Annotated in this window: 51 protein-coding genes and 2 pseudogenes (2 of these 53 cut by a window edge); 24 read left to right on the top strand and 29 right to left on the bottom strand. The window is 71.4% G+C overall.

All coding sequences use genetic code 11. The features are described 5' to 3' along the window. Positions 1-334 carry the 3' end of a ThiF family adenylyltransferase gene (locus tag J7E96_RS12425; protein WP_215130495.1) on the top strand. The gene continues 821 nt to the left of window position 1, outside the view, so only the last 334 of its 1,155 coding nucleotides appear in the window; the start codon falls outside the window, past its left edge; its stop codon occupies positions 332-334. A gap of 42 nt (positions 335-376) precedes the next feature. Beyond that, the gene (locus J7E96_RS12420; RefSeq protein ID WP_215130493.1) at positions 377-1,774 is read left to right on the top strand and encodes an AarF/ABC1/UbiB kinase family protein; all 1,398 of its coding nucleotides are present in this window, start codon (positions 377-379) and stop codon (positions 1,772-1,774) included. Positions 1,775-1,783: 9 nt separating this feature from the next. Here the strand turns inward: J7E96_RS12420 and J7E96_RS12415 are convergent, their stop codons facing one another. The 5 genes from J7E96_RS12415 to J7E96_RS12395 form a co-directional block, all read right to left on the bottom strand. Further along, complete coding sequence (locus tag J7E96_RS12415; RefSeq protein WP_215130655.1) at positions 1,784-2,011, bottom strand: hypothetical protein; 228 nt, start codon at positions 2,009-2,011, stop codon at positions 1,784-1,786. Positions 2,012-2,105: 94 nt separating this feature from the next. Beyond that, positions 2,106-2,429 carry a hypothetical protein gene (locus tag J7E96_RS12410; protein ID WP_215130491.1) on the bottom strand — a complete coding sequence of 108 codons (324 nt, stop codon included), beginning with the start codon at positions 2,427-2,429 and terminating at the stop codon, positions 2,106-2,108. After that, on the bottom strand, positions 2,426-2,812 hold the full coding sequence (locus J7E96_RS12405) for a WhiB family transcriptional regulator (protein ID WP_214978115.1): 387 nt from the start codon (positions 2,810-2,812) through the stop codon (positions 2,426-2,428). Before J7E96_RS12405 ends, J7E96_RS12410 begins: the two co-directional genes overlap by 4 nt. A gap of 156 nt (positions 2,813-2,968) precedes the next feature. Further along, the gene (locus J7E96_RS12400; RefSeq protein ID WP_215130635.1) at positions 2,969-3,259 is read right to left on the bottom strand and encodes a hypothetical protein; all 291 of its coding nucleotides are present in this window, start codon (positions 3,257-3,259) and stop codon (positions 2,969-2,971) included. Positions 3,260-3,442: 183 nt separating this feature from the next. After that, positions 3,443-5,653: an ATP-dependent DNA helicase UvrD2 gene (locus J7E96_RS12395; RefSeq protein WP_215130489.1), complete on the bottom strand. Its 2,211-nt coding sequence runs from the start codon at positions 5,651-5,653 to the stop codon at positions 3,443-3,445. 176 nt (positions 5,654-5,829) lie between these two features. Here J7E96_RS12395 and J7E96_RS12390 point away from each other — a divergent pair, with 176 nt between their 5' ends. Next, entirely contained in the window at positions 5,830-6,084 is a 255-nt protein-coding gene (locus tag J7E96_RS12390; protein ID WP_215130487.1) for a mycoredoxin, read from the top strand. Positions 6,085-6,158: 74 nt separating this feature from the next. On the opposite strand, the gene nudC is transcribed toward J7E96_RS12390, so the two are convergent. The 5 genes from nudC to J7E96_RS12365 form a co-directional block, all read right to left on the bottom strand. Next, the gene (nudC, locus tag J7E96_RS12385; protein WP_374196657.1) at positions 6,159-7,133 is read right to left on the bottom strand and encodes an NAD(+) diphosphatase; all 975 of its coding nucleotides are present in this window, start codon (positions 7,131-7,133) and stop codon (positions 6,159-6,161) included. A 52-nt stretch (positions 7,134-7,185) separates the two neighbouring features. Continuing rightward, positions 7,186-8,586 (bottom strand): dipeptidase, encoded by a 1,401-nt coding sequence (locus tag J7E96_RS12380; protein ID WP_215130485.1) that lies wholly within the window; start codon positions 8,584-8,586, stop codon positions 7,186-7,188. Positions 8,587-8,596: 10 nt separating this feature from the next. Next, a complete protein-coding gene (locus J7E96_RS12375; protein WP_215130483.1) occupies positions 8,597-12,196 on the bottom strand; it encodes an ATP-dependent DNA helicase in 3,600 nt (1,199 codons plus the stop codon). Between the two features lie 51 nt (positions 12,197-12,247). Further along, the gene (locus J7E96_RS12370; RefSeq protein WP_308295917.1) at positions 12,248-15,508 is read right to left on the bottom strand and encodes an ATP-dependent DNA helicase; all 3,261 of its coding nucleotides are present in this window, start codon (positions 15,506-15,508) and stop codon (positions 12,248-12,250) included. 348 nt (positions 15,509-15,856) lie between these two features. Beyond that, a complete protein-coding gene (locus J7E96_RS12365) occupies positions 15,857-16,243 on the bottom strand; it encodes an MGMT family protein (protein ID WP_285439443.1) in 387 nt (128 codons plus the stop codon). Between the two features lie 185 nt (positions 16,244-16,428). Here J7E96_RS12365 and J7E96_RS12360 point away from each other — a divergent pair, with 185 nt between their 5' ends. The 7 genes from J7E96_RS12360 (at position 16,429) to J7E96_RS12330 (ending at position 26,004) form a co-directional block, all read left to right on the top strand. Next, entirely contained in the window at positions 16,429-19,110 is a 2,682-nt protein-coding gene (locus J7E96_RS12360) for a flippase-like domain-containing protein (RefSeq protein WP_215130478.1), read from the top strand. 288 nt (positions 19,111-19,398) lie between these two features. Beyond that, the gene (locus tag J7E96_RS12355; protein ID WP_215130476.1) at positions 19,399-19,794 is read left to right on the top strand and encodes a molybdopterin-binding protein; all 396 of its coding nucleotides are present in this window, start codon (positions 19,399-19,401) and stop codon (positions 19,792-19,794) included. 46 nt (positions 19,795-19,840) lie between these two features. Beyond that, positions 19,841-20,614, top strand: coding sequence for a molybdate ABC transporter substrate-binding protein (modA, locus tag J7E96_RS12350; protein ID WP_308295916.1), 774 nt, complete (start codon positions 19,841-19,843; stop codon positions 20,612-20,614). Then, positions 20,611-22,575 carry an ABC transporter permease gene (locus tag J7E96_RS12345; RefSeq protein WP_215130466.1) on the top strand — a complete coding sequence of 655 codons (1,965 nt, stop codon included), beginning with the start codon at positions 20,611-20,613 and terminating at the stop codon, positions 22,573-22,575. The genes modA and J7E96_RS12345 overlap by 4 nt, the downstream gene beginning before the upstream one ends. 130 nt (positions 22,576-22,705) lie before the next feature. Next, entirely contained in the window at positions 22,706-24,268 is a 1,563-nt protein-coding gene (locus J7E96_RS12340) for an alpha/beta hydrolase (RefSeq protein ID WP_215130464.1), read from the top strand. Between the two features lie 171 nt (positions 24,269-24,439). Further along, positions 24,440-25,207 carry a ParA family protein gene (locus J7E96_RS12335; protein WP_215130462.1) on the top strand — a complete coding sequence of 256 codons (768 nt, stop codon included), beginning with the start codon at positions 24,440-24,442 and terminating at the stop codon, positions 25,205-25,207. Continuing rightward, a complete protein-coding gene (locus tag J7E96_RS12330; RefSeq protein ID WP_215130460.1) occupies positions 25,207-26,004 on the top strand; it encodes a ParB/RepB/Spo0J family partition protein in 798 nt (265 codons plus the stop codon). Before J7E96_RS12335 ends, J7E96_RS12330 begins: the two co-directional genes overlap by 1 nt. 80 nt (positions 26,005-26,084) lie before the next feature. Here the strand turns inward: J7E96_RS12330 and moeZ are convergent, their stop codons facing one another. The 8 genes and pseudogenes from moeZ to J7E96_RS12295 form a co-directional block, all read right to left on the bottom strand. After that, on the bottom strand, positions 26,085-27,263 hold the full coding sequence (gene moeZ, locus J7E96_RS12325; protein ID WP_215130459.1) for an adenylyltransferase/sulfurtransferase MoeZ: 1,179 nt from the start codon (positions 27,261-27,263) through the stop codon (positions 26,085-26,087). A gap of 63 nt (positions 27,264-27,326) precedes the next feature. Beyond that, on the bottom strand, positions 27,327-28,112 hold the full coding sequence (locus tag J7E96_RS12320) for a spherulation-specific family 4 protein (protein ID WP_215130457.1): 786 nt from the start codon (positions 28,110-28,112) through the stop codon (positions 27,327-27,329). Next, positions 28,100-28,285: pseudogene (locus J7E96_RS38735) on the bottom strand (reductase); the annotation flags it as partial. The gene J7E96_RS12320 and the pseudogene J7E96_RS38735, both read right to left, overlap by 13 nt. Positions 28,286-28,353: 68 nt before the next feature. Continuing rightward, a pseudogene (locus J7E96_RS12315) lies at positions 28,354-29,110 on the bottom strand (NAD-dependent epimerase/dehydratase family protein); the annotation flags it as partial. A 148-nt stretch (positions 29,111-29,258) separates the two neighbouring features. Then, positions 29,259-30,533 carry a hypothetical protein gene (locus J7E96_RS12310; RefSeq protein WP_215130451.1) on the bottom strand — a complete coding sequence of 425 codons (1,275 nt, stop codon included), beginning with the start codon at positions 30,531-30,533 and terminating at the stop codon, positions 29,259-29,261. Between the two features lie 124 nt (positions 30,534-30,657). After that, positions 30,658-32,388, bottom strand: a complete 1,731-nt coding sequence (pelF, locus tag J7E96_RS12305; protein ID WP_215130449.1) for a GT4 family glycosyltransferase PelF — start codon at positions 32,386-32,388, stop codon at positions 30,658-30,660. Between the two features lie 219 nt (positions 32,389-32,607). Beyond that, a complete protein-coding gene (locus tag J7E96_RS12300; protein ID WP_215130447.1) occupies positions 32,608-33,861 on the bottom strand; it encodes a DUF3152 domain-containing protein in 1,254 nt (417 codons plus the stop codon). 8 nt (positions 33,862-33,869) lie between these two features. After that, the gene (locus tag J7E96_RS12295; protein ID WP_215130445.1) at positions 33,870-34,835 is read right to left on the bottom strand and encodes an alpha/beta fold hydrolase; all 966 of its coding nucleotides are present in this window, start codon (positions 34,833-34,835) and stop codon (positions 33,870-33,872) included. Between the two features lie 116 nt (positions 34,836-34,951). Here J7E96_RS12295 and J7E96_RS12290 point away from each other — a divergent pair, with 116 nt between their 5' ends. The 4 genes from J7E96_RS12290 to J7E96_RS12275 all read left to right on the top strand — a co-directional run bounded on the left by J7E96_RS12290 (position 34,952) and on the right by J7E96_RS12275 (position 36,868). Beyond that, a complete protein-coding gene (locus J7E96_RS12290) occupies positions 34,952-35,188 on the top strand; it encodes a hypothetical protein (RefSeq protein ID WP_215130443.1) in 237 nt (78 codons plus the stop codon). A 185-nt stretch (positions 35,189-35,373) separates the two neighbouring features. Beyond that, positions 35,374-36,012, top strand: a complete 639-nt coding sequence (locus J7E96_RS12285; protein WP_214978069.1) for a TetR/AcrR family transcriptional regulator — start codon at positions 35,374-35,376, stop codon at positions 36,010-36,012. 166 nt (positions 36,013-36,178) lie between these two features. Then, complete coding sequence (locus J7E96_RS12280; RefSeq protein WP_028811791.1) at positions 36,179-36,406, top strand: DUF3107 domain-containing protein; 228 nt, start codon at positions 36,179-36,181, stop codon at positions 36,404-36,406. Positions 36,407-36,601: 195 nt separating this feature from the next. Continuing rightward, on the top strand, positions 36,602-36,868 hold the full coding sequence (locus J7E96_RS12275; RefSeq protein WP_215130440.1) for a hypothetical protein: 267 nt from the start codon (positions 36,602-36,604) through the stop codon (positions 36,866-36,868). A gap of 39 nt (positions 36,869-36,907) precedes the next feature. Here the strand turns inward: J7E96_RS12275 and J7E96_RS12270 are convergent, their stop codons facing one another. Beyond that, positions 36,908-37,648 (bottom strand): ferritin-like fold-containing protein, encoded by a 741-nt coding sequence (locus J7E96_RS12270; RefSeq protein WP_215130438.1) that lies wholly within the window; start codon positions 37,646-37,648, stop codon positions 36,908-36,910. A 449-nt stretch (positions 37,649-38,097) separates the two neighbouring features. Here J7E96_RS12270 and J7E96_RS12265 point away from each other — a divergent pair, with 449 nt between their 5' ends. The 4 genes from J7E96_RS12265 to J7E96_RS12250 all read left to right on the top strand — a co-directional run bounded on the left by J7E96_RS12265 (position 38,098) and on the right by J7E96_RS12250 (position 43,675). Beyond that, positions 38,098-40,107, top strand: a complete 2,010-nt coding sequence (locus J7E96_RS12265; RefSeq protein ID WP_251069764.1) for a DEAD/DEAH box helicase — start codon at positions 38,098-38,100, stop codon at positions 40,105-40,107. Positions 40,108-40,174: 67 nt separating this feature from the next. Then, entirely contained in the window at positions 40,175-41,014 is an 840-nt protein-coding gene (locus J7E96_RS12260; protein ID WP_215130434.1) for an alpha/beta fold hydrolase, read from the top strand. A gap of 64 nt (positions 41,015-41,078) precedes the next feature. Continuing rightward, entirely contained in the window at positions 41,079-41,702 is a 624-nt protein-coding gene (locus tag J7E96_RS12255) for an IS607 family transposase (protein WP_215130432.1), read from the top strand. Next, the gene (locus J7E96_RS12250) at positions 41,699-43,675 is read left to right on the top strand and encodes a zinc ribbon domain-containing protein (protein WP_308295915.1); all 1,977 of its coding nucleotides are present in this window, start codon (positions 41,699-41,701) and stop codon (positions 43,673-43,675) included. Before J7E96_RS12255 ends, J7E96_RS12250 begins: the two co-directional genes overlap by 4 nt. Before the next feature lie 10 nt (positions 43,676-43,685). Here J7E96_RS12250 and J7E96_RS12245 read toward each other — a convergent pair whose 3' ends face one another. Continuing rightward, on the bottom strand, positions 43,686-44,603 hold the full coding sequence (locus tag J7E96_RS12245) for an NYN domain-containing protein (protein ID WP_215130430.1): 918 nt from the start codon (positions 44,601-44,603) through the stop codon (positions 43,686-43,688). Positions 44,604-44,805: 202 nt separating this feature from the next. Between J7E96_RS12245 and J7E96_RS12240 the strand changes: the two genes are divergently transcribed. Then, positions 44,806-44,958, top strand: a complete 153-nt coding sequence (locus J7E96_RS12240; RefSeq protein ID WP_215130429.1) for a hypothetical protein — start codon at positions 44,806-44,808, stop codon at positions 44,956-44,958. Positions 44,959-45,039: 81 nt separating this feature from the next. Here J7E96_RS12240 and J7E96_RS12235 read toward each other — a convergent pair whose 3' ends face one another. From J7E96_RS12235 to J7E96_RS12220, 4 genes are all read right to left on the bottom strand, one after another. Continuing rightward, positions 45,040-45,645 carry a MarC family protein gene (locus J7E96_RS12235; RefSeq protein ID WP_215130428.1) on the bottom strand — a complete coding sequence of 202 codons (606 nt, stop codon included), beginning with the start codon at positions 45,643-45,645 and terminating at the stop codon, positions 45,040-45,042. Positions 45,646-45,693: 48 nt separating this feature from the next. Then, entirely contained in the window at positions 45,694-46,560 is an 867-nt protein-coding gene (locus J7E96_RS12230) for a PHP domain-containing protein (protein WP_215130427.1), read from the bottom strand. Positions 46,561-46,674: 114 nt separating this feature from the next. Next, on the bottom strand, positions 46,675-47,313 hold the full coding sequence (locus J7E96_RS12225) for a DUF6758 family protein (protein WP_215130426.1): 639 nt from the start codon (positions 47,311-47,313) through the stop codon (positions 46,675-46,677). A 77-nt stretch (positions 47,314-47,390) separates the two neighbouring features. After that, positions 47,391-47,975 (bottom strand): suppressor of fused domain protein, encoded by a 585-nt coding sequence (locus J7E96_RS12220; protein WP_215130425.1) that lies wholly within the window; start codon positions 47,973-47,975, stop codon positions 47,391-47,393. A gap of 476 nt (positions 47,976-48,451) precedes the next feature. Between J7E96_RS12220 and J7E96_RS12215 the strand changes: the two genes are divergently transcribed. Both J7E96_RS12215 and J7E96_RS12210 read left to right on the top strand, forming a co-directional pair. Further along, positions 48,452-49,567 (top strand): magnesium and cobalt transport protein CorA, encoded by a 1,116-nt coding sequence (locus J7E96_RS12215; RefSeq protein WP_215130423.1) that lies wholly within the window; start codon positions 48,452-48,454, stop codon positions 49,565-49,567. Between the two features lie 62 nt (positions 49,568-49,629). Further along, positions 49,630-50,157: a hypothetical protein gene (locus J7E96_RS12210; RefSeq protein WP_215130421.1), complete on the top strand. Its 528-nt coding sequence runs from the start codon at positions 49,630-49,632 to the stop codon at positions 50,155-50,157. Here the strand turns inward: J7E96_RS12210 and J7E96_RS12205 are convergent. Beyond that, on the bottom strand, positions 50,154-50,924 hold the full coding sequence (locus J7E96_RS12205; RefSeq protein WP_215130418.1) for a hypothetical protein: 771 nt from the start codon (positions 50,922-50,924) through the stop codon (positions 50,154-50,156). The two genes, J7E96_RS12210 and J7E96_RS12205, sit on opposite strands and share 4 nt — an antisense overlap. 174 nt (positions 50,925-51,098) lie before the next feature. Here J7E96_RS12205 and J7E96_RS12200 point away from each other — a divergent pair, with 174 nt between their 5' ends. Genes J7E96_RS12200 through J7E96_RS12190 form a run of 3 tightly spaced genes read left to right on the top strand, consistent with a single transcriptional unit; the run spans position 51,099 to position 54,157 of the window. Next, positions 51,099-52,400 carry a magnesium transporter MgtE N-terminal domain-containing protein gene (locus J7E96_RS12200; protein ID WP_215130415.1) on the top strand — a complete coding sequence of 434 codons (1,302 nt, stop codon included), beginning with the start codon at positions 51,099-51,101 and terminating at the stop codon, positions 52,398-52,400. Beyond that, a complete protein-coding gene (locus tag J7E96_RS12195; protein WP_215130413.1) occupies positions 52,390-52,980 on the top strand; it encodes a DUF1003 domain-containing protein in 591 nt (196 codons plus the stop codon). Before J7E96_RS12200 ends, J7E96_RS12195 begins: the two co-directional genes overlap by 11 nt. Positions 52,981-53,023: 43 nt before the next feature. After that, positions 53,024-54,157, top strand: coding sequence for an Mrp/NBP35 family ATP-binding protein (locus J7E96_RS12190; RefSeq protein WP_215130411.1), 1,134 nt, complete (start codon positions 53,024-53,026; stop codon positions 54,155-54,157). A gap of 69 nt (positions 54,158-54,226) precedes the next feature. Here the strand turns inward: J7E96_RS12190 and J7E96_RS12185 are convergent, their stop codons facing one another. The 4 genes from J7E96_RS12185 to J7E96_RS12170 all read right to left on the bottom strand — a co-directional run. Then, positions 54,227-54,916, bottom strand: coding sequence for a hypothetical protein (locus J7E96_RS12185; protein ID WP_215130409.1), 690 nt, complete (start codon positions 54,914-54,916; stop codon positions 54,227-54,229). Between the two features lie 119 nt (positions 54,917-55,035). Beyond that, a complete protein-coding gene (locus tag J7E96_RS12180) occupies positions 55,036-55,515 on the bottom strand; it encodes a sec-independent translocase (protein WP_215130407.1) in 480 nt (159 codons plus the stop codon). Between the two features lie 153 nt (positions 55,516-55,668). Next, a complete protein-coding gene (locus tag J7E96_RS12175) occupies positions 55,669-57,204 on the bottom strand; it encodes a S1C family serine protease (RefSeq protein WP_215130406.1) in 1,536 nt (511 codons plus the stop codon). 94 nt (positions 57,205-57,298) lie between these two features. Then, positions 57,299-57,439 carry the final stretch of an anti-sigma factor gene (locus J7E96_RS12170; protein WP_215130405.1) on the bottom strand. 834 nt of this gene lie beyond the right edge of the window, so the window shows 141 of its 975 coding nt (coding positions 835-975); its start codon lies off the right edge, out of view; its stop codon occupies positions 57,299-57,301.

The following is a 57,439-nucleotide window of genomic DNA, read 5'->3' as shown; positions in this document are numbered from 1 at the left end:
TGCGGGCTGTATGGCGCTGGGGCGGGTGGACCGGGACCCTGGGTGGCTGCGGATGCTGGCGCAGTGGCGCTCCGGCCGGGGCGGGCCCGTACCGGCCTGTGACATCGGCCTGGCGACCGCGGTGGCGGGGCTGGCGGCGGCGCACGCCCTGTCCTTCCTGGACGGTGAGCTGCCGGCCACCACGGGCGTCCGGTGGGAGGTCTCGATGCCCCTGCTGGACTGGCGTCAGGAACGGATGCCGCCGCACCCCGACTGTTCGTGCGGCGCGGGTGGGCAGGCTCAGGGGGAGTGCGCCTCGGGCGCCGGGGAGCCACAGGACACAATGGCCCGGTGACCGTCGCAGGCGGCCACAGGTGTCTGGGATTTGGAGGGGCGCATGTCTGATCTTCCCCGGAAGGCGGTCACCCGTACCGCCAAGCTGGCGGCACTGCCACTGGGCTTCGCCGGCCGAGCCACCTGGGGCCTCGGCAAGCGAATCGGCGGCAAGTCGGCCGAGATAGTGGCCCGCGAGCTTCAACAGCGCACGGCCGACCAGCTGTTCAAGGTCCTCGGTGAGCTGAAAGGGGGCGCGATGAAGCTCGGGCAGGCACTGTCCGTCTTCGAGTCCGCGCTTCCCGAAGAGGTCGCCGGGCCGTACCGGGCGGCGCTGACGAAGCTCCAGGAAGCCGCGCCGCCGATGCCGACGCGCACGGTGCACTCGGTGCTGGAGGAGCGGCTCGGAGAGGAATGGCGCGATCTGTTCCTGGAGTTCGAGGACAAGCCGTCGGCGGCCGCCTCGATCGGCCAGGTGCACCGGGCGGTGTGGCACGACGGGCGCGAGGTGGCCGTCAAGGTCCAGTACCCGGGGGCCGGCGAGGCGCTGCTCTCCGACCTGAACCAGCTGAGCCGGTTCGCCCGGATGCTCGGCCCGCTGATCCCGGGGATGGACATCAAGCCGCTCATCACCGAGCTGCGCGACCGGGTCTCGGAGGAATTGGACTACGAACTGGAGGCACAGGCCCAGCGGGAGCACGCGCGGGAGTTCGCGGACGATCCTGACGTGGTGGTGCCCGATGTGGTGCACCAGAGCGATCAGGTGCTGGTGACCGAGTGGATCGACGGCATACCGATGGCCGATGTGATCGCGGACGGGACGCCGGAGCAGCGGGACAGGGCGGGGCAGCTGCTGGCCCGTTTCCTCTTCTCAGGGCCGGCGCGCACGGGCCTGCTGCACGCGGATCCGCACCCGGGCAACTTCCGGCTGATGCCCGTGGAATCCGCCGACGCGGAAGGCGCCGAGGGTGCCGAGGGCGGCTCGGTCGGGCAATGGCGGCTCGGGGTCCTGGACTTCGGCACGGTGGACCGGCTGTCCGGCGGTCTGCCCGCGACGATCGGTACCTCGCTGCGGATGACGATCGAAGGCGAGGCCGACGGGGTGTACGAGCTGCTCCGCGAGGAGGGCTTCGTGAAGGACTCCATCGATCTCGACCCGAACGAGGTGCTGGACTATCTGCTGCCGATCATCGAGCCGGCGCAGGCCGACGAGTTCACGTTCAGCCGGGGCTGGATGCGCCAGCAGGCGGCGCGGATAGCCGATATCCGGTCGCCAGCACACCAGTTGGGCAAGCAGCTCAATCTGCCGCCGGCCTATCTGCTGATTCACCGGGTGACTTTGAGCACCATCGGGGTGCTCTGCCAGCTGGGTGCGACCGTACGACTGCGGCACGAGCTGGAGGAGTGGCTGCCCGGTTTTCTCGCCGATGACGAGGCGACCGAGGCGGCGGCCGGGGCGTAGCCGGTTCGTTCACCACCAGGTGGAATCGAGCCGGCCCTCGATCGCTCTGAGGTTGGCGCGCGCGCAGTCGTCGCAGAAGTAGCGGCGGCTGCCGTTCTCCACGGAGCAGGTCCAGGTCGGTGGTGTGCTGTCGGCGGGCTTGCCGCAACGGAAGCACACGATGGTGTCGCCACCCGGTTCTGGGGGGTGAGGCGCCTGCTCGGGGTTCCGGGGGTCCTCCCCGGGAGAACTCAGCACTCCGTGACGATATCCCCGCAGGGGGCGTGACGGTCGTACAACGCACCGCGGGGGCCGGTCTGTTAGGACCGGCCCCCGCGGAGGGCTTCATCTGCTACTGCATGACGGCCATGGCCAGGGCGCGACGGGCACGCAGCGAGACGCGCTCGGCGCGGCGCTGCATGCGCCGGGCGGCGACCAGGCGCACGGCCTGGCGTTCCGACTCGGCTTCCCGCCGGCGTTCTTGCATATGGGCACGGGCCAGGGCTTCTGGGATGAGTTGCATCTCGCGGTTCCTGTTCTGACGCGAGTCGTTCGCGCCGGTGATGGTGACGTCATGGGTAGCGGAGCCGAAGGGCTCGCTGGGGGAAGAGGTCATTGGGGCCTGCTTCTTGGGATCGTGCGTATGGGGTCGGTCGATGGTTCCGGTGATGTTCATGCCGCGACCGGGTTCTTGCGCGGGCGGCCACGCGGCCGCTTGCGGGCGACAACGACACCCTGGACGAAGAGTTCGCCGCCCCAGACACCCCAGGGCTCGCGGCGCTCCTGAGCACCGGCGAGACAGGCCTCGACCAGCGGGCAGGTGCGGCAGAGCGACTTGGCGTACTCGACATCGGCCGGGGACTCGGCGAAGAAGACCTCCGGGTCGTACGAACGGCAGGGGACGGGCACGCCGAGGTTCTCGATGGCGTCGTCGAGCGCGGTGAGCGCGGTCAGAGGGGCCAGGGCGGTCTGGGCAGTCAAGGTGGGGTCCTCCGTGAGACCGGGCGGGGTGATCGTTTGGGAAGGCGGTACGGACGGGGCGTGCGTTTCGAGTTGCACGGTGGTTGTTTCCTCGTCGAGTCGTTCCGGCCGGTCGGCCGGGTGGCGGTTGCTGTCCCGAGGCCCCTTCGCTCTGTCTCTCCCGTTCGGGAAAAACAGAAGGGCCGCGGATCCCTGGTGGGGTTCCGCGGCCCTGAGGCGCCTGCCTGATCCTGATCAGGCTGGATCACTCCAGGGTTCGAGCCCACGGAAGGCCCACATCGTGTGGTGCTGCGTCGTCTGCTTCTTGGATCCGGCGCCGGCTGCCGCAAAGGCATAGGCACTCGCCTGTGCCGCTGCTACTGCTGCTTCCGGTGCCTTGGTCGGTCGCTCATTACGCGCCAGGACAAGGCCTGCGAGAGACGCCGGACGGACGGCGGAAATGCCGGGCAGACCGGTGCCACGAAGCGAGGAGCCGAGCGGGCAGGGGGCGACGACCGAGCGATCGGTCATTTTGGTGGAGTTCATGAAGCTGGTCACTGGGCTCGCCTCCTCTCGGCGTCTCGGGGACCTGGTGGCACGGGGCCGGTCCCTACGTATTCGGATAAGTACAGCACGGAATCAGGGCTTCAGAGAAGTCGCTGTTCCCGTGGTTAAGAACCTATGGGGATTGCTGGGGCATGTGCAAACTATTTTTTCGACGAGTTTGTATCAGTCCTCCTCGTCGGCCCCTTCAAGGTCCTGACCTGCGCAGAGAGCCAGCACATCGGCTCCGAAACGCTCCAGCTTGCGGGCGCCGACCCCTGAGATGACGGCCAGTTCTCCCGCCTCGCCCGGCGCGGCCTCGGCGATCGCCATCAGCGTCTTGTCGGTGAAGACGCAGTAGGCGGGCTGGCCCAGCTCCTGCGCCTGGCCGGCCCGCCAGTCGCGCAGCCGTTCGTACAGCGCCTCGTCCATGTCGGACGGGCAGTCCTCGCAGCGCATCAGTTTCACCTCGCCGGCGTCGGTGAGGGTCTTGCCGCACACCCGGCACACGGCCGAGGTGCGACGCCGGTTTCTGGCCGGACCGCCGGTGCCGCCGCCGCTGCGGCCGCCGCGCTCGACGCTCGCGCCGCCGCCGCTCGCTCCACGGCCGCCGGAGGCGGAGGAGCCGGGGCGCAGCCCGTTCAGGAAGCGGCTCGGGCGGCGGGAGGCCCGGCCGCCGGGCGAGCGGGACAGCGCCCAGGACAGGCCCAACTGCACCCGGGCGCGTGTGACGCCGACGTACAGCAGGCGTCGCTCCTCCTCGACCTGCTCGTCGGTCTTGGCGTAGGTGATCGGCATCATGCCCTCGGTGAGGCCGACCAGGAACACGGCGTCCCACTCCAGGCCCTTCGCCGAGTGCAGCGAGGCGAGGGTGACGCCCTGGACGGTGGGCGCGTGCTGGGAGGCCGCGCGCTCGTCGAGCTCGCTGACGAGGTCGGAGAGTGTCGCGGTGGGCTTGGTCTTCGCGAAGTCCTCGGCGAGCCCGACCAGGGCCGCCAGGGACTCCCACTGGTCGCGTACGGCGCCGGAGCCGGCCGGGGGCTGAGTGGTCCAGCCGTTGCCGCTGAGGATGGCGCGGGTCTGGGAAGGCAGGTCCACGACATCGTCGAGCAGCGAGTCGTTGTTCCCGAAGCGGGCGGCGCCGCGCAGGGCGTTGATGGCCTTGCGCACCTCCTGGCGTTCGAAGAACCGCTCAGCTCCACGCAGCTGGTAGGGCACACCGGCGTCGGCCAGTGCCTGTTCGTAGACCTCCGACTGGGCGTTGATGCGGTACAGCACGGCGATCTCGCCGGCCGGGACGCCCGCCGCGATGAGGTCGCGGATGCGGCGGGCGGTGCCCTCGGCCTCGGCTGGTTCGTCGGCGTACTCCGTGTAGACGGGCTCCGGGCCCGCCTCGCGCTGGGAGATCAGCTCCAGTCGGTGCTCGGCGGCCCGGCCGCGCGCCTGGTTCAGCAGACCGTTGGCCAGGTGGACGACCTGCGGTGTCGAGCGGTAGTCGCGGACCAGCTTCACGACGGTGGCGTCCGGGTGCTTGGTGCGGAAGTTCAGCAGGTGGTCGGGGGTGGCGCCGGTGAAGGAGTAGATCGTCTGGCTGGCGTCGCCGACGACGCACAGGTTCGGCCGGTCGCCCAGCCACAGTTCGAGCAGCCGCTGCTGGAGGGGGCTGACGTCCTGATACTCGTCCACCACGAAGTGCTGGTACTGGCTGCGCACGTGGTCGGCGATGTCGTGCCGGTCCTGGAGGATGCCGACGGTGAGAAGCAGCACATCCTCGAAGTCGATCATGGCCCGGTCGCGCTTCAGCTGCTCGTACATCGCGTAGATCTGGGAGATCTCCGCCGCGTCCCTCGGGGCGTCGCGGCTCGACTTGGCGACCACGGCCGGGTAGTCGCCGGGGACGGTCTGCGTGACCTTTGCCCACTCGATCTCTCCCGTCACGTCCCGCAGCTCGTTGCGGTCGAGACGGACGCGGCAGCGTGCGGCCGCCTCGGCCACCAGCTGGATCTTGCGCTCGACGAGCCGCGGCAGATCGCCACCGACTGCTTTCGGCCAGAAGTACTGGAGCTGGCGCAGCGCGGCGGAGTGGAATGTCCGCGCCTGGACCCCTCCCGCACCGAGCTGGCGCAGCCGCCCGCGCATCTCGCCCGCGGCGCGGTTGGTGAACGTGACACCCAGCACACTGGCGGGCTGGAGGATCCCGGCGCGCACGCCGTACGCGATGCGGTGCGTGATCGCGCGGGTCTTGCCGGTGCCCGCGCCGGCCAGGACACACACCGGACCGTGCAGGGCCGTCGCGACCTCGCGCTGCTCTGGGTCGAGCCCTTCGAGCACCGCGTCGGCCGAGTCCGGGACGTCGGGGACCTGCGGGAAAGGAGAGGAGTGCGTTGCTGCTGTCACCCCGCCATGCTGCCAGGTCGGGAGAGGCCGATGCGGCCGCTGTCCACAGGGGCCGGGCACTGGTCGTACTAATGCGGGAATGGTGGTCGGGTCGCGGACGTTCGACACACTGACATTTCCGCTTCGCCGGGGACCGGACCCCGGCGAGCCAAGCGAACCAGAGGAGCGCATACGACATGCTGGGAACAGTGACGATGTACAGCACCACGTGGTGCGGCTACTGCCGTCGGCTCAAGAGCCAGATGGACCGTGAGGGCATCGCGTACACCGAGATCAACATCGAGCTGGACCCGGAGTCGGCGGCCTTCGTCGAGAAGGCGAATGGCGGAAACCAGACGGTCCCGACCGTCCTGGTGGTTCCCGCCTCTGGTGAGCAGTCCGTCATGACGAACCCGAGCCTCGCGCAGGTCAAGCAGGCCCTGGCCGTCTGAGTCGCGGCGTACGCACGGAACGCATACGGAAGGGCCCCACACCACAGCGTGGGGCCCTTCCGTATGCGCGGGCGTTACGGGTTCAGCGGCTTCGGCAGGGGCTTGCCGTACCAGAGCTCCACCAGGCGGGCCGCGATCGAGATGCCCGACGGGGGCAGGATCTCGCCGGTCTCGATGGCGCTGCGCAGGTCGTCCCGGGAGAACCAGCGCGCCTCCTCGATCTCCTCGCCGTCCACGTCGATCTCGGACGATGTGGCGCGCGCCATGAAGCCCAGCATCAGGCTGGACGGGAACGGCCACGGCTGGCTGGCGACGTACTCGACGCGGCCGACTGTGACGCCCGCCTCCTCGAAGACCTCGCGGGCCACCGACTCCTCGATCGTCTCGCCGGGCTCCACAAAGCCCGCGAGCGTCGAGAACCGGCCTTCCGGCCAGTGCACCTGGCGGCCGAGGAGCGCCCGGTCCTCCTCATCCGTGACGAGCATGATCACAGCGGGGTCGGTGCGCGGGTAGTGCTCCGCGCCGCAGGCCTGGCAGCGGCGGATGTGCCCGGCGGCCGCGATGACGGTGCGCTCGCCGCAGCGCGAACAGAAGCGGTGCAGCCGCTGCCAGTTCTCCAGCGCCACCGCGTGGACCAACAGGCCCGCGTCGCGCGGGTTGAGCAGCAGCCCGGCCTCGCGCAGTCCGGCGGGGCGCGCCGACTGGTCCATGCGCCCCGGCAGGGAGTCCTTCTGGAGAGCGAAGTAGCTGACGCCCTCCTCGTCCGTACCGAGGAAATAGCGGTGCGTCTCGGTGACCGGAGCCTCGAAGGCCGGGGTCATCACGAGTTCGGTGCGCCCGTCGGCGCTGTCCGCGGGCTCGTCGATCAGGGCCTGTCCGCCGGAGACTACGAAGACGCGCGTCGTCGGGTGGCTCCACGCCGCGGCCAGCCATGCCTCGTCGAGGCGGTGGTGCGCGGCGCGGTCGATGCCACTCGGGGCGGTGAGCGCGATCGGCAGCTCGGTGGCCGGCGCGTTGAGGCCCGTGTGGTCGGTCGTCGAGGTGCTCACAGGTGCTTCCAACTCCCCCTGGCGGATTTTCGGACGAGGTTCAGGTTCGGGTTCAGGAGGCGCGCCAGTGCGCCGCGAGATCGCCCCACAGGTACGCGGTCGTTTCGACGCCCTTGAGGAGCAGGTCGATCTCGACCTTCTCGTTGGGTGCGTGCCAGCCGTCGGACGGTACGGAGATACCCAGGAAGAGCACCGGTGCACCGAGTACGTCCTGGAGGTCGGCCGCGGGACCCGAGCCCCCTTCGCGGGTGAAGCGGATCTTCTGGCCGAAGGCGCGGCCCATCGCCCGTACGACGGACTGGAGGGCGGGGTGGTCGAGGGGGGTCAGGCACGGGCGGGTGGCCGCGCCGAAGGTGATCTTGTGGCGGATGCCGGCCGGGACGCGGGATGCGATCCAGTCGCGTACGGACTGCTCGATCTTCTCCGGTTCCTGGCCCGCGACCAGGCGGAACGACAGCTTCAGGTGGGCGGAGGACGGGACGATCGTCTTGCCGCCGGGGCCCTGGTAGCCGCCGCCGATGCCGTTGACCTCGGCGGTCGGGCGGGCCCAGACGCGTTCCAGGGTGGTGTGGCCGGCCTCGCCGAGGGTGGCGCGGGATTTCGCCGTACGGAGCCATTCGGCCTCGTCGAAGGGGAGCTCGGCGAACAGCTCGCGCTCGCGGTCCGTGAGTTCGGCGATGCCGTCGTAGAAGCCGGGGACCGTGACGTGCTCGTTCTCGTCGTGGAGGGCCGCGACGAGGCGGGCTGCGACGGTGGCCGGGTTGGGGACGGCGCCGCCGAAGGATCCGGAGTGGATGTCCTCGTCGGGCCCGTACAGCTCGATCTCGCAGTCGGCCACGCCGCGCATGCCGGTGCAGACGGTCGGGGTGTCCTCCGACCACATGCCGGTGTCGGAGACGATCACGGCGTCGGCGGTGAGGCGCTGTGCGCGCTCCTCGACCAGCGCGCGGAAATGCGGGGAGCCGGACTCCTCCTCGCCCTCGATGAGGAGCTTGAGGTTGACGGCGGGGGTGGTGCGGCCGGTGGCGGCGAGGTGGGCGCGTACGCCGAGGGTGTGGAAGAAGACCTGGCCCTTGTCGTCGGCCGCCCCGCGGGCGTAGAGCCTGCCGTCGATGACCTCCGGCTCGAAGGGGCCGGTGTGCCAGCCGTCCTCGCGGGCGGCGGGCTGCACGTCGTGGTGTCCGTACACGAGCACGGTCGGGGCGGACTGGTCGCCGCTCGGCCACTCGGCGAAGACCGCCGGGGCGCCGGCGGTGGGCCAGATTTCGGTGACCGGGAAGCCGGTCTCCTTGAGCTTCGCGGACAGCCATTCGGCGCTGCGGCGTACGTCGGCGGCGTGGTCCGGCTGCGCCGACACGGACGGGATGCGCAGCCAGTCGGCGAGGTCGCCGAGGAAGGCCGCGCGGTGCGTGTCTATGTACGTACGGACGACGCTGTCCGGGGTGTCGCTCATGGCCCCGAGCCTATCCGGCCGCCGGACCGGGCTCGTCCAGCAGGATCCGTTCGAGCTCCCTGCGGCCGGGGAGGCGGGTGGGGCGCGCGATTTCGCCGGTGCGGACGTAGAGGAACGCGGCGCCGACGGAGTCGAGGGGCAGGTCGTGCTGCTCGGCCCAGGCGAGGCGGTAGACGGCGAGCTGGAGGGGGTCTGCGGTGCGGGCGCGGGCCGTCTTCCAGTCGACGATCTCGTACGCGCCGGTGTCGTTGTCGCGGTATACGGCGTCTATGCGGCCCCGGATCACGCGGCCCGCGAGGGTGAGGTGGAAGGGCGCCTCGACGCGGTACGGGGTGCGGCGGGCGTACGGGCTGCGCTCGAACGCCTCCTTGAGCTCCGCCAGGTCGCGCTCGTCCGCGATCTCGGCGTCGGTCTCGTCGCCGCCGGGCAGCTCGTCGGGCCCGAGCATGGGCAGCGGCAGCTCCTCGAAGCGCGACTCCACCCAGGCGTGGAAACGGGTGCCGCGGCGGGCGGCGGGCTGGGGCGGGCGAGGCATGGGGCGGGCGAGCTCGTGGGCGAAGCCGTCGGGGTCGGCGGCGAGCCGCAGGAGCTGGGTGGCGGTGAGGGAGGGCGGTACGAGAACGTCGCGGGTGGTGGCGCGGGCACGGCGTAGCTCCCCGGCGAGAGCGTCGAGGTCCCGGTCCCAGGAGGCCACGGCGCGGGCCTCTTCGGGGGTGAGGGGCGTTTCCCCCTGGCCGCCGGTCCCGTCCTGCGACTGGGCGGCGGGGCGCCCGGGCCCTCCGGCTCCGGTGCGGGTGGCCGCCGGGCCGGCCGGGTCAGTGGCGTGCGCCGGATGCGGACGTGCGGGTGCCGTCTCGTGGCCCGGGGCCCCGGGAGCTGACTGGGCATGCTGCGGTACGTCGCCGGGGCGCTCCACACGCGCGTGGGAGCGGGGTGCGGGTACGCCGCCGGGGCGCACAGTGGACCAGCTGTCCCAGCCCGCCGGGTCGACGTCGAGTTCCGTGTCGTGGTCCCTCTCGTACTCCGCCTCCGCCCCGAAGGGCTCCTCCACGGGCTCGTCGGAGTCGGCGGCGGGCTCCGCCTCCGGCTCCGGCTCGGCCGGGGCGTTCGCCATGGCCTCCAGGTGGGCCATGACCGTCTCGGCCGCCCGGCGGCGCCGGGCCATGGACATCGGATCCAGCGGCAGCGGCCAGGCCCGGTCCGTCGCCGACTCGCGCAGGGACGGGTTCTCCTCGCCCTCCGCCGGCTCGTCCGCCCACGCCTCGATCTCGCCGAATCCGGCCGCGCAGTGGTCGTACAGGGCGTGCAGGAAGGCGGACGGGCCGCGCGGCTTCTTCTGGGTCGGGCCCCACCAGTGGCCCGAGCCGAGCAGCAGCGAGCGCGGGCGCGTGAACGTGACGTACCCGAGGCGCAGTTCCTCCGTGTGCTGGTGGGCCTTCATCTCGTCCTTGAAGGCCTTCATTCCCTTGGCGTCCCAGCCGTCCACGTCCGGGAGCGTCTTCGCGTCGCCGCGCAGCGCGTGCGGCAGCACTTTGGCCTGGGAGGTCCACGAGTCGCGGGACTGCTCGCTCGGGAAGTGGCCCGTGACCAGGCCCGGCGCCGCCACGACGTCCCACTCCAGGCCCTTGGACTTGTGGGCGGTGAGGACCTTGACGGTGTTCTCGCCGCCGGGCAGGGCGTTGTCCAGGCCCTTCTCGTACTGGGCGGCCGTGCGCAGGAACGCGAGGAAGGCGAGCAGGTTCGCCTCGCCGTCGAGCGCCGCGAATCCCGCCGCCGTGTCGAGGAAGTTGCTCAGCGTCTCGCGCCGGCGAGCGGCCAGGGCGTGCGGGGACGCGGACAGTTCCACTTCGAGGCCCGTCGTCGCCAGCACCCTGTGCAGTACGTCCATGAGCGGGTCCGCGAGTGAGCGCCGCAGGTCGCGCAGCTCGGCCGCGAGGCGGGCGAAGCGGACCCGGGCGTCCGCCGAGAAGGGCAGGCCGTCGTCCGTACCGCCGCCGCCCGGCTCCAGGAACGTGTCGAGCGCGTCCGCCAGGGAGATGACCTCCGCCGGGTCCACGCCCTCGACGGCCTCGGCCAGCCTGCCGTCGGGGTCGGCGTCCGGGTCGGTTCCCGGCGCGCGGTGGACGAGCAGGCGGGCGCGGCGTCCGAGCAGCGCCAGGTCGCGCGGGCCGATGCGCCAGCGGGGGCCGGTGAGGATGCGTACGAGCGAGGCATTGGCACCGGGGTCCTGGAGGACTTCGCAGACCGCGACGAGGTCCGCGACCTCGGGGAGGTGGAGCAGCCCGGAGAGGCCGACCACCTCCACCGGTACGTCGCGGGCCACCAGCGCGCCCTGGATCTCGGCGAAGTCGCCCGCCGTACGGCACAGGACGGCGATCTCGCCGGGTTCCTTTCCCGTACGGACGAGGTGGGCTATCGAGTCGGCCAGCCACGCGATCTCCTCCGCGTGGGTGGGCAGGAGGGCGCAGCGGACGACGCCGTCGCGCTCGGCGCCCGGGGCGGGACGCAGTGCCTCCACGCCCTCGTGCATGGCGCGCAGCGGGACGGCGAGGCCGTTGGCGAGGTCGAGGAGGCGGCCGCCGCTGCGGCGGTTCTCGCTGAGCGAGAAGCGGGCCGCGGGGCTTCCGTCGGCGTACGGGAAGTGGGCCGGGAAGTCGTCGAGGTTGGCGACGGACGCGCCGCGCCAGCCGTAGATCGCCTGGCAGGGGTCGCCGACCGCCGTCACCGCGTGCCCGGTGCCGCCGCCGAACAGGCCGGAGAGGAGCAGGCGCTGCGCGACCGACGTGTCCTGGTACTCGTCGAGCAGGACCACCCGGAATTCGTCGCGCAGGATCCGGCCGGCCTCCTCGCTGGTGAGCGCGAGCTCGGCGGAGAGCGCGATCTGGTCGCCGAAGTCGAGGAGGTCGCGGCTGCGCTTGGCCTCGCGGTAGCGGGTGGTGAGTTCGAGCAGTTCGAGTCGGGCGGCGGCGGCTTCGGGGACCTTGCGCAGGTCGGCGTTGGAGAGCTTGACGGACGCGAGGGTGCTGAGGAGCTCGGTGTCGTACGTCGCGAGGCGGGCCGGCTTCACGAGGTGCTCGGCCAGCTCACCGTCCAGCGCCAGCAGGTCGCTGACCAGGGACGGGAAGGATTTGGTGAGTGCCGGATACGGGCCGGGCGCCTCCCGCAGCACACGCGCGGCGAGCTGGTAGCGGGTGGCGTCGGCGAGGAGGCGGGCGGTCGGTTCGAGGCCGATGCGCAGGCCGTGCTCGGCGAGGAGCTGTCCGGCGAAGGCGTGGTACGTCGAGATCCTGGGCTCGCCGGGAGGGTTGTCGGGGTCGATGACGTCGGGGTCGGTCACCCCGGCGCGGATCAGTGCCTTGCGGACGCGCTCGGCGAGCTCGCCGGCCGCCTTGTTGGTGAAGGTGAGGCCGAGTACCTGCTCGGGGGCGACCTGGCCCGTGCCGACCAGCCACACCACCCGCGCGGCCATGACCGTCGTCTTGCCCGAACCGGCTCCGGCCACGATGACCTGCGGGGCAGGCGGTGCGGTGATGCACGCCATCTGCTCCGGGGTGAACGGGATGCCGAGGAGCTCTTTGAGCTGCTCGGGGTCGGTGATTCGAGCTGACACCCCAGAGAGGCTATCCGGCCCCACTGACAACCACGGACCGTGAAGCTTCCGCTACTCGACGATGTGGCGGCCCTCCGGCTGCGCGCTGCACGCGGCGCGGAACGCGCAGTGCGTGCAGTGCTGGCCGGTCGCCGGGCTGAAGCGTTCGTCGAGTACGCGGCCCGCGGCGGTGGCGAGCAGGTCGCCGACCCACTCCCCGGCGAGCGGCTCCTGTGCCTGGATTTTGGGGAGTGCTTCCCCGCCGTCCTTCTTGGCGGCGGCCTGGCGCAGCTGGACGAGTTCGGCGCCGCCGGGCTCGGGGCGCGTTCCGCCGAACGCCTCGTCCACAGCGCCTTCCCGTACGGCGAGCTGGTAGACGGCGAGCTGCGGGTGGTGGGCGACCTCATCGCGCGTGGGGGTCGCTTTTCCGGTCTTGAAGTCGACGACGTACGCCCGTCCTTCGGCGTCCTTTTCGACGCGGTCCATGGAACCGCGGATGCGCACCTCGTACTCCCCGCCCGCCTCCAGGGTCACGTCGAAGTCGTGCTCGGTCGCGACCGGGGTGCGGCCGCCGCGGTCCATGACGTGCCACTGGAGGAAGCGTTCCAGGGCGACGCGCGCGTGCTCCTTCTCCTGTGTGGACTTCCAGGGCGCGTCGAAGGCGAGTGCGTTCCAGACGGAGTCGAGGCGTTCCATGAGTACGGCGAGGTCGGCGGGCGTACGGCCGGACGCGACCTCGTCGGCGAGGACGTGCACGACGTTGCCGAAGCCCTGGGCGGCGGTCGCGGGTGCGTCCGCCTTTACCTCGCGTCCCAGGAACCACTGGAGGGAGCACGTGTTCGCGAGCTGGTCCAGTGCGCTTCCCGAGAGCGCCACGGGCTCGTTGCGGTCGCGCAGGGGGATGCTGCTGTGCGTCGGGTCGTACAGGCCCCACCAGCGGTACGGGTGCGCCGAAGGGACCAGCGGCTGCCCGTCCTCGTCCGCGAGTGCGGCGAGGCGGGCCAGTCTGCGGGCGGCCTCGTCGCGCAGCGCGGGGGTCGCCGCCGGGTCGACGGTGGTGGCGCGCAGTTCGGCGACGAGGGCGGCTACGGCGAGCGGGCGGCGGGGGCGGCCTGTGACGTCCTTGGGTTCGACGCCGAGTTCGGTGAGGAAGCGGGAGGGCTGGTCGCCGTCGTCGGCGGGGGCCTTGACGGCGGTGACGACGAGGCGCTCGCGGGCGCGGGTCGCGGCGACGTAGAAGAGCCGTCGTTCCTCGGCGAGGAGGGCGCCGGGGGTCAGGGGCTCGGCGAGGCCGTCGCGACCGATCCTGTCGGCTTCGAGGAGCGAACCCCGGCGGCGCAGGTCCGGCCACAGACCCTCCTGTACGCCCGCCACGACGACCAGGCGCCACTCCAGCCCTTTTGACCGGTGCGCGGTCATCAGGCGTACGGCGTCGGGGCGTACGGCGCGCTTGCTGAGGGTGTCGGCGGCGATGTCCTGGGCGTCGAGCTCTTCGAGGAAGTTGAGGGCGCCGCGGCCGCCGGAGCGTTCCTCGGCGCGGGCGGCGGTGTCGAACAGTGCGCACACGGCGTCGAGGTCCCGGTCGGCGTTGCGGCCTGCCGCGCCGCCGCGCAGGGCGGCGCGTTCGAGGCGCCCCGGCCACGGGGTGCCGTTCCACAGCTCCCAGAGGGCCTCTTCGGCGGTGCCGCCGGCTTGGAGGACGGTGCGGGCCTTGAGCAGGAGCGCGCCGAGGCGCTGGGCGCCGCGGGCGTACGCCGGGTCGTGCGCAGCCAGCCGCTCCGGTTCGGCGAGGGCGCGGGCCAGCAGCTCGTCGGAGGGCGGCGGGAGCCGGTTCCCGGCGGCGCGCTCCTCGTCGCGCAGGGCGCGGCCCAGACGGCGGAGGTCGGCGGTGTCCATGCCGGCGAGCGGCGAGGCGAGCAGTTCGGCGGCGACCTCTGTACTGAGCCAGGTTTGCGTGGCGGCGGGCGGGTCGGCGGGCTCGTCCTGGGGGACGTCGTCGGCCGGTTGGCCAAGTGCTGCTTCTGCCACTGCTCGTAGGGCCGTCAGCAGGGGGGTTACCGCGGGCTCGTGGCGCAGGGCGAGGTCGTCGCCGTCGATGTCCAGGGGGACGCCCGCGGAGGTCAGGGCGCGGCGTACGGCGGGGATCGTGCGGCCGCCGGCTCGTACCAGTACCGCCATCTCGTTCCACGGCACGCCCTCCTCCAGGTGGGCGCGGCGCAGGATGTCCGCGATGTTGTCGAGCTCCGTGCCCGCCGTCGGGTACGTGAACACCTCCACGCGGCCCCCTTCGCGTACCGGAGCCAGGTCGCGGTGCGCCCGTACCTTTCCGGCCGGCAGGCGCGTCAGCGGCATCCGGAGGGTGAGCCGGCGGGTGGCCTCCAGGAGGCCCGCTCCCGAGCGGCGGGAGGTCGTCAGGACCTCCACCGGGGAAGGACTGCCGTCCGTTCCGCGGAACGTGTCCGGGAAGTCGAGGATGCCGCCGACGTCCGCACCGCGGAACGCGTAGATCGACTGGTCCGGGTCACCGAACGCCACCAGGGTGCGCCCCGAACCGGCCAGCGCGTGCAGGAGGCGGACCTGCGCCGGGTCGGTGTCCTGGTACTCGTCCACGAAGACCGCGTCGTACTGGGCGCTGAGCCGGCCCGTGAGCTCCGCCTGCTCGGCGAGCAGCACCGCGCGGTGGACCAGTTCGGCGTAGTCCAGGACGCCCTGCATGTCGAGTACGTCGAGATACTCGGCCAGGAAGGCCGCCGCGGCCTTCCAGTCGGGCCGCCCGGTACGGGCCGCGAAGGCCCCCAGGGCGTCGGGGCCGAGCCCCAGTTCCCGGCTGCGCGCCAGCACGGCCCGCACCTCGTCGGCGAAGCCGCGCGTCGTGAGACAGGCGCGCAGTTCGTCCGGCCACCGGACGGGAGCGGGACGGCCGTCGCGCTCCAGGTCCACGTGGCCCGCCAGCAGGTCGCGTACCGCCACATCCTGTTCGGGGCCGGACAGCAGTCGCAGCGGTTCGCTGAAGAGGTCGCTGTCCTGGTGGACGCGGACCAGGGCGTAACAGAAGGAGTGAAAGGTGGTGGCCTGCGGCCCGTACGCACCGCCGAGCCGCAGCGCCATACGGTCGCGCAGTTCCACCGCCGCCTTGCGGCTGAAAGTGAGCACCAGGATGCGCCGAGGGTCGGCTCCTGCGGCGACACGCGCGGCGACCGCCTCCACGAGTGTCGTCGTCTTGCCGGTGCCCGGTCCCGCCAGGACCAGCAGCGGACCGCCGGCATGCTCAACCACCGCGCGCTGTCGCGCGTCAAGAAGAGGAGGGTCCACCGGGCCCGGCGGGGTACGCACCAGTCGGTACGCGCCCGGGGTCCGCTGCCGCGCCTTACGGTGCGGCGGATTCCAGGCGGAGCCCGCGGAACGTGCCGAACCTGGGGCTTCTGCGGAAGGGGAGGAGCTCACGTGGATCGCCGGTCCTGGTGGGTGTACGGATTGACTCGCCGGCCACGCGCGGGGCGTGGGGGATGCGGGATGAGCGGTACGCGCGTGCCGCGTGCGGAGGAGGACGACGCTACGCCAGTGGGCGACCGGGACGCAGCGAGTCCGCTTCCTGCCCCGCCCGGAGCCGCGCCCGGTGCCTCACCCGGCGCCCCGTACGGTCCGGCCATTCCCCACTACGACCGCGCATGCAGGAAGCTGTCAGGTGTGAGTCGTGTGAACTTGTGCACTTCCGCCGGATCCGGCCGTACCGCCGTCCCACCTCGCCTGCTTCATGTCCAGGCGCGGCAGGTGGGTCCCGGACTGCCGGGAGGCTGTCCGCAGCGGGGTGCCCTCCGCGCGGTAGTGGTCCAGCGCCCGCAGTTCGTGGCCCGGCAGCAGTACGCCGTCGGAACGCACCACGCGCCACCAGGGCGCGCCGCCGCCGTAGAGCGCCATGACCCGCCCCACCTGGCGGGGGCCGCCCTCCTCAAGCCACTCGGCGACGTCCCCGTACGTCATCACACGGCCGGGTGGAATCATCTCGGCCACCTCCAGCACGCGCTCGGCGTACTCGGGCAGTGCGGAGACATCCGGCTCGTGGCTCATCCGGACCATCCTGCACCACGCCTCCGACAGTGCGTGCTGCTCCGTGGGGCGTATCCAAGACATCCAAAACACTTCATGCCCCCGCAATGCACCCTGATGCCCCCCTCTGTCATCCGGTCATGCCACCATCATCCGGGCGGTGACAGGTGATACGAGATCAAGAGGAAACAGCGAACGAGCAGGGCGTGCGGCCTCCGCCGGCGGCGGGCACCCCTGGCGCCGAGTCACGCCCTGACGCACCCGAGAGGCCCACGAAGAACATGACCAGCGGGCCCGAAGGAAGCGCCATCGACCGTGTCTCCGGCGACGAACCGCTGCTCTCCGCGCGCGTACACCGCCCCTCCGACCTGGTACGACTGCTCGTTGGCGTGCTGGGCATCGTCTGCGTACTGGGCATCGCGGCCTTCGCGCACGGCACCGCGTCGGGGCTCGAACAGGACATCAGCAAGGGCACCGGCCAGACCCCCGACGTCTTCATCAAACTGGCCGGCCTGATCTCCAGCATCGCCGTACTGATCCTCCCGGTCGCCTTCGCGATCGAGCGGCTGATCAAGCGCGACGGACTGCGGATCGCGGACGGTGTGCTCGCGGCCGTGCTCGCGCACGGTGTCGCACTCGCCACCGACCTGTGGGTCTCCGAGGCCGCCCCGGACGCGATCAGGGAAGCGCTCACACAGGCGACGGCGAACGGCGAACTGACCGATCCCGTGCACGGTTACCTGGCGCCCGTCATCGCGTACATGACGGCGGTCGGCATGGCCCGCAGGCCTCGCTGGCGCGTGGCGCTGTGGGCGGTGCTGCTGCTCAACTCCTTCGCCGTACTGGTCGGCCGCCAGACCACGCCGTTCTCGATCATCGTGACCGTGCTGATCGGCTGGACGGTCGCGTACGGGACGCTCTACGCCGTCGGTTCCCCGAACGTACGGCCCACCGGCCAGACCCTCCTCGCGGGGCTGCGGCACGTCGGGTTCCGTCCGGTGACGGCGATGCGCGCCGAGGACGTGCCCGACTCGGCCGAGCAGGGCGACCGCGGGCGCCGCTACCTCGTCACCCTGGAGGACGGGCCGCCCCTCGACGTCACCGTCGTCGACCGCGAACAGCAGGCGCAGGGGTTCTTCTACCGCGTGTGGCGTCAGGTGACCCTGCGCGGCATCACCCAGCGCCGCTCGATCCAGTCCCTGCGCCAGGCCCTGGAGCAGGAGGCGCTGCTCGCGTACGCCGCCATCGCCGCCGGGGCCAACGCGCCCAAGCTGATCGCCACGTCCGAGCTCGGCCCCGACGCCGTGATGCTTGTGTACGAGCACCTGGGCGGCCGTTCGCTGGACTCGCTGCCCGACGAGGAGATCACCGACGAGCTGATGCGCGGTGCCTGGCGCCAGGTGAAGGCCCTCCAGTCTCGCCGTATCGCGCACCGGCGGCTGGTCGGTGACGCGATCTTGGTGGATCGTTCCGGCAGGGTGATCCTGACCGATCTGCGCGGCGGCGAGATCGCGGCGGGCGACGTCGTCCTGCGCATGGACGTCGCGCAGCTCCTGACGACGCTCGCGCTGCGCGCCGGTGCCGAGCGGGCCGTGGCCGCCGCCGTGGAGGTGCTGGGCCCCGACGCGGTCGCAGACAGCCTGCCGCTGCTCCAGCCGATCGCGCTCAGCCGCTCCACCCGCTCCACGCTGCGCAAGCTGGCGCGCGAACGCTCGCAGCGTGAGCGCGAGGCGGTGCTCGACGCGTCACACGCCGCCAAGCCGGCCGGGGCGGCCGAGCCGGGCACCGCCGAGGCCGCGCCGGCCAATGGCCGCAAGGACGCACGGGCGGAGAAGAAGGCCGAAAAGGGGGCCATAGAGGAGGCGCTGGAGAAGGCACGCGAAGAAGACCTGCTGACGCAGATCCGCCACCAGGTGCTGCTGATCCGTCCGCAGGCACTGGTCGAGCCGGCCCGCCTGGAGCGCATCAGACCGCGCACGCTCGTCAGCGTCATCGCCGGTGCGTTCGCCGCGTACTTCCTGATCTCGACGCTGATGGCCAACGACATGAGCGAAGCGATCGCGAAGGCGGACTGGCGCTGGGCCGCGGTGGCCGTGCTGTTCTCCGCGCTGAGCTATCCGGCCGCGGCGATGAGTCTGCTGGGCTTCGTACCCGAGAAGGTGCCCTTCTGGCGCACCGTCAAGGCGCAGGTGGCCGGTTCCTTCGTGAAGCTGGTCGCCCCGGCGGCGATCGGCGGCGTGGCGCTCAACACCCGGTTCCTCCAGCGCGCCGGCGTACGCCCCGGGCTGGCGGTGGCGAGTGTCGGCGCCTCCCAGCTCTTCGGTCTCGCCGCGCACATCACGCTGCTGATGGTTTTCGGTTACGTGACGGGCACCGAACGGACCCCCACGCTCTCCCCGTCCCGGACGGTCATCGCCGGACTGCTGACGGCGGCGGTGCTGGCGCTGGTGGTGACGGCCGTGCCGATCCTGCGCAGGTTCGTGGTGACGCGGGTGCGGTCTTTGTTCGCGGGTGTGGTGCCCCGCATGCTCGACGTACTGCAGCGGCCGCAGAAGCTGATCACCGGTATCGGCGGGATGCTGCTGCTGACCGCTTCGTTCGTGATGTGCCTGGACGCGTCGATCCGCGCCTTCGACAGCGACACCCATCTGAGCTACGCCACCATCGCGGTGGTCTTCCTGACCGCCAACGCGCTGGGTTCCGCGGTACCGACGCCCGGCGGTGTCGGCGCGGTCGAGGGCGCGCTCATCGCGGCGCTGTCGGTCGCGGGGCTGCCCGCGGGGATCGCGGCGCCGGCGGTGCTGCTGTACCGACTGCTGACGTTCTGGCTGCCGGTGCTGCCGGGCTGGCTGTCCTTCAACCAGCTGACACGCAAGGAGCAGCTCTAGGCCCGGACTTCGCGGGTCGCTGAAAAGGTTCGCCGCAGCGGCTCTTCGGCGTCCGAACCCGACCGGATCGGACCGGCATTGCGATCGCCGTTGCGGACCGGACTGAGCGGCGATCGGTCGTGACCAGTTGATCTTCACGATCGGGTGACCTGCGAAGTACGGGTCTAGGAGCGCGGCTTCACAGGCTGTGGCCGCTCTCGTCTCTTCGTACGAGCCGCACCGCAGCTGCCAGGAGCATCGGCCGATCTTCCTTGCAGGTGCGCCCAAAACGGTCGTACATTGCCGCACATGCGGTCCTACACCACTCAGCAGGCGGCGCGGCTTCTCGGCGTCAGCTCCGACACCGTCCGCCGCTGGGCAGACGCCGAGCGGATCACCACGCGCAGGGACGACAGCGGCCGGCGGCTGATCGACGGCCCCGTTCTCGCGGCGTACGCGGTCGAGCTGGCCCAGCAGGCCAATGAGCACGGCGACATCCCGTACACGAGCGCGCGCAACGCCTTCGCCGGGATCATCACGGCGGTGAAGCTCGGCGATGTCGCCGCCCAGGTCGAAATACAGGCGGGTCCCCACCGGCTGGTCTCCCTGCTGACCCGGGAGGCCGTCGAAGAGCTCGGCCTGGAGGTCGGGATGGAGGCGGTCGCCCGCGTGAAGTCGACCAATGTCCATATCGACCGTGTGTGAACCGGCTCTGTCCCAGCCGGCCGTTTCCGACACCCCGGGGGTTTCCGTGCGACGCCGTACCGTCCTTCCCGTCATCACCGCCTCGCTGCTGCTCGTCCCGCTGCTCGCCGCGTGCGGCGGTGAAGGCGGCGAGAAGGCCGGCGCCAAGGCGGGCTCCTCCGAGATCACCGTCCTCGCCGCGGCCTCGCTCACCGATGTGTTCACGGCGGCCGGGGCGGCGTACGAGAAGGAGCACGCCGGCACGAAGGTCACCTTCTCCTTCAACGGCTCTCAGGAACTCGCCTCGCAGGTACGCCAGGGCGTGCCCGCCGACGCTCTGGTCACCGCCGACACGAAGACCATGGAGGGGCTGAAGGAGAACACCGGCGAACCGGTCGTCATCGCCAAGAACCGCCTCACCATCGCCACCGCCCGGGGCAACCCGGAGAAGATCGGCGGCCTGAAGGACCTCTCCAGGAGCGGCCTGAAGGTGGTTCTCGCGGCGCCCGAGGTGCCGGTCGGCCGCTACAGCCAGAAAATTCTGGACGGGGCGGATGTGAAGGTGAAACCCGTCTCCCAGGAGCCGAATGTGCGCGCCGTACTGAGCAAGGTGGAGCTGGGCGAGGCCGATGCCGGTCTGGTGTACGTGACCGACGCCGCGGCGGCCGGGGGCAAGGTCACCACGGTCGCCGTACCCGACGCGCAGAACGCCGTCGCGTCCTATCCGGCCGCCGTGCTCGACGACTCCGGGCACGGCGAGGAGGCCTCGGACTTCGTGAAGTGGCTCGCCTCCCCGAAGGCGCAGAAGCTGCTGCGTGACGCGGGGTTCCAGGCGCCGTGAGCGCTGTGAAGGGGCGCGCGCCGCTCGCCCTCACCCTGCCGGCCGGGCTGGCCGTCGTCTTCCTGCTGCTGCCGCTGGCGGGGGTGCTCGCCGGTGCTCCGTGGTCGACGCTCCCCGGGCGGCTGACCGCGCCCGCGGTGACCGAGGCGCTGGGTCTGTCCTTGGTGGTCTCGGGCTGGGCGCTGCTCCTGTCGCTCGTCCTGGGCGTACCGCTGGCGTGGCTGCTCGCACGGGTGTCGTTCCGCGGCAAGGCACTGGTGCGGGTCCTGGTGATGCTGCCGATGGTGCTGCCGCCGACGGTCGCGGGTGTGGCGCTCCTTCAGGGGTACGGGCGGCGCGGGCTGATCGGTGAACAGCTGTCGGACTGGTTCGGGGTGACGCTGCCGTTCTCGACGGCGGGGGCGGTCGTCGCGTCCGCGTTCGTCTCGATGCCGTTCCTGGTGATCAGCCTGGAGGGGGCGCTGGCCGGACTGCATCCCCGTTACGAGGAGACGGCCGTTTCGCTCGGCGCGTCACCGCTGCGGACGTTCTTCACGGTGACCGTTCCGATGGTCACGCCGGGGCTGCTCGCGGGTGCGGCGCTGTGCTGGGCGAGAGCGCTGGGCGAGTTCGGCGCGACGATCACTTTCGCCGGCAATCTGCCGGGCACCACGCAGACCCTGCCGCTCCAGGTCTATCTGCTGCTGCAGAACGACCCGGACGGCGCGGTGGCGGTGTCGCTGCTGCTGCTCGCGGTGGCGACCGCTGTACTGATCGCGCTGCGGGGCCACTGGCTCGCCCCGCAGCGTGGAACCCGTGACGCACCGACACCGCCCCCTGAGGAGCCCCTGGGCGCGGCTCCGGCCCCCGGCTCACTGTCGCCCGGATCGCCTTCGCCGGGCTCACCGCCCGCCGGCTCGGAGGTCGTGGCCGACGGTGGGGAGGCGCCCCGGTGGCCGCTCTCCGCCGAAATCGACGGGCACGCGCGCGTGGGCCTCGAAGTCGAGGGCGGTAGTACGGTCGCCGTCGTAGGACCCAACGGTGCGGGCAAGACCACCCTCCTGCGCGCGCTCCTCGGACTCACCGACCGGGCCACCGCGCGCTCCCTTCGGCTCGGCGAAAGGGACGTGTCCTCGCTCCCGCCGCACCGGCGTGGCATCGCCTGGGTGCCGCAGGACGGCGCGCTGTTCCCGCACATGACCGCCCTCGCCAACACGGCGTACGGGAGAACCTCCCAGGGCGCTTCCAAGGCACACGCCCGCGCGGAGGCTCAGGAGTGGCTCGACCGCCTCGGTGTCGGGCACCTCGCGCACCGCAGGCCCAGCCAGCTCTCCGGGGGCCAGGCACAGCGCGTCGCCCTCGCCCGCGCCCTCGCCGCACGCCCCCGGCTGCTCCTCCTCGACGAACCGCTCGCCGCACTCGACCAGACGACAAGGGCCCGCGTCCGGCACACCCTGCGCGACCACCTGGCGGGCTTCCCGGGCGTCTGCCTGATCGTCACGCACGACCCGGTCGAGGCCGTTTCGCTGGCGGACCACGTGCTCGTACTGGAAGAGGGCGAGTCGGTGCAGTACGCGCCTCCGGCGGAAGTCGCCCGGCACCCGCGTTCACCCTGGGTGGCCCGGATGCTCGGCCGCAACGCCTGGCCCGGCACGGCCACGGCGGACGGCCTGGAACTGCCCGGCGGCGCACGCCTGGTCGCCGCCGAACCGCTCCCGCACGGCGCGCCGGGCCTCGCCGTCGTGGGCCCGGAGGCGGTTTCCGTACACCGGAACAGGCCCTCGGGAAGCCCGCGCAACAACTGGCCGGGAACGGTCCGCGAACTGACCGCACACGGGAGCCGCCTGCGCGTCCTGATCGACGCCGCCCCGGAAGTCGTCGCGGAGGTCACTCCGGCGGCCGCCGCGGAGCTGGGGCTCGCGGAGGGCGTGCGGGTATGGGTGAGCGTGAAGGCGACGGAGGTCACCCTGGTGGCGCTTTGAGACGTTCCCCGGAACGCCCGTAAGAGGCACGCGGGTGCGCCTCAGGTACGTACCCGGGAACGCCCCGTACGCCGTCCCGAATGGCGCTTCCCGAAGCGCACGCTCCCGCGCCCCGTCGCACGATGGGTGCATGCCGACTTCCGCCGCCCTGCGTGCCACGGCCGTCCTCGCCGCCACCGCCGTTCTCGTGTCCCTCGCCGGCTGCTCCGACAACGGCGGCAAAGGCAAGGGCGGGAACGGCGAGAAGGACCTGGCCGCCCAGAAGCTCGACTGGGAGGACTGCCCCGCCCCGTCCGCGGCGGAGGGCGGCGGCGCCTCCCCCTCCCCCCTCTCCGGCGGCACCACCTGGCAGTGCGCCTTCATGGACGTCCCACGCGACTACGCGAAGCCCGACGGCGACACGATCGAGCTCGCGCTCATCCGCGCGAAGGCCCGCGACACGAAGAACCGCATCGGCTCCCTCCTCTTCAATTTCGGCGGACCGGGCGGCTCGGGCGTGACCGGCCTGCCCTCCCTGGCCGCGAACTACGAGCGGCTGCGCTCCCACTACGACCTGGTCAGCTTCGACCCGCGCGGCGTCGGCCGAAGCGTGGGCATCCAGTGCAAGGACGACAAGGAGCTCGACGAGTACTACGCCCAGGACAGCACCCCGGACGACGCCGCCGAGGAGAAGACCTTCACCGACAGCCTCGCGTCGTTCGCGTCCGCCTGCGAGGACAACTCGGGCGAGGACCTCCCGTACGTCGGCACCACCAACGCCGCCCGCGACATGGACCTCATGAGGCGGGTCCTCGGCGACGAAAGGCTGCACTACTTCGGCATCTCGTACGGCACCGAACTCGGCGGCGTCTACGCCCACTTGTTCCCGAAGAGAGTCGGCAGGGCGGTCTTCGACGCGGTCGTCGACCCCACCAAGTCCGCCGAGCAGGGCTCACTCAGCCAGGCGAGGGGCTTCCAGCTCGCCCTCGAAAACTTCGCCAAGGACTGCCTCGACCGCGGCGACGCGTGCACGCTGCCCGGCAACACTGTGAAGGAGATCGAGGACTTCATCGTCGGTCTCCTCAAGCGGCTGGACAAGAAGCCCGTCAAGGGAATCGGCAACCGCGAGCTGACACAGAGCCACGCCGCCAACGGCATCCTCCAGACGCTCTACTCCCAGGAGTACTGGAAGTACCTGGAGCAGGGCCTCGACGACACGGACGGCGGCAACGGGGAGCTGCTGCTCAGCCTCTCCGACGCCCTGAACGGCCGGCAACCCGACGGCTCGTACAGCAACATCGGCGCCGCCAACACCGCCATCAACTGCGTGGACTCCAAGGCGCGTTTCGACATGGCGCAGACCAAGGCGAAGCTCCGCGAATTCCGCGAGGTCTCACCCGTCTTCGGCGACTTCCTCGGCTGGGGCCTGATGGGCTGCTCCGAGTGGCCGGTGGAGGGCGAGCGGGACACCCCCGATGTGAGCGCGCCCGGCTCGGCCCCCATCCTCGTCATCGGCAACACCGGCGACCCGGCGACGCCCTACGCGGGCGCGAAGAAAATGGCGGACGAGCTCGGCAAAGGCGTCGGCATCGTGCTGACGTACAAGGGCGAGGGCCACGGCGCGTACAACAGCGGCGACAAGTGCGTGCAGGCAGCGGTGGACGCGTACCTGCTGAGGGGCAAGGTGCCGGCCGACGGAACCGTCTGCCCGTAAGCCTGCCAGCGGGCTCGTCGGCCACGCGTGAGCGGCGAGGAGATCAGGAGGACCCCCTCCGGCGTGTACGCGGCGCCTGCCCGCGCACCACTGTCACAGTGACCGTAAATCCCGAATGTCGGATTTGCACGAATCGGTGCATCAGTGAACCAGGAATCAGGGAGAGTGGTCGTGGCGCACGTGCATGTGATCCTCAATCAGAAGGGCGGCGTGGGTAAGTCCACGCTCGCCGTCAATCTCGCCGCCGTCACAGCCGACGTACTCGGCGCCGGGCCCGAGGGTGAGCGGCCGCCCGTCGTCGCGGTCTCGATCGACCCGCAGGGCTCCGCGGTGTGGTGGTCGGAACGGGTCGGCGACGGCCTGCCGTTCGACTTCGTGCAGGCCCACGACGACCTGCCCGGCCTGGCCGCACTCTCCCGCATCCCCTCAGCCCAGCACGTCTTCGTCGATACGCCCGGCTGGCTCGACCTCGCCGAGACCGACGGCGAGGACCCGCTCGGCAAGGGCCCCGCCGCCGACGCGCTGCGCGCCGTACTCGACAGCGCCCACGACGTGATCGTGCCGATCGAGCCCGAACCCCTCGGCTTCCAGCCCACCCAGCGCACCATCGAGCGCGTCGTGAAGCCGCGCGGACTGCCGTTCCGCGTGGTCATCAACAACTGGGACCCGCGCGACGGAAAGGCGGACCTCGACCAGACCCGGGCGTTCGTCGAGGCCCAGGGCTGGCCGCTCGCGCGGACCGTCGTACGCCACTACAAGCTGCACACCCGCGCCTCGGCCGACGGCCTCGTCGTCACGCAGTACGGCGCCAACCGCGTCGCACTCCAGGCCCGCGAGGACTTCTTCCGGCTCGCCCTGGAGGTGGGCCTCGCGGTGATCCCGGCCCCGGCCAGGCCGCCCAGGCGCACCCGCGTCGCCAAGAAGGCGGTGGCGCGCTGATGGGCCGCCGCACCGATCTCGCGACCCTGCTCACCCCCGGCGGCGACCCCGCGCCGCCGGCCGGGCGGGACACGTACCCGCTGACCGTCCCCGTCACGGACCTCGCCGAGAACCCCGACAACCCGCGCCACGAACTGCGCGACCTGGACGGCCTGGCCGAGACGCTGCGCGAACGCGGAGTGCTCCAGGCCCTCGGAGTCGTATCGCGCGGCGCCTTCCTCGCCGCGCATCCGGAGCACGAGGCGGCGGTCGGTGAGGCCCCGTACGTCGTCCTGCACGGCCACCGCCGACTGGCGGCGGCCAAGCTCGCCGGGCTGCGTGAGGTGCCGGTCCTGGTACGGGAGGACGCGACCCGCACCGACGAGGACGCGCTCATCGAGAACGTCCAGCGCGACGATCTCACCGAGCTGGAGCAGGCCCAGGCCATCCAGGGGCTGATCACCTCGTACGGCTACTCGCAGCGGCAGGTGGCCGCCCGTATCGGCAAGACCCAGGGGTTCGTCTCGCAGCGGCTGTCGCTGATGAAGCTCCGCGAGGACCTTCAGGAGGCACTGGCCGACGGCCGGGTCTCGGTCGAGGACGCCCGGCGGATCGCGCGGCTGCCGCGCGACGAGCAGCGGCTGCCCGGCACTGTGCAGGATGCGCCGGCGCCCGTCCCCAAGGCACGGCGGCGCGATTACGGCGTAATCACCCTCGACAGCCGGAGTACGCCGGAGGAGCTCGTCGAGGCACTGCGCCGCAACCTCGCCCCCGCCGCGCTCGAAAGGGTGGCCGAGCTGCTGGCCGGGGGGCGCTGAAGGGACGGCGAAAAAGGGGCCGCCCCGCACACATGATGTGCGGGGCGGCCCCTTCGTACGTAAGACAGTGACAACAAGGCCTAGTAGATCGGCTTCTCCGGCTCGATCTGGTTGACCCAGCCGATGACTCCGCCACCGACGTGCACCGCGTCCGAGAAGCCCGCGGACTTCAGCACCGCGAGGACCTCCGCACTGCGGACGCCCGTCTTGCAGTGCAGGACGATGCGCTTGTCCTGCGGCATGTCCTGGAGAGCGGCGCCCATCAGGAACTCGTTCTTCGGGATCAGGCGCGCACCCGGGATCGAGACGATCTCGTACTCGTTCGGCTCGCGGACGTCGATGATGTCGATCTTCTCGTCGCCGTCGATCCACTCCTTGAGCTGCTTGGGAGTGATCGTGGAGCCGAGCGCCGCCTCCTGCGCCTCCTCGGACACGACGCCGCAGAAGGCCTCGTAGTCGATGAGCTCGGTGACGGTCGGGTTCTCGCCGCACACCGCGCAGTCGGGGTCCTTGCGGACCTTGACCTGGCGGTACTGCATCTCCAGGGCGTCGTAGATCATCAGCCGCCCGACCAGCGGGTCGCCCACGCCGGCCAGCAGCTTGATCGCCTCGGTGACCTGGATGGAGCCGATGGACGCGCAGAGCACACCCAGCACGCCGCCCTCGGCGCAGGACGGGACCATGCCCGGCGGCGGGGGCTCCGGGTAGAGGCAGCGGTAGCAGGGGCCGTGCTCGGACCAGAAGACGGACGCCTGGCCGTCGAAGCGGTAGATCGAGCCCCAGACGTACGGCTTGTTGAGGAGCACGCACGCGTCGTTGACCAGGTAGCGGGTCGCGAAGTTGTCGGTGCCGTCAACGATCAGGTCGTACTGGGAGAAGATCTCCATCACGTTCTCGGCTTCGAGCCGCTCTTCGTGAAGGACGACATTCACGTACGGGTTGATGCCGAGGACCGAGTCCTTCGCGGACGCGGCCTTCGAGCGGCCGATGTCGGCCTGGCTGTGGATGATCTGGCGCTGCAGGTTCGACTCGTCGACCTCGTCGAACTCCACGATGCCGAGCGTGCCGACACCGGCAGCGGCGAGGTACATGAGCGCGGGCGAACCGAGGCCGCCGGCGCCCACGGCGAGCACCTTGGCGTTCTTCAGCCGCTTCTGCCCGTCCATCCCGACATCCGGGATGATCAGGTGGCGGGAGTACCTGCGAACCTCGTCAACAGTGAGCTCGGCAGCGGGCTCGACCAGGGGTGGCAGCGACACGGGGACTCCGTAGGTCGGTCAATCAGTACGGTTGTTCTCCGCGTAACACTGCCACGCCCCTTCTCATTCCGAGACACCCGGTCCGATCCGCGAGACGATTTCGTCCCAGTAGCCGGGCAGCGTCTCGAATGGGTCGATTTGTCCGCCACCGCCATCGCCGCTGTCGCTGTGGTCGCCGCCGGCCGTCCGGTCCGTCATGAAGACCGTCCCCGCGCCCTGCCAGCGGGCGATACGCAGGGCCTCCTCCAGATGCGTACGCGGCAGCCCGTGCACCAGGTGGCAGAAGCGCTCCGGCGGATAGTCCGCCGTCCACTCCGCCACCTGTGACCAGCGGTAGTCCGTCCACGGTCCCGAGAACGTCACCAGCTGGTCGGCCGTCTCCGCATAGCCCGGATACGGGTGTGTGCCGTGCCCGAGCACCAGGTGACCGCCGCCCTCCGCCAGCTCGCGGACCGAGGCGGTCACGCGCCGCACCGCCGGGAGGTCCGTCCGCTCGGTGGGACAGCGGTCCAGATAGAAGCCGTCGACCCGGTACCAGTCGCGGAACCGGTGCGCGTCGGAGACCAGCTCGCCGAAGGAGCGCGTCCCGTACGCCAGGTCGAGCCGCCCCAGCACGCGGACACCGGCGTTGCGCAGGCGGCCCGCGGCCTCCAGGCAGTGCGGGTCGGGCCGGGCGCCCGGCCCGTCGGCCACATTGAGCGCCACCCAGTGCAACGGCGTCCCCGGCCGGGTGAGTTCGCCCCACTCCACCGGGGCGACGAGCGGGTGGGCGTACCCGGGAACGCCGAGACCCATCCGGTCGACGGCGGTCGCTGCCTGCGCCCGCCGTGGCGTGGTCAGATGCGGCATGCCGCCTCCATCCAGATGTCCGCGAGCGACTCCTCCAGGTTGATCCTGGGCCGCCAGCCGAGCCGGTCGCGCGCGGTGCGCACGTCGGCCTGCTGCCAGCTGCCGCAGCCGTCCGGGTAGGGGTACGGGCCGCCCAGGTGCTCCGGGGACATCTCCCCGCGCGGGGCGCCCACCGAGGCGAGCACGCTGCCCACTCCGCCGTTGCGCGCCGCCGCTGCCGCGCTGCCCGGGACGTAACCGGACGGCGCGTCGAGCTCGTGCAGGGCGCCGCCGTAGCCCGCGACCCTGGCCAGAACCGCGGCGGCGTCCCGCAGCCGGACCGCGCGGCCGGTGCCGATGTTGATGGCGCCCTGCGCGGCGGAGAGCGAGGCGGCGTGCACGGCGCGTGCCACGTCGCGTACGTCGACGAAGTCGCGCTGTACGCCGAGGCCGCTGAGCTTCAGCTCGCCGTCCCCGGACTGCATCGCGCGCCGCATGGCCTCGGCGAGCCGCCCGAGCGGCGAGCCGGCGGGCGTACCGGGACCGACCGGCGAGAAGACCCGGAGCACGACGGCGTCGAGCCCGGAGCCGAGCACCAGTTCCGTGGCGGCGAGCTTGCTCACGCCGTACGGGCCGCCGGGGCGGGGTACGGCGTCCTCGGCGGTGGACGATCCCGGCTGCGAGGGCCCGTACTCGGCGGCACATCCCAGCTGTACGAGCCGCGCTCCGCAGCCGCTGCGGCGCAGGGCCTCGCAGACGGTCGCGACGGCGACGGTGTTGTGCCGGGTCAGGTCGCGGGCGCCGCCTCGGGTGGCACCGGCGCAGTTGATGACGACGCCGGGGTGGACGGCGTTGAGGAAGCGGGTCAGCGCGCCGGGACTGCCGGTGGCGAGGTCGAACCGTACGTCGGCGTCGTCGCCGCGCCCGAGAGCGGTGAGCTGCACGGCCGGGTCGGCGAGCAGCCGGTCGGCGACGAAGCGGCCGAGATATCCGTTGGCACCCAGCAGCAGCACCCTCATCGCGCGTCCCCTCGGTGCCGACCGGCTGAAGTTGGGGGTTGGGGGGTCATGTTCACGTTCTCCTTCTGGACGGGACGGTGATGCGCTGAGCGCTGCGGTGGACGCCCGCGGCGTCGGCTCCGCGGGAGGCTGAGGCGGATCGGTGCGGTCAGTGCGGCTCGGGGGGCGCCTGCGCCTTGTGGGACGCCTGCGCCCTGCCGGGGCCGACGGCCCCGGTCCGGCCGGCGTGGGCCGAGGCGCGGGAGAGCGTCGCGGTGGCGTGGACGAGCAGGGCGAGCGCGGCCACGGTGCAGGCGACGGCGGGGACGGCGCCCGCGCCGCCGGCACCGATGAGGTACTCGACGGGCGAGGCGACCGGACCGCAGCCGGGCAGGCGGGACGCGAGTACGGCGCAGAGCGCGGCGGCCTGCAGGGCGGCCGCGGTGGCGAGCCCGGCGGACGCGGGCCGGTGGAAACCGTGGACGGTGAGCAGCCGGGCGAGGAAGAGGAGCGCGCCGAGGGCGACGCCGGCCGCCAGGTCGGCAGCCCGGCCGCTGCCGCCGGTCACGCTTCCCGCCGCGATCCGGAGGCAGAGGAGTACGCCCACGAACAGCCCGGTGACGCCGAGCAGGAGTGGGCGGGCCGCCGCCCCGAACTCCTCTGTGCCACGGCTGGCGGCGAGTTTGCGCCGCGCGTGTACGCCGAGGAGGTACGCGCACCAGGAGGCGGGTGCCAGGGCCGCGGCGAGGGCCACGAGCGTCGTGGTCTCCATCGCCCAGGCCCCGTCCGGGCCCCCGGTGACGACCTGCCGGAGCAGCCCGTCCCCGAAGGCGGCGTACCCGAGCAGCCAGCACACCCACAGGCGCGCGGCGGGCGCGGTACGCCCCTCGGCGCGCAGGGGCCCGTGGCGCAGGCACAGGGCGAGCGCGAGCGCGACGACCAGCGCCCCGGTCACGCCGACCGCCAACCGCGCGCGCCCGGTGGTGAGTTCGAGCCCCGCGGCCGTAACGACGCACGCGACGCCGGGCAGCAGCGCGTACGCGACCCAGCGGGCGCGCGGGGAGTCCTCGCGCGCCGGGGCCCGCCCGGTGGCGCTGTCGCCGACGCGCGGCACGCGTGCGTACAGCTCCTCGGCGAGGGCGAAGACGTCCCGGTGGCGGAACCGCGCGGCAGTCCTGTCGGTCACCCCGTGCGCTTCGAGCCCGGCGGCGATCTCCAGCGGATCGACGGCCCGCTCGCACAGCTCCCGGTGCCGGTGCATGAGTGCCCGCACGGGGTCGGCGGGCCCCCGGCGCGGCGGCGCGACAGCCTCGGCTCGTCCGGGCGCGGCGGTCGCGAGCTCGGCCGGCTGCGGCTCGTCGTCCCACCCGCCGGGGCTCGCGGGAGTACGGGGCGCGTCCCAAGCGCCCCCACCGGGAACGGCCGGCGTACGGAATGCGCTCATCAACCTGTCTCCTGCACTGACGGTCGTACCTGCGGTCCAGATCCCGGCCACCGCCGGCGCCGCCGTCTCACCCACTGCGGCCCTGGTCACGGGCGGTCTTGTCGCGTCCTGTCGGGTGCGTCGCTCAGGCATGGCGCTCCCCCGGCCCGGACCCGGCGCCCGCGCCCACCCTTTGCGACGGATCCGCCGCATCCGCACCGACACCCGCACCCGCACCCGCCCAGCTCGGCCCCGGCGCCCCGCCGCCCAGACCGCCACCCGCCCACCGCCCCGGCACATGCGTCTCCGCCGGGTTGGCGAAAAGCAGGGGTTCGCCGTCCAGGCCCACGGCCTCGCGGCGCACCGGGCAGTGGGAGATGAGCTCCAGGTAAATGCCGCGAAATGCCGCGAGGTTCTGCTCGACAGTGAAGAGTTCCAGCGCGCGAGCGCGCGCCGCCGCGCCCAGCCGCTCCCGCCGCCGCGGATCGCGCATCAGCGCCACGCAGGCGTCGGCGAGTGCGCGGGGATTGCGCGGTGGGACCACCAGGCCCGTACCGCCGATGACTTCGACGACCGCGCCGACGTCCGTCGAGACCGTGGCGCGCCCGCAGAACATCGCCTCGACCAGGCTGACCGGGAAGCCCTCGACAACGCTGGAGAGGACGACCACACTCCCCGCGGCGTACGCCTCCGTCAGGTCCGGCACCTCGGGACCGCCGATCTCCTCGAAGGAGACGGGGTTTTCGCCGACGGCGTGCGCGCCGGCGGCCTCGTCCGGGAAGAGGTGGGCGGCGAGCGCCTTGCAGTGCGCCAGGTAGGCGGCCGCCTCGGCGCCCTGCCCGTGCTGCTGGTCGTGGACGATCCGCAGCCGGGCCTGCGGCTCGTCCCTCCGGACCTCCGCGAAGGCGTGCAGCAGCGAGATCAGGTCCTTGGCGGGTTCCACGCGGCCGACCCAGACCAGCGTGCGGGGGTCGCCGCCGTCGTTCCCCTCCCCCAGGGCCGCGAAACGCTCGGCCTCCATGCCGGGGTAGACCGTACGCAGCTTCGCGCGATCGGCGCCGCACCGCTCCTGCCACCGCCGGGCGTGCGTATTGCCCGGCGTGATGATCGTGGCCCGGTCGTACACCTCGGCGGCGAGCTTGCCGTGGAAGGCGGCCAGCAGCGCCCGCACCGGCGAGCTCCGGGCCGTGTCGCCCGCGGCAAGGTACTGCGCCCGCAGCTGTACGCCGTACTCGGTGACCAGCAGCGGTACGCCGAAGAAGCGTTTGGCCAGCAGCCCGGGCAGGGCGGCGGAACCGCCGGAGGCCGCGTGGCACAGGTCGACGGCGCCAAGGCCCTCGGCGCGGTCGTACCAGTCCAGCGAGAGGGGCCGCAGGGCGCGCTCCAGCAGGTCGACGAATTCGAGGTAGTCGGGAACCTTCGCCGCGTGTACGGCGCGGCCGGCGCCGGGAGCACGGCAGGCGGACTCCAGCACGCGCACGGCGATTTCGGAGCGCAGGGCGGCATGCAGCCCGCCGCACTCCCCCGCCAGCTCCGCGAGCCCGTAGAGGCCGGCGGCGAAGCGGTCGCCCGCGCCTTCCTCGTCCGGTGCGCAGATCGCGCCGGCCAGTTCCGCGAAGTGCCCGGCGAAGCGGCGCCGTTCGCGCCGGCCGTACGTACCGCCGTCGTCCTGCGGAGCCCACAGCGGCGCGGTACGCACCCGCCGCACCTGGGGCGGCAGCTGGAGCCGGCCCCGCGCCTCCTGGCGAGCGCTGCGGCTCAGGGCGTAAATGTCGAATTCGTGCTGCGCGAGCCCGCGCACGAGCCGGTCGCACCACACCCTGGACTCACCAGTCGCATACGGGTGGCCACCCTCCGTAAGCAGTCCGATCCGCACGAGTGCACCCCCGATCTCCCTTGTGGGCTGCCGCCGTTGGTCCGGCGACTCCAGCGGGACCGACCGTATGCGGACATGCCGGTGACGCGACGGACGGTTGTCCATCGCGCCACCAAAAGGGGTGAACACGCGTAACTTTCGCCGCGCGGTAGCGTTCCGTCGCGCTAAGGACCTTTTCGGTTACGTTCCGTCAGGCTGCGGCCAGCGTGCCGCCGAGCCTCAACTGCCGGGAAACACCCAGGCGTTGGGCTTGCACCTGACGCCGCCGATGTCCAGCGACTTCGTCTGCTGCTGCATGATCGGCGCGAGTTCGCCCGGCGTCTCGCAGTTCTTGTGACCGTGCCCGAGCCGGTGGCCGACCTCGTGATTGATGAGCATCTGCCGGTACGCGAACATCTTGTCCTTGCCGAACGTCTCGGCCCCCTGCGCCCACCGGTACGCGTTGATCATCACGCGCTCGGTCGCCGCCGAATCGCACGAGACGTTGCCGGAGAGCGTGTCGAGACCGGATTTCGCACACCACACACCGGTGGTGCCCGGGCTCGCGAGCGTGACGACGAAGTCGGGCCGGCCGGAGGAGATCCGCTCGAACGTCATGGCGCCGTTGTGAGCCCAGCTCCGGTCGTCGTTGAGGGTCTCCTGCACGGCACGCGCGAAGACAGCGCCGTCGAGGCCGAGCCCCTTCTCGACATCCACCCGGTACGCATACTTCTGCCCCTTGCCCGGGGCCTTGTCGAACCCGCCGATCGCCTCGAACTCCCCCGTCCCCGTCAGCTTCGGGTCGATCGGGTACGTCCTGGCCATCTGCTGCTCGTACGTCGCCGGGGCGGCCGCCACTCCACGGGACGGCGTCGGCCGGGCGTCCGAGCGCGAGGCGTCACTCTCACCGGCGTTCCTGCCCCCGGCGGCCGGGGAAGCCAGCGGGTCCTTGCCGCCCTGAGCGACCTGCCCGGCCACGACAACGGCGAGCACGGTGGTCACCGCGGCCGCCGCGATCCCGGTGAAGGTCCGCCCCTTGCCGCCTTTGACGGGGGCGTCGGAGACGTCGCCATCGGCCCAATCGCCGCGGCGGCCGGCATCAGCCGCCGCAGCGCCCGTGGCGGCGGACGGGATCCTCGGCGGAGCGTCGAACGCCTCGACGAACTCCTGCCGCGGTCCCGGTATCCGGGCTCCGGCCGCCGCGTACCGCGCCTGAGATTGCACCTGCCCCGCCTGCGGCCCCTGCGGCGCGCGAGGCTCCCCCTGCCAGTCGCCGTATCCGCCGCCGGACTCCCGCTGCTCGGGATGCCCGCCGCGCACTTGCGGCACCCCGTGAGCCGGAGTGCCGCCGTACTGCTGATGCTGCTGGGGGTGCTGTCTGCGCCGTACGTCCGCCGCGTCCGGACCTGCCGCGACTCCCTCACGGGGGCCCGGTATGGCGGGTTTTTCGGCAGCCCCCTGGGGTGCGGGGCCTCGGCGACTATGACGTCCCACGCGCCGGATCAGCTCCTACCGCAGTCATCGATCAGTTCCCGGACAGCGCTGGCGATCGCCTCCGGATATTCCATCATCGCCACGTGCCCCGCGTCGGGCAGGGTCAGCAGCCTCGAATCGCGGAACGCCGCGGCAGCCCTGCGCGCCATACGGTACGACACGAGCTGATCCCGCCCTCCGTACACCAGCAGCGTCGGCGCGAGCACCCGCTCCGCCTGCCGCCACAGACCGTGCTGTCCGCCCAGTGTGTACGCGTCGACGATGCCCCGCGCCGAACGCGTCATCGCGTCCCAGAAGTACGGCAGTTGCAGCCGCCGCTCCATTTCCTCCACGGCGTGCTGGAAGGCCTCGGGCGCAACCGCCTGCGGATCGCCGTAACAGAGCGCCATCACCCCGCGCGTGCGCTGCTCCGCCGTCCAGTCCTTGCTGAGCCGGGCGAACAGCGAGGCGACGCCCGGCAGCGCGAGCAGCGCGGTCGGCACCGCCGTGCGCTGCACCCGGAGCTCCGGGAGGGCCGGCGAGACGAGGGTGAGCGTGCGCACCAGGTCGGGCCGGACGGCCGCGATGCGCGTGGCGACCGTGCCGCCCATCGAGTTGCCGAAGAGGTGCACCGGTCCGCGCCCGCTCGCGTCGAGCAGCCGGATGCAGGCGCGCGCCTGCCCGCTGACCGAATAGTTGCCGTCGTCCGGCGGCGGGGAATCCCCGAAGCCGGGCAGGTCGACCGCCTCGCCGTCCAGGTGGTCGGCGAGCAGCGGCATCAGCGCCGACCAGTTCTGCGAGGACCCGCCGAGACCGTGCACGTACAGCGCGGGCGGGAGTCCGGTGCGCGCCGGAGGCCGGGTGCGTACGTTCAGAGTCAGCCCGGGCAGGCTGACGGAGCGCAGCTTCTCCCCGTCGGCGACCCGCACGGCACTGACCCGCGGCACCGCGGTGGCGGCGGCGAGGCTGGACCCGGGCAGCTCGGTCGAAGACATGCGGCAATGTTACGAGACGATCACGCACTGAATCGTGTGTTCGCCGTCACAGATCTACCCTCGGAGCAAAGGGCGTACGCGCCGGCTCGAGTTCTCACCCTGAAAGGCAGCCACGCATGTCTGTCGATCCGACCGACCCGGACACCTTCGCAGCGGAGGAACAGCTCGACAACCACGATGAACCCGACGAACTCGACAACGACGCCTCGGAGGCGGATGCCGCGGAGCAGCGCACGGAGTGGCAGGAGACTCACGACGTTCCTCCGACCGGCATCGACCGCGGGGAGGCGGCCGACGGCGACGCCGCGGAACAAGCCCGCGTCGTAGCCCTTGACGAGGACGACTACCGCTGATCCGACGCTGCAAGGCGCTGGTCAGCCCCCGATCGGCCTTCCGCAGGCGTCCGGTCCGTGAAATTCTCCGTCCGCACCGCGCGCACCCGGGTTACCCAAAAGTACGATGGCGGGCGCGGCGCACACGGCGCACGGAACGGCCGTGCTGTCGAAAGGCCGCGAAACTGAAAGACATGGGAGGCGGCGTGACAGCCACCGAGCAGACAGAGGCGGCACGCCCACGCGGCACACGCCTGCCCCGCCGAGCCCGACGCAATCAACTTCTGGGCGCGGCGCAGGAGGTCTTTGTCGCGCAGGGGTACCACGCGGCGGCGATGGACGACATCGCCGAGCGGGCCGGCGTGAGCAAGCCGGTCCTGTACCAGCACTTCCCGGGAAAGCTGGAGCTGTACCTGGCCCTCCTGGACCAGCACTGCGAGTCGCTGCTCCAGGCGGTACGTACCGCCCTCGCCTCGACCACGGACAACAAGCTGCGCGTGGCCGCGACGATGGACGCCTATTTCGCGTACGTCGAGGACGAGGGCGGCGCGTTCCGTCTGGTCTTCGAGTCGGACCTGACGAACGAGCCAGCCGTGCGCGAGCGCGTCGACCGCGTGTCGCTCCAGTGCGCGGAGGCGATCAGTGAGGTCATCGCCGAGGACACCGGCCTGTCCAAGGACGAGTCGATGCTGCTGGCGGTCGGCCTCGGCGGCGTGTCGCAGGTGGTCGCGCGCTACTGGCTCTCCAGTGGCAGCACGATTCCGCGCGACACGGCGGTGCAGCTGCTGACGTCACTCGCCTGGCGTGGCATCGCCGGCTTCCCGCTGCACGGCAGCGAGCACTGACGCGGCGCGCCGCGGCGCGTGCTCGCGGGATGTGTTCCCGGCGCGTGTTCGCTTGCGGCATGCGTCGTCGGCGCGTTCCGTGTCCCCTCACCGGGCTAATGTGTGCTGCGTACAGCGCGGCTGACCGCGCACCGCAGCACTGGATGACCGTCGGAGGGACATAGCCGTGGAGGTCAAGATCGGCGTGCAGCACGCGCCCCGGGAGATCGTTCTGGAGAGCGGGCAGTCCACCGAGGAGGTCGAGCGCGCGGTTTCCGACGCGCTGGCCGGCAAGGCGCAGCTGCTCAGCCTCAAGGACGACAAGGGCCGTACGGTCCTCGTTCCCGCTGACCGGATCGCCTACGTGGAAATCGGCGAGCCGACGACGCGCAGGGTGGGCTTCGGCGCGCTGTAGGCGTCGGCAGCACAGCAGCACAGCAAAACGGAACCGGCCCGGTGGATCTCCCACCGGGCCGGTTCCGTTTGTTCATCTCGTTCATTTCGTTCATTTCGCAGGTCCGTTCGCAGGACGGGCGAGGGTTGCCCTCCGCGAGCGGGGGTAGTACGGGCTACGACCCATTTGCACCCTGGCTGCGCGGGAGGAAACCACGTGATCTTGGAAGCTCTCGGCTCCATTGCCCTCGGCTTCGCCCTTGCCTGGGCGGCTGCCCACCGGCTCGCGGACCGGCTGCCCTCACGGCGCCTGGTCCTGGCCGCGGGCCCGCTCGGGGCCCTGTTCGGTGCGTACGTCACCCATTCCGCACTGGGGCCCGGTCATGTCGTCGCGACACTGATCGGCGCGGTGGCGGTGGGAGCGGTCCTGCTGTCGCTCCTCATCCGCCCCGGGGGGCACATCCGCCGTTCGGCGGCGGCGTAACGTCCGGACGTCCGACGGTCCGTCCGTCCGTCTGCGGGGTTACGCCGCCAGACCGAGCGCCGCCATGCGCTTGGTGTGGGCCTCGGTGATCCGGGAGAACATCCGCCCCACCTCCGCCAGGTCGAAACCGTCGGCGACGCCGCCCACGAGCATCGTGGAGAGCGCGTCGCGGTCCGCCACGACCCGCTGCGCCTGCGAGAGCGCCTCACCCATCAGCCTGCGTGCCCACAGCGCGAGCCGGCCGCCGCAGCGCGGGTCGGCCTCGATCGCGGCGCGCACCTTCTCCACCGCGAAGTTTCCGTGCCCCGTGTCGTCGAGCACGGCGAGCACGAGCGCGCGCGTGTCCGAGTCGAGCCGCTCCGCGACCTCGCGGTAGAAGTCACTGGCGATCGAGTCGCCGACGTACGCCTTGACCAGCCCTTCGAGCCAGTCGGAGGGAGCGGTCTGGCGGTGGAAGTCGTCCAGGGCCTTCGCGAAGGGCTCCATGGCCGCCGTCGGCTCCTGGTCGATCGCCGTCAGCCGGTCCCGCAGCCGCTCGAAGTGGTGGAACTCCGCCGATGCCATCTTCGCCAGCTCGGCCTTGTCGGCGAGCGTCGGGGCGAGCTTGGCGTCCTCGGCGAGGCGCTCGAAGGCCGCCAGCTCTCCGTACGCGAGCGCTCCCAGCAGATCCACGACCGCGGCGTGGTAGTTCGGCTCGGTGGACGCCGTGGCCCAGTCCTGGGCGGCGATACCGGTGCGGGGTGTCTCTTCGGGTGCAGTGGCGTTGTCAGGCGTCTCCATGAACCGCACAATAGCCCGCTCGCCGCGGTGCGTAAGGCCCTGGTCAGCCACGCATGTCACACCGATCCCGGAATTCCTCCCAACACACATGCGCGAATCCGGGGTACAGTGGTAATGCGCCTCGCAGAGTGCCCAGGGCATTACGCGGCGCATTTGAATGAGGATGCCCGGTCGGTGGCCCGATCGGCTCCGACCCGACAGCCCTCCACGCGGGGCGTACCAAGGCGTACGACCGCAAGATGAGGGGCCCCTCAGCGACAAGAGCGCTTGAGCGACGGCACGTGGTCCCGCGCCTCCCGGTCCTTTTTCGGCCGGACGAGTACCAGGCACGGTACGACCCCCTTCGTTCGCGTCGCGTCGCGTCTCACAGAAGAGGCAGCACCCTGACTACGTTCCGAGACCTCGGGATCCTTTCCGAGACCGCCGAAGCCCTTGAAGCCGTCGGCATCATGTCCCCCTTCCCCATCCAGGAGATGACGCTCCCCGTCGCGCTCTCCGGCAGTGACGTCATCGGCCAGGCCAAGACCGGCACCGGCAAGACGCTCGGCTTCGGCCTTCCGCTGCTCGAGCGCGTCACCGTCCCCGCGGACGTCGAGGCCGGCCGGGCAGCACCCGAGAAGCTGACCGAGGCCCCGCAGGCGCTCGTCGTCGTACCCACCCGTGAGCTGTGCCAGCAGGTCACCAACGACCTGCTGACCGCCGGCAAGGTCCGCAACGTCCGCGTGCTCGCGATTTACGGCGGCCGTGCGTACGAGCCCCAGGTGGAGGCGCTCAAGAAGGGCGTCGACATCGTCGTCGGTACGCCCGGGCGTCTGCTCGACCTGGCCGGGCAGAAGAAGCTCGACCTTTCTCACGTGCGTTCGCTCGTCCTCGACGAGGCCGACGAAATGCTCGACCTGGGCTTCCTGCCCGACGTCGAGAAGATCATGAAGATGCTGCCGCCGAAGCGCCAGACGATGCTGTTCTCGGCGACCATGCCGGGCGCCGTCATCGGCCTCGCCCGCAAGTACATGTCGCAGCCGACGCACATCAGCGCCACGTCGCCCGACGACGAGGGCGCGACCGTCGCGAACATCACGCAGCACGTCTTCCGCGCGCACAACATGGACAAGCCGGAGCTCGTCTCCCGCATCCTCCAGGCCGACGGCCGCGGGCTCGCGATGATCTTCTGCCGTACGAAGCGCACGGCGGCGGACATCGCCGAGCAGCTGGAGAAGCGCGGCTTCGCCTCCGGCGCGGTCCACGGTGACCTCGGCCAGGGCGCGCGTGAGCAGGCGCTGCGCGCGTTCCGCAACGGCAAGGTCGACGTGCTGGTCTGCACCGACGTCGCCGCGCGCGGTATCGACGTCGAGGGTGTGACCCACGTCATCAACTATCAGACGCCCGAGGACGAGAAGACCTACCTGCACCGCGTCGGCCGCACCGGCCGCGCGGGCGCGAAGGGCATCGCCGTCACGCTGGTCGACTGGGACGACATCCCGCGCTGGAAGCTCATCAACAAGGCGCTGGACCTGCCCTTCGACGAGCCGGAGGAGACGTACTCCACGTCGGCTCACCTGTACGAGATCCTGTGCATCCCCGTCGGTACGAAGGGCATACTGCCCCGGGCCGACCGGACCCGCGCGGGTCTGCGCGCGGAGCAGGTCGAGGACCTCGGCGAGACGGGTGGCCGCGGGCGCAAGTCCGCACCGGCCGCTGCGGCTGCCGCGCCGGCCGTCGTGGAGGAGCGTGCCCCGCGTACGCCGCGTCAGCGTCGTCGTACGCGCAATGGTGCGCCGGTGTCGGCTGACGAGGCGACCGCTGCCCCGGCGCCCGTCGAGGCGCCGGAGGCCGCTACGGCCACCGACGCTCCTGCCGAGCCGCGCACTCCCCGCCGCCGTCGCCGCACCCGCGCGGCCGACGCCGCCGTGGAAGCCGTGGAAACGGTGGAGGCCCCGGTTCCCGCCCCCGCGGCGGAGCCCGAGGCTCCGGCGAAGCCCCGCCGGCGTACGCGCGCCGCGAAGCCGGCCGAGGCCGAGGCCACCGAGGCACCCGCGCCCGCCGAGGCGGAAGCGGAAGCCACGGTGACCAAGCCCCGTCGCCGCACCCGCGCCGCCGCCCCGGTCGACACCACCGAGTTCCAGATCGCCCCCGCGGCGGAGCCGGAGGCTCCCCGTCGCCGTACGCGCACCGCCAAGACGGCCGACGCCGTCACCGAGGCACCCGCGACCGCCGACACCGAGGCCGCCCCGGCCAAGGCACCGCGCCGCCGCACCCGCGCCGCCGCCGTGGACACCGCCGAGGCCCAGATCCCCGCCCCCGCGGCGGAGACCGAGGCCCCGAAGGCGCCCCGACGCCGTACCCGCGCCGCGAAGCCGGCCGAGGTCACGGCGGACGCTTCCGCCGAGGCGGAGGCCGCTCCGGTGAAGGCACCGCGCCGCCGCACCCGCGCGGCCGCTGCCGCCCAGCCGGAGAGCTGAGCGAACCACTCCCGATGGCCCGGTCCCCGTTCGCGGGGGCCGGGCCATCAGCCGTTAGCCTCGTCGCATGAGCCGGCCGCCGACGTTCACCCCGCCCCCCGGTACCCGCGCGGTCCCCCTGCGCACGTCGCGCGGCGTATTCGCCGCGCTCGAAGCGGAGCCACAACGCGCGGAGCCCAGAGGCACCGCGCTCCTGCTGCCCGGCTACACCGGGAGCAAGGAAGACTTCATCACGATGCTGGCACCACTCGCGGACGCCGGCTACCGGGTCGTCGCGGTCGACGGGCGCGGGCAGTACGAGTCCGAGGGCACGGACGACCAAGAGGCTTACGCCCAGCGGCAGTTGGCGCTCGACGTCCTCGCGCAGGCAGAGGCTGTCGGTACGCCGGTGCATCTCGTCGGGCACTCCCTCGGCGGCCAGATCTCCCGTGCGGCCGTACTCGTCGACGCTTCGCCGTTCGCGTCGCTGACACTCATCTCGTCGGGCCCCGCCGAGGTGTCGCCCGCGCAGCAGCAGAAGATCGCACTGCTGACGCAGGCCCTCGGCGCCATGACGATGGCGCAGGTGTGGGAGGCGATGCAGCAGCTCGACCCGCCGGAGGACGCCGACCTCGACAGCAGCGCCCTGCGCGCACGCTGGCTGCGACACGCCCCAGCGCAGCTCCTCGCCACCGGAAGGCAGTTGACGGGCGAGCCGGACCGCGTGGACGAACTCGCCGCGGTGGGACTGCCGGTGCACGTGGTGTCGGGGGCGGTGGACGACACCTGGCCCGTGCCGCTGATCGACGAGATGGCCGTGCGGCTCGGCGCGTACCGGACGGTGATCGAGGGCGCCCAGCACTCACCGAACACCGACCGCCCGGAGGAGACCGCGAAGGCGCTGGCGGGGTTCTGGGACGCTCTATAGCCCCCGTCGCAGGCTCACCAACTCCGTTAGTTATCCCTAGTGTTGTGCATATATGGTTGCGTGTATGGAGTTGCTGCGTATGTCCAAGGCCGCGAAGCGTCTGGGTATCCACCCGATGACGCTTCGCCAGTGGGCTATCGACGGCAAGATCCCGTTCTCGTGGGTCGGCCGTGAGCGCCGGTTCTCCTCGGTTGATTTGGAGAACATGAAGCGCGGCAGCGACTCTGCCGCCTCTCGTCCGAGGCGGGAAGTTTTGTATGTGCGTGTGTCCGGCTCGTCCGGGCAGGAGTCCTCGCTGGCCGCGCAGGAAGAGGAGTTGCGGGCAACCGCCTCGGGTGAGGTCGTGAAGGTCGTCAAGGACCGTGGTTCGGGCCTGCGGGAGAACCGGCCCGGCTTGAACCGGGTGTTGGCGATGGTCTCCGACGGCAGCGTGAGCGTGGTTCGGGTGACGCATGAGGACCGGCTGGCCCGGTTCGGAGTGGGCTGGCTCAAGCGCTTGTTCGCCGTGTACGGCGTCACTCTGGAGGTCCTGCATCCGAAGAAGTCCGGTGGCCGGGACGAGTTGCTGGAGGACTTCGTTTCCCTGGTCACCAGGTTCGCCGGCCGCCTGTACGGGATGCGTTCGGCCGAGGCCCGCAAGCGGCTACTCGCCGAGACCGGCCAATGCACTGCCGATGGTGACCGGTGAGCCGGAAGCTGCCGCTCGCCGAGGGCGAGACCTCCCGCACCGCATGCGCACGCGGCCTGCTGCGCACGGCCGTGGATGAGAGGACCGGCGAACTGCTGCCCGCCGCTGTGCTGGCGGAGCGTTTCGGCTGGGCCGCTGATCTGGTGTCGGGCATGGTCACCGCGCTGACCGGTGAGCACTGGAGCACAGCGGATGTGGACGTACTGGCCGCCGGGAAGGATGCCGGGGGCCAAAAGCTGCCGTCGAACGCATGGATGGCCCTGCGGCGTCTCGGCTGGACCGTCACCGCCCCCGAGGGCATCAAGATCAACGACCGGATCGTGCGCATGGTCCAGGAACAGGCCGGGCGTTCGCTGCGGTCGGCGAAGTGGCGTACCGATCTGGTGGCCGGGGTCCTGACCGCGTGGCCCGCCGATCCAGCCAAGCGCACCGCCGAGGAATGGGATCAGGTTCGCGCAGCCGTGCCCGGAGGGCAGCACCTGCCGTCCAGCGTGATCAAGTCCCGCACCCGTCAAGCGGTCGCGTTTGAGCGCAAGCACGGGCGGCTTCCAGTCGATGTGTTCGAGCTGGAGCCCGCGCCCCGCGTGGCGCGGATGCTGCTGCTGTCGGCGTGCGACGGGCAGCAGGCCACCATCGAACGCGCCGACGAGCCAGGCCGGGCGCTGCTTCGACTCCAGCTTCCTACTCGTCCCGACCCGCGCACGTACGCGGACTGGACGTGGGTGGCCTGCCCGATCTCGCTGCCGCCGACGATCCCGACCGGCGCGGTCCTGCACCTGCCCACCCTGCGTGTGTCCGGTGGCCGGGTGCGCGCCGAACTCGCCTACACCCACGCCGTCCCCAAGACCGCCAGCACCGGGCACACGATTGCGCTCGGCGTGGACTGGGGCCTCAACACGCTGCTGTCCGCAGGTGCCGCCCGGCTCCACGATGACGGCCGTATCACCGCCCTCGGGCACGGCGCCCAGTTCCGGGCTTCCGGAGTGCTGGCCAAACAGCACCGACTCCGGCGGCTGTCCGAGCGCCTCCACGCCAAGGCCGACCACTACCAGCGACTCATCGACGGCCACGCCCCCGACCCGTCCCTGGCCGACAAGCACGCGGTCCTGGTGGAAGAGATTGGCCGAGTGTGCGCCCGCCGCTCGAACCTCAACGACGCTCTCGCCTGGGCTGCCGCCCGCTGGGCCGTCGACCAGGCCATCGCCGCCGGGGCGAGCGTCATCTACCTGGAAGACCTGCGGTCGATGGAAGCCAAAGGCATGGGCCGCACGCACAACACCCGCATGTCGCAGACCGTGCGCGGGCAGATCGCCGACCGCATGCGGCACCTCGCCGCCGAGAGCGGCATCGCCGTCGTCACCGTCCCGGCCCACAACACCTCCAAGCACTGCCCCCAGTGCCTCACCCCGCTCAGGCACCGCAAAGCCCCTGACCGCCCCACTGTCGCGGGCTGGAAGTGGGCCATCTGTCCCGACCGTTACGGCTGCGGCTGGCAGGGCGACCGCGACCACGGGGCATGGCGGCGTATCGCCGCACGCGGCCTGACCCACCAGACCAAGACCGTCACCGACCGCACCAGCGGCACCATGGTCATCCGCTCCGTCGTGGACACCCTCGAAGCCAAAGCCGTGGTCACCCCGACCACGAACACCAGCCAGGACCGGTCGAAGACCGGACCCACCCGGCACCAGACAACACGCCCTGCGCCCAGGCGACGCAGGACACCCTCCCCCACCGCACCCTCGGGCCCGGCGGGCAAGCGTCCGGAGGGACACGCCCCAACGGACCGGACCCGGCTGCCCCGCGCAGCCCACCGGCACCAGAGCATGACGACGATCGGCACACCCACCACCGGCCACAAGCCACGAGGGGCAGCACTGGGCGCGGGCTTCCACCTGCACGCTCACGCTACCCCTCCACGATGGGCAGAACCCGCCCCAGACACTACGTCTGACATGGGATCGCTTAGCTGATTAGAGACGCTCAGTACTGCGCCTGGAGGTGCTGCCAGAAGCCGTCCCGCAGCGCCCGGCGCAGGTCCGCGTGGCCGCGCAGGGAGCGCTGGAGCAGCCGCTCCGCCTCCACCAGCAACTCCTGGTCCACCGATCCCGGCAGGTACGGGTGGCCCGGCAGCAGGTCGGCGAGTGACTCGCGGCCCCGCGCTCCCAGCCACGCCGCCGCGATCTGCGCGCCGATGAAGCGGACGTCCTCGCGGGTCGGCCGCGGGGTGCCCTCGTTCTCGTACGTCGTCACCGGGCGCCGCGTGACGTACGGCTTGCAGAATTCGAGGTCGAACGTGCGCTGGCTGTCGACCTCCCACAGGAGCGGTTCGGCCTGGTTGCGGCCCTCGCCCGCCTCGATGCCCCACAGGTGGACCCGCGCGCCGTACCCCTGGGCCGCCTCGACCGCCGACACCAGGTCCTCGTCGCCGCCCACCAGCGCCGCGTCGCTGATCGCGCGGTGCCTGGCCAGCGATTCCAGGTCCGTACGGATCAGGGAGTCGACGCCCTTCTGCTGATTGTTGGCGTTGAGGTTGCCGAGGCGGACCTTGACGTCGGGCAGCTCGGCGATGGTCTGCTGCTCGGGGGTGTGGATGCGGCGCCTTGCCCCGTCGTACCAGTACACCCGCAGCAGCCTGCTGTCCGCGAAGATCGTGCGGGCCTTGTCGATGAAGGCCTCGATGATCCCTTCCGCGTCGAGGTCGAAGGACCTGCGGTCCTCGGTCCCGGTCACCAGCAGGCCCGCCGCCGCGTACACATACCCCGCGTCGACGAAGATCGCATGGGTGGAGGGGGTCTTCGCCACCTCGGCGAGCATGCGCTGGAGCAACTCGTTGGTGCGTTCCAGGCGGGCGGTGACCCTGACCAGTTCAGTGGGGCCCGAAGGCTGTGCGTCGTCCATACGGCTCTCATTGTCCGTGGCGTGAGCGAGCGGGCACAACCGGTCCCGCCACCAGCGAGTATTTAGAGAGTCGAAAGTTTTCTTTAGCGTAGGGAATGACTGTGGCGTACACGCCGTTGTAACCCGTAGAGAACGCGGGGCGCCTAGCCTCGCGTTCCCACACATAGTTCTCCAGCAGGAGGATCAGACGAAGGGAGAAGCCTTGCGCTTCGAAATCATGCGCCTGGACGACGTCGACGGCTCCGCCGTTGACAGCACCGTCGTGGACGCCGCCTCCGTCAACCGGATCGTGCAGCAGGCCGCCTCTGTCGGCCGGCGCATCTATATCCGCCCGGCCGAGACCTCGGCTTCATAACACTCGCAGTAGTGGTTTCAGTTAGAGGTAAGCGCCCCCGTACACCGCGTACGGGGGCGCTCGTGCGTCAGGGGGCGGTCATCAGCTGCCCTGGATCACCTGGGTGACGCCGTTGATGATCTGCTGCACCGCGATCGCGGACAGCATCATGCCCGCGAGCCGCGTCACCAGGACCACGCCGCCGTCCTTGATCACACGGATGATCAGCAGCGAGTAGCGCATGGTGAGCCACAGGACCACGTGCATCACGACGATCGCCGCCCACACCGAGACCTGCGTCTTGACGGTCTCGGCGTGCTGTACGGCGAGGATCACCGAGACGATCGCACCCGGTCCCGCCAGCAGCGGCATCCCCAGCGGTACGAGCGCGACGTTGACGTCCTTGGTCTGCGTCGGCTCGTCGGTCTTGCCGGTGAGCAGGTCGAGCGCGATCAGAAGCAGCAGCAGACCACCCGCGATCATCAGCGCGGGAACGGAGACATGCAGGTAGTCGAGGATCTGCTGGCCGAGGACGCCGAACACGGCGATCACGCCGAAGGCGACGGCGACGGCCTGCCAGGCCATCCTGCGCTGCACCTTGGCGGGCCGCCCCGAAGTCAGGCCGAGGAAGATCGGCGTGATTCCCGGGGGGTCCATAATCACAAAAAGGGTGAGAAAGAGGGATCCGAAAACGGCAAAGTCGAGCACAGTGAGGCCTTGCGAGAAGAGGGGTCGTACGAGGGAGGAGTTACGGACCTACGGAAGGAGACTTCCGCCCGCGCCCGGCACCGGGAACGCGCCGGTCGCCCGCCGCGTGATCTCGCCGTAGATCTCGGGGTCCGTGGTGTACTCCCCGAGCCGCACGGTCTTCCGGCTGCCGTGGTAGTCGCTGGACCCGGTCGTCAGCAGCCCCAGATCGTCGGCGAGGCCGCGGATGCGCGCGCGGGTCGGCCCGTCGTGGTCCATGTGGTCGACCTCGATCCCGTCGAGGCCCGCGGCGGCGAGCGCCGCTATCGCGCTCTCGGGGACGATGTCGCCACGCTCGGCGGCGCCGGGGTGCGCGAAGACGGTGACTCCGCCGGCCGCCTTGACGAGGCGGATCGCGTCGAAGGGGTCGAGTTCGTGCTTCTCGACGTACGCACGGCCGCCGTTGGCCAGCCAGTCGGGCGTAAAGGCGTCGGAGACGCTCTCGACGACGCCCAGTTCCATCAGCGCGGACGCGATGTGCGGGCGGCCGACCGAGCCGTCTCCGGCGATACGGGCGACCTGGTCCCACTCGATCGGTACGCCCAGCTCGCGCAGCTTGCCGACCATGCCCTGCGCACGCGGCACCCGGTCGTCCCGTACCAGCTCACGCTCGCGCGCCAGCTCGGGCTCGTCGGGATCGAAGAGGTACGCCAGCATGTGCAGCCCGATGCCGTCGAGGCGGCAGGAGAGCTCGGCGCCGGTGACCAGGGTCAGCCCGGCCGGAAGCGCGGCGATCGCCTCGGCGTGACCGCGCGTCGAGTCGTGGTCGGTGAGCGCCACGACGTCGAGCCCGGCGGCCGCGGCGTTACGCACCAGCTCGGCGGGGGTGTCCGTGCCGTCCGAAGCCGTGGAGTGGGTGTGCAGGTCGATGCGCACGACGCTTGGCTCCGGGGCTCGGCGGGACGGGGGGACCGGTCAAGGATAGCCGGGAATCGAACGCCCCCGGTGCCGCCCAGTGCCCGCCCAGTACCGCCCACGTTCACCCAGGGCTCACGACAGGAGCCGCGGCGACAGCGCGCCGCACGGTACGAGGTCCCCCTCCGCGCCCGCATCGCGCAGATCGGTCAGTATCAGTTCGTCGTACAGCATCAGGCCCGACTGCTCCGGCCAGACGATCGCCCACAGCCACAGCCCGCACGCCTCGCCCGCGAAGACCGCGCGGTCGTCCGGAACACCGGAGAGATGCCACAGCGGGGTGGGCCGGCCTGCCGCCAGGAGCCTGGCCGGGGGCGGGTTGTCCATGTTGATGTACGCCCCGGGATCGGGCCCTTCCACGCCTGCGTAACGCGCACCGAGGCCGACGCCGAGTTCCTCCGCGACCAGCAGCATCTCGCCGAGGCCGCCGAGCGGTCCGGGTCCCGAGCACGCGACGACCGTGGCGCGGGAACCACTGCGGTCGTCCCCCGCACACGCCACCCCCGTGAACAGCCAGCCGACGGGCAGTGGCCACGGCATCCACACCGGAACCTTGGCCCGCTTCACCGCGACGGTGAGTGCCTCGACGCTGGGCGGGACCACGGGCTGCAGCGGGTGCACCACCCCGTGCACATCACACTGCCAGGAGTCGGCAAAGAGACCGGGCGCCCTGACCCGGCCACCGCACTTCGGGCAACTGGGTTCGCCCCTCATAGGGCCCAACGGTCCTCCCCGGCCGTCCCCGCGTCAAGGACGATCACCCGTCCGGCGCCGATCCACGCGTCGGACGATCAGTCGAGCGGCACCGAGGCTCGCAGCGGGTCGCGCAGGTCCGTGCCGTGGGACAGCCAGCGCTCCTGGAGCTCCTGCGCGCCCTTGACCCGCTTCCAGGCCGCCTCGTTCGGCGTCATGGGCAGCAGGGGAAGGAAGCGCACGGGGTCCATCGGGGCGTCCAGATCCAGGTCCTCGACCAGGCCGCCGGACTCCGCGACCAGTACGGAGCTGAAGGGTGCCCCCGGCCACAGCGGTTCCCCCAGGTCCAGCGAGGCGCCCGGGGCCACGATCACGCCCTCGACCTGCGGAGACGCGGCGAGAACCGCGAGCGGGCGCAGCACCTTGTCGGTGTCGGCGAGGCCGGCCCGTACGGACAGGACGAGCTCGGCGCGCGGGCCGTTCACCGGATCGGCGAGGACGGCCGTCGGGTCGGCCATCGGCTGGGCCGACATGCCGAGGGTGGCGTAGCGGATGACGTCACCGTCCACAAAGCGCAGTACCTCCATACGGTCCGTACCGAGGAACGTGACGGCGGCACGCGCGTCCGGTTCGCCCAGCGTCGTACGCAACCGGGCTTCTACCAGCGCAAGAACATCTCCCATGCCCGCGAGCATAAGTCGCGTAGGGAACGGGCAAAGGAAGAGCCTTGACACAACAGTGGGCTGATACTCTTGGCCGCTGGTCAGGGCAGCACGCAGAAGCGTGGCTTTCGAGCCCCGACATCACGTCATCCCCCACGGGGGACCGGCCGGAGGAGGTGGGGCTGCGGTGGATCGAAGTCGTCCCGGCAGTACCAACCGCTCTTCCGCACCGTAAGTGTTGTCAGCGTTCTCCAGGGCCTGACGCCCTTCGTACCCGGTCGCCAGCCGGTGAAACCAACGGGGCTCACGGCACTTCGCGCGACGGAAGAGCACTTCGTTTTTGCCTGATCCGTGTCTGAGCGAACGCCGTCACCGCGTCCCTGCGGTGCCGCCCGCTTTGCCGACGTACGGCCGCCCCGATGCCGTGGCTGGTCGGCACGTCTCCATTCCGGGCAGTGCCATGCCTCGCAGACGGCTTCTCCGTGAAGGAGCCCGCCATGTCGATGATCCGTGACCTGCGCGCAGCGGTCCGTCCGTCCCTGCGCAAGAGCAGCGCCGTGTACAGCGGTTACGACACCACCCGTGACCCGTCCGCGAGCAGCGCGGTCGTGGACTGCGCGGTCTACCGCGACGGGCGCCGGCTGAAGAGCGCCGAATGCCTCACTCCGCACGAGGCGATGGTCCGCGTCCGGGAGGGCGGCGGCTTCGCGTGGATCGGCCTGCACGAGCCGACCGAGGCCGAATTCGCCGGTATCGCCGCCGAGTTCGGGCTGCACCCGCTGGCCGTGGAGGACGCCGTACACGCGCATCAGCGGCCCAAGCTGGAGCGGTACGACGACACGCTCTTCACCGTCTTCAAGACGATCCACTACGTCGACCACACCGAACTCACCGCCACCAGTGAGGTCGTGGAGACCGGCGAAGTGATGTGCTTCACCGGCAAGGACTTCGTCATCACCGTCCGGCACGGCGGCAAGGGCTCGCTGCGCGCGCTGCGCCACCGGCTCCAGGACGACCCGGAGCTGCTGGCCAAAGGGCCTTCGGCGGTGCTGCACTCGATCTCCGACCATGTCGTCGACGGGTACATCGCGGTCGCGGCCGCCGTGCAGGACGACATCGACGAGGTCGAGATCGATGTCTTCTCCGAACCCGCCAAAGGGAGTCCGCGTGGTTCGGACGCCGGCCGGATCTACCAGCTCAAGAGGGAAGTCCTGGAGTTCAAGCGAGCCGTGGCCCCGCTCCTTCGCCCGATGCAGCAGCTCAGTGAGCGGCCGATGCGGCTCGTCGACCCGGACATCCAGAAGTACTTCCGCGACGTCGCGGACCACCTCGCGCGCGTGCACGAAGAGGTCGTCGGCTTCGACGAGCTGCTGAACTCGATCCTCCAGGCGAACCTCGCGCAGGCGACGGTCGCCCAGAACGAGGACATGCGGAAGATCACGTCCTGGGCGGCGATCGTGGCCGTTCCGACGATGATCTGCGGCGTGTACGGCATGAACTTCGACCACATGCCGGAGCTGCACTGGCGGTACGGCTATCCACTCGTCCTGGGCTCGATCGTGGTGGTGTGTGTGTCGATCCACCGCACCCTCAAGCGGAACGGCTGGCTCTGATCAGTTCGGGAAGGGGCGGGTAGGGGAGAGCCCCGCCGGGCACGGGGCCTAGGCTTGCCCGCATGACGCAGACCTTGCTCGACCAGGCCCTCGTCGAGGAGGCCACCAAGAAGTCCGGGCTCATCTGGGTGCGCGGCACCGGCCCCGCCCGGTCCCTCTGGCACGTATGGCACGACGGCGCCGCCTACGTAGTAGGAGACGGTCCGGGCGAGCAGCCGTTCCCGGGGCTCGCCGACGGCGGAAGCGCCGAAGTGACCGTACGCAGCAAGGACAAGGGCGGCCGGCTCGTCACCTGGACGGCCACCGTCACCGAGCACCCCGCCGGGACCGACGCCTGGGAGGCGGCTGTTGCCGAGCTCAAGGGCAAGCGGCTGAACGCTCCCGACGCCGAGCAGATGACCGAGCGCTGGGCCCGCGAATGCCGCGTACTGCGCCTGGAACCGCAGAGCGTGACCACCCGCCTCCCGGACGGGTCACTCGCCGCCGCCCCGCTGCCGACGAGCGCCACGACGCGGCTGCCCGTACCGGCAGGGCTGCCGCGGCTCCTGATGAAGCGCAAGAAGAAGCAGCAAAAGGAACAGAAGGGCTAGGACGGGTCCGACGTCTTGGGAAGCTGGCCGCCGTAGTCAAGGATCTCGCCCTTGCCCGGCGCCTCCAGCGGGAACTCCTTGTCCCAGTCGGCCAGCGTGACCACGCCCGCCCCGCCCGCCCGCTCCAGCTTCAGCGGGTACGGCGTGCCCATCAGCGACACGGCCAGGCTCCCGCCGACGCCCTTGCCGCCGGTGACCTCGATCGTACGGACGCCGCCGACCACCTCGCGCTCACCCTTGGTCAGCTTGCCGTGCAGCCCGAGCAGGCCGTCGAGCAGTACGTCCTTGTCGGTGAAGCCGCGCAGCTGGTCGTACGCCGGGTCGTCGTCCGGGACCTTGACGTACTTGTCCTCCAGCTTGCCCGCGGCCGTCTCGTCGGACGCCGAGGGCTGCCCCGTCCCGTGGTCCCAGAAGTCGGCGCCGGCCTTCATGAAGAGCTCGTCGTCGATGCGCAGCAGCTCGAACGTGCTGCCCTTGGAGGTGACGGACCCCGTGCCGCCGTCCTCCTTGAGCCGCATGTCCAGCTTGTACGAGCGTCCCTTGCTGACGACGGTGCCCGAGAGCCGCACCGACTCCGCGTCGCGCGCCGCGTTCCGCGCCTTGGCCTCGATGGCCGGTGCCGGGAGTCTGCCCACCCCGTTCGTCCCCTTGTCCGGGTCCGGTTTCGGTTCCTCACCGCAGGCGGTGAGCGCCGCGGTCAGCCCGACGCACACGACGCCGAGTAGGGCAGCCCGGCGGGCTCGGGCGGCCGGGGGAAATGCAGTCACAAGCGCACTGCCTCTCATGCGGGTGTCCGGGGTGGCAGCAGGCAGCGTACCTGTGCTCTCTACGCCGTCCGGCAGAGAGCCGTCCGGACGGCCCCATTGGAGCGGAGCGGGCCGGCACGGGCTAGCCTGAAGCCGTTATCGGCCCCGTTTTGTCCACTGAGGGAGGCGCACCATATGGCATCAGGCGCCCCCAGGGTCTTCGTCTCGCACCTCGCGGGCATCGCCGTGTTCGACCCGAACGGTGACCAGGTCGGCCGAGTCCGTGACCTGGTGGCGATGCTGCGCGTCGGCAACCGGCCACCGCGCCTGCTCGGCATGGTCGTGGAGGTGGTGAGCCGGCGCAGGATCTTCGTCCCCATGACCCGCGTGACGGGTGTCGAGTCGGGACAGGTCATCACGACGGGCGTGGTCAACATGCGCCGCTTCGAGCAGCGCCCGACCGAGCGCCTGGTCCTCGGTGAGCTCCTCGACCGCCGGGTGCGCCTGGTGGACACCGGGGAAGAGGTCACGGTCCTCGACGTGTCGATCGTGCAGCTGCCGGCCCGCCGTGACTGGGAGATCGACAAGGTCTTCGTACGCAAGGGCAAGGGCGGCGCCCTGCGGCGCCGCGGGGAGACGCTGACGGTGGAGTGGTCGGCGGTCACCGGCTTCTCGCTGGAGGAGCACGGACAGGGCGCGGAGAGCCTCCTGGCCACCTTCGAGCAGCTCCGCCCGGCCGACCTCGCCAACGCCCTGCACCACCTGACGCCCAAGCGCCGCGCCGAGGTGGCCGCCGCGCTCGACGACGACCGGCTAGCCGACGTACTGGAAGAGCTGCCCGACGACGACCAGGTGGAGATCCTCGGCAAGCTGAAGGAAGAGAGGGCGGCCGATGTACTGGAGGCGATGGATCCGGACGACGCCGCCGACCTGCTGTCCGAGCTGCCCGAGGAGGACAAGGAGCGGCTGCTGATGCTGATGCGACCGGACGACGCGGCCGACGTACGGCGGCTGCTCGCCTACGAGGAGCGGACGGCCGGTGGTCTGATGACGACCGAGCCGATCGTGCTGCGGCCGGACGCGACGGTCGCGGACGCCCTGGCCCGCGTACGGCAGCAGGACCTTTCCCCCGCGCTGGCCGCGCAGGTGTACGTCTGCCGGCCGCCGGACGAGACGCCGACGGGCAAGTACCTCGGGACGGTCCACTTCCAGCGGATGCTGCGCGAGCCGCCGGGCATGCTGATCGGCTCGGTCGTGGAGTCCGACCTGCCGCCGCTGTCGCCGGGCACGTCACTGCCCGCCGTCACGAGCTACCTCGCGGCGTACAACATGGTCGCCGCCCCGGTCGTGGACGCGAGCGGCTCGCTGCTCGGCGCCGTGACCGTCGACGACGTACTCGACCACCTGCTGCCCGACGACTGGCGCGAGACGGAGTTCCACGAGCCGCCGCGGACGCCAGGGCTCGCGCGACAGGGGAGGACCGCCCGTGGGCAGTGACAGGAACGCCGAGCCGAGGGAGCGGGGCCGGACCGCGACGGGCGCCAGCGCGCTGCCGCGGGCGGCGTCCCGGGTGCGCCTGGACCAGCCGCGCCCGGCGCGCAAGCGGCTGCTGCCGGAGTACGACCCGGAGGCCTTCGGCCGGTTCTCGGAGCGCATCGCGCGCTTCCTGGGCACCGGGCGCTTCCTCGTCTGGATGACCCTGACCATCCTTCTGTGGGTGGCGTGGAACATCTTCGCGCCCCCCGCCCTGCGCTGGGACGAGTACCCGTTCATCTTCCTGACGCTGATGCTGTCCCTCCAGGCGTCGTACGCCGCCCCGCTGATCCTCCTCGCGCAGAACAGGCAGGACGACCGGGACCGCGTCACCCACGAGCAGGACCGCAAGCAGAACGAGCGGTCCATCGCGGACACCGAGTACCTCACACGGGAGGTCGCGGCGCTGCGGATGGGGCTCGGCGAGGTGGCCACGCGGGACTGGATCCGCTCGGAATTCGTGGACCTGGTCAAGGAGATGGAGGACCGGCGCTCCGTATTCCCGCCAGAACACGCTTCCGAGAGTGACGAAGCCGACCGCTGACAGGGCTTTCCCCGTGTGGCGGTACGCGCCGTACCATCGGCGTATGGCTATGGAAGACGCGGTGCGCGAAGCACTGGCGACGGTGAACGACCCCGAGATCCACAAACCGATCACTGACCTCGGCATGGTCAAGTCGGTCGAGATCGGGGCGGACGGCGCGGTTGCCGTCGCGGTCTATCTCACCGTCTCCGGCTGCCCGATGCGCGAGACCATCACCAACAACGTGCGCGAGGCGGTCGAGCGCGTCGAGGGTGTGACAAGCGTCTCCGTCGAGCTCGACGTGATGAGCGACGAGCAGCGCAAGGAGCTCGCGGGCGCGCTGCGCGGCGGGACCGCCGAGCGCGAGGTGCCCTTCGCCCAGCCGGGCTCGCTGACGCGCGTGTACGCGGTGGCGTCCGGCAAGGGCGGCGTGGGCAAGTCCTCGGTGACGGTCAACCTGGCCGCGGCGATGGCGGCGGACGGGCTGAAGGTCGGCGTCGTGGACGCGGACATCTATGGCCACAGCGTGCCGCGCATGCTGGGAGTGGACGGCAGGCCCACCCAGGTCGAGAACATGATCATGCCGCCGTCGGCGCACGGCGTGAAGGTCATCTCGATCGGCATGTTCACACCGGGCAACGCTCCCGTGGTGTGGCGCGGGCCGATGCTGCACCGAGCGCTCCAGCAGTTCCTCGCGGACGTGTACTGGGGCGACCTGGACGTACTGCTGCTGGACCTGCCGCCGGGCACCGGTGACATCGCGATCTCGGTGGCACAGCTCGTGCCGAACGCCGAGATTCTTGTCGTGACGACGCCTCAGCAGGCGGCGGCCGAGGTCGCCGAGCGGGCCGGCTCCATCGCCGTACAGACCCACCAGAAGATCGTCGGCGTCGTCGAGAACATGTCGGGCCTGCCGTGCCCGCACTGCGACGAGATGGTCGACGTGTTCGGCAGCGGCGGCGGCCAGAAGGTCGCCGAGGGGCTGACGAAGACGACCGGTACGAACGTGCCGGTGCTGGGCTCCATCCCCATCGACGTACGGCTGCGCGAAGGCGGCGACGAGGGCAAGCCCGTCGTGCTGACCGACCCCGACTCGGCGGCGGGCGCGGCACTGCGCACGATCGCGGGCAAGCTGGGCGGCCGCGCACGCGGCCTGTCGGGCATGTCGCTGGGCATCACCCCGCGCAACAAGTTCTGACGCACCCGGAGGGGGGCGCCGCTCCGAGCGAGCGGCGCCCCCCTCCGGCGTACAACCGCCGGCCGGCGCTCAGCCCTGGCCCTGGTCGTACGTCGTGATGTCCTTGACGACCGAGAACCCGAGCCCGTACGCGCTCATCCCGCGCCCGTAGGCCCCGAGGATCACGCCGTCCTCCCCGGCCCCCGCCAGTACCCACCCGTACTCCGACTCGCGGTAGTGGAAGGGCGTCGGTACGCCGTCCACCGGCAGCGACAGCGACGACCAGGCCGGCCCCGACAGGTCGTCGGCCAGCTCGAAGGCCGTCTCGGTCTGCTGGTCCAGCCAGTCGTCGCGCAGCGAGTGGTCCAGCTGGGCGGGCCAGGTGGACTGGAGCAGGCCCGAACCGGCCAGCCAGGCGGCGGAGGAGACCGAAGTGGCCTCCAGTACGCCCGTACCGTCACCGCTGCGGCGCACGGGGCTGCTGGCGACGGTGACAACCACCGCGAAGCGTTCCTTCTCCTGGCCGTCCTCGACGGCGGCGGGCCGTATCGACGGCTCCTCGCCGTGACCCGTGGAACCGTGCTGCACCGTGCCGTCCGCCGCCGTGCCGACCTGCATCAGCCAGCGGGGCCCGGTGAACGCGTCATCCAGCCCGTACCAGGGGAAAGGTGCCCGCAGATAGCCGTCGACCGTACGCCGGGCTGCTGGCACCCCCTCCGCTGTGGACGTGCTGGGCGTCAGGGGTGCTCCCTGCGCTCCGACCCGACTCGTGGTCTCCATCTATCCGGCCGCCTCCTTGTTCCGTGGCGTCCGGATACGGCCCGCCCCCCTCGGGCGTCCTCACATCCGGACAGATGGAGGATAGCCACCTTGGCGCGGCTCGTAGGGAAGGGCAGGGCTCAGGTGGCGTCGGCGTCGAACGGCGGGCGCTCGGCCTGAGCGGGCGTTTCGCGCTTCGTGAGCAGGTCGGGGGTGGTGGTGGAGTCCTTCGACAGGTTCGCCTTGCCGGCCGAACCGTTCGAACCGTTCGCCGGTCCGGCCGATGACCCGCTGTCGCGCCCGTGCACCGCGTCCGCGACCTCGGCCATCTCGCTCTTGAGGTCGAAGCTGCTGCGGATCTCCCTGAGCCCGAGGTCGTCGTTGTCCATCAGCTGCTTGCGGACGAAGGTCTTGGGGTTCAGGTCCTCGAAGTCGAAGTCCTTGAACTCCGGGCCCAGCTCGGAGCGGATGTCCTGCTTGGCGCTCTCGGAGAACTCACGGAGCTTACGGATCATCCCGGAGGCGTCCTGGATGAGCTTCGGCAGCTTCTCCGGCCCGAAGACAAGCACGCCGAGAACCACGAGCGTCACCAACTCAAGTGCGCCTATGTCACTGAACACCTTGTTGCTCCTTGGGTTCTCCGCGCCCGCGGGTCGGTGGGCCTCCCCGCCGCAGGCAGAGGACCGGTCCGGGCCCGGTCCACGGTACCCGCCCAGTCTGTCCGGACGGTACCTTCACGTACACGTTGCCGTGCGGACCGGTGCGCACGTCCCTCAGTTGCCGTCCGCCGAGCCGAGCGTCACGGACACCGTGCGCTCCTTGCCCGCGCGCACCACGGTCAGTTCCAGCCGGTCGCCGGGGCGGTGGGCGCGGATCTTGACGATCAGCTCCTGCCCGTTGTGCACCTTCTGGCCGTTGACCTCGGTGATGATGTCGCGGGGCTTGATCCCGGCGCGGGCGCCGGGACCGCCGGGCGTGACCGACGGGCCTTCGGCGCCCTTGGTGCCGACGCGGGCGCCGTCGCCCGCGTACTTCATGTCCAGCGTCACGCCGATCACCGGGTGCGTCGCCTTCCCGGTGTTGATGAGCTCCTCGGCGACGCGCTTGCCCTGGTTGATGGGGATCGCGAAGCCCAGGCCGATGCTGCCGCCCTGGCTGCCTTCGAGGCCCGCGCTGTTGTCCGCCGCGCGTATGGCGCTGTTGATGCCGATGACGCGGGCCTGCGCGTCCACCAGCGGGCCGCCGGAGTTGCCCGGGTTTATCGGGGCGTCGGTCTGGAGCGCGTTCACATAGCTGACGTCGCTGCCGTCGCCCTTCTCGCCGCCCGCGGTGATGGGGCGCTCCTTGGCGCTGATGATCCCGGAGGTCACGGTGTTCTGAAGGTCGAACGGCGCGCCGATGGCCACCACCGGGTCACCCACCTGGACGTTCTCCGAGTTCCCCAGGGGCAGTGGCTTCAGCCCGTCGACGCCGAGGACCCGGACGACCGCGAGGTCGTAGCCGCTGTCCTTGCCGACGAGCTTCGCCTTCGCGGTCTGGCCGCCACTGAAGGTGATGTTGATGGTGCCGTCGGCACCGGCGGGCTCCACCACGTGGTCATTGGTGAGGATGTGGCCCTTGGCGTCGAGAACGAACCCGGTGCCCGTGCCCTGCTCGCCGACCCCGCTGACATGCAGCGTGACGACGCTCGGCAGGGCACTGGCCGCGATGCCCGCGACACTGTCCGGGGCGCGGCCCTTGCCGGCCTCCTGCCGCGCCTGCGGCAGTTCGACGCGGGTGATGCCGCCGTTGCGTTCGACGTACGCCCCGACGCCGCCCCCGATGCCGCCGGCGACCAGCGCGACCAGCAGCGCCCCGACGAGCAGCGTGCCCCGGCGGTCCTTCTTCGGCCGGCTGCCGGCCGCGGGGTCACCGGAGTGGGTCAGCGGCTGCTGGGGCACGCCCCAGGGGTCGTACTGAAGCCAGTGAGAGGGCTGGGGATGCTGGGTCTGCTGGGGCGGTGCCATGGGCACTCCGGCCCCGTTCGTCACAGGCGCTCCCGGTGCTCCCGGTGGTCCCGGTGGTCCCGGTGGTACGAACGTGCCGTGCGGCGGGGTCGGCACCGGGCGCTGCACGGGCGGCGCGGGCGCCCAGGGGCCGGGGCCTCCGTACGGCGGTGTGGCGTACGGATCGGGCGCGTGCAGGGGCTGCGGACGCGGCTGCGGGACCTGCGCCGGCTCCCGCTCCGATTCCGGCTCCGGCGCCCCCGGAACCGGTGCGGGACGGCTCCACCACTTTGCCTTCGGCCCGGCGGGCTTGCCCTCGTCCATGCTCTCCCCGCAACCCCACGAGCACGCCCGTTGGGCCGTGCCACCTCGTTGTCCGTGCCCCCACTGGGGGCACCCTCCCAGGATTCAACCAGTCTCAGGGAGAAACGGGCAGTCCAGGCTGTGAAGGAGTGGCCAGCTGAAGCGGGGACAGCGACGGCGGCACGGTCACCGACGGGCGGTGGCCAGGGTAGTACGCCAGCGCCAGGGCGGAACCCGACCGGCGTATCAACGGCAG

Origin of the sequence: Streptomyces sp. ISL-96, assembly GCF_018614035.1 — a bacterium.
GTDB lineage: Bacteria > Actinomycetota > Actinomycetes > Streptomycetales > Streptomycetaceae > Streptomyces.
Note: the sequence above shows the minus strand (reverse complement) of the source record. Positions and strands in the feature narration are given on the sequence as shown.

What these genes read in the sequence shown, in the direction of transcription:
- J7E96_RS12420 (WP_215130493.1), top strand. Translation starts at nt 377, where the DNA reads ATGTCTGATCTTCCCCGGAAGGCGGTCACCCGTACCGCCAAGCTGGCG.
- J7E96_RS12410 (WP_215130491.1), bottom strand. Translation starts at nt 2,429, where the DNA reads ATGAACATCACCGGAACCATCGACCGACCCCATACGCACGATCCCAAG.
- J7E96_RS12400 (WP_215130635.1), bottom strand. Translation starts at nt 3,259, where the DNA reads ATGAACTCCACCAAAATGACCGATCGCTCGGTCGTCGCCCCCTGCCCG.
- J7E96_RS12390 (WP_215130487.1), top strand. Translation starts at nt 5,830, where the DNA reads ATGCTGGGAACAGTGACGATGTACAGCACCACGTGGTGCGGCTACTGC.
- J7E96_RS12380 (WP_215130485.1), bottom strand. Translation starts at nt 8,586, where the DNA reads ATGAGCGACACCCCGGACAGCGTCGTCCGTACGTACATAGACACGCAC.
- J7E96_RS12365 (WP_285439443.1), bottom strand. Translation starts at nt 16,243, where the DNA reads ATGAGCCACGAGCCGGATGTCTCCGCACTGCCCGAGTACGCCGAGCGC.
- J7E96_RS12355 (WP_215130476.1), top strand. Translation starts at nt 19,399, where the DNA reads ATGCGGTCCTACACCACTCAGCAGGCGGCGCGGCTTCTCGGCGTCAGC.
- J7E96_RS12340 (WP_215130464.1), top strand. Translation starts at nt 22,706, where the DNA reads ATGCCGACTTCCGCCGCCCTGCGTGCCACGGCCGTCCTCGCCGCCACC.
- J7E96_RS12330 (WP_215130460.1), top strand. Translation starts at nt 25,207, where the DNA reads ATGGGCCGCCGCACCGATCTCGCGACCCTGCTCACCCCCGGCGGCGAC.
- J7E96_RS12320 (WP_215130457.1), bottom strand. Translation starts at nt 28,112, where the DNA reads ATGCCGCATCTGACCACGCCACGGCGGGCGCAGGCAGCGACCGCCGTC.
- J7E96_RS12310 (WP_215130451.1), bottom strand. Translation starts at nt 30,533, where the DNA reads ATGAGCGCATTCCGTACGCCGGCCGTTCCCGGTGGGGGCGCTTGGGAC.
- J7E96_RS12295 (WP_215130445.1), bottom strand. Translation starts at nt 34,835, where the DNA reads ATGTCTTCGACCGAGCTGCCCGGGTCCAGCCTCGCCGCCGCCACCGCG.
- J7E96_RS12290 (WP_215130443.1), top strand. Translation starts at nt 34,952, where the DNA reads ATGTCTGTCGATCCGACCGACCCGGACACCTTCGCAGCGGAGGAACAG.
- J7E96_RS12270 (WP_215130438.1), bottom strand. Translation starts at nt 37,648, where the DNA reads ATGGAGACGCCTGACAACGCCACTGCACCCGAAGAGACACCCCGCACC.
- J7E96_RS12265 (WP_251069764.1), top strand. Translation starts at nt 38,098, where the DNA reads ATGTCCCCCTTCCCCATCCAGGAGATGACGCTCCCCGTCGCGCTCTCC.
- J7E96_RS12260 (WP_215130434.1), top strand. Translation starts at nt 40,175, where the DNA reads ATGAGCCGGCCGCCGACGTTCACCCCGCCCCCCGGTACCCGCGCGGTC.
- J7E96_RS12255 (WP_215130432.1), top strand. Translation starts at nt 41,079, where the DNA reads ATGGAGTTGCTGCGTATGTCCAAGGCCGCGAAGCGTCTGGGTATCCAC.
- J7E96_RS12245 (WP_215130430.1), bottom strand. Translation starts at nt 44,603, where the DNA reads ATGGACGACGCACAGCCTTCGGGCCCCACTGAACTGGTCAGGGTCACC.
- J7E96_RS12225 (WP_215130426.1), bottom strand. Translation starts at nt 47,313, where the DNA reads ATGAGGGGCGAACCCAGTTGCCCGAAGTGCGGTGGCCGGGTCAGGGCG.
- J7E96_RS12220 (WP_215130425.1), bottom strand. Translation starts at nt 47,975, where the DNA reads ATGGGAGATGTTCTTGCGCTGGTAGAAGCCCGGTTGCGTACGACGCTG.
- J7E96_RS12215 (WP_215130423.1), top strand. Translation starts at nt 48,452, where the DNA reads ATGTCGATGATCCGTGACCTGCGCGCAGCGGTCCGTCCGTCCCTGCGC.
- J7E96_RS12210 (WP_215130421.1), top strand. Translation starts at nt 49,630, where the DNA reads ATGACGCAGACCTTGCTCGACCAGGCCCTCGTCGAGGAGGCCACCAAG.
- J7E96_RS12200 (WP_215130415.1), top strand. Translation starts at nt 51,099, where the DNA reads ATGGCATCAGGCGCCCCCAGGGTCTTCGTCTCGCACCTCGCGGGCATC.
- J7E96_RS12190 (WP_215130411.1), top strand. Translation starts at nt 53,024, where the DNA reads ATGGCTATGGAAGACGCGGTGCGCGAAGCACTGGCGACGGTGAACGAC.
- J7E96_RS12185 (WP_215130409.1), bottom strand. Translation starts at nt 54,916, where the DNA reads ATGGAGACCACGAGTCGGGTCGGAGCGCAGGGAGCACCCCTGACGCCC.
- J7E96_RS12175 (WP_215130406.1), bottom strand. Translation starts at nt 57,204, where the DNA reads ATGGACGAGGGCAAGCCCGCCGGGCCGAAGGCAAAGTGGTGGAGCCGT.